We start from the raw sequence: 57,671 nt of genomic DNA on the forward strand, positions 1-57,671 counted from the left end.
GTTTTAGCAACAGAATTGATACTTTCTTGATTCAAATCAAATCTTGATGCGTCAAAAGCAGTGTAAAGTTTGAACAAACCTCGTTCCAATTCATAACGATAAACTATTTCTCCAGAAAGCGATTGAAACGCTTTATTCCAATCAACATTCTGAGGAATCGCCACTTGATATGGAGCTAAATCAATGTAAGCAGTATTAAATGTAAGCGAACTTTTTTTCCATTTTTGAGTGTTTGCAACTCCTAAACCTACAGTCATAAATGAAATATCGGTTTTGTTTTCTGTTGCCATATCAGTTGTGTTCAATAATAAAACACTTGATAAAGCTTCACCATATTCGGCAGAATAACCACCAGTTGAAAACGAAATTCCACTAAAAAGAAAAGGTGAAAATCGTCCTCGAGTTGGTAAATTTTGAGTTGTCGAACCAAAAGGTTGTGCCACACGAATTCCGTCAACATAAGTTTGCGTTTCATCAGCTTCTCCACCACGAACAAACAATCGTCCACTTTCACCAACAGTTTGCGTTCCTGGTAAAGTTTGCAAAGCCGAAACAATATCGCCATTAGAACCAGCCGTTGTTACAATATCTAATGGTTTCAAAACCGTATTTTTAGCTTTATCTCCAGCTTCAAAAGTTCCAGCATTGATAACAACTTCATCTAAAGTATTGATACTTTCTTTTAGTTTGAAAGTTTTATTTTGGTAGGTTTCAATTTCAATTGTAGTTTTTAAAGTTTCATAAGTAAGAAATGAAATTACAAGAATCTTATTTCCTTTTTCAGATGTACTAAAAGTGAATTCACCAATTTCATTTGAAGTTGCGCCATCGTATGTTCCATCAATGTATATATTAGCTCCAGCTATAGGATTGCTTTTTTCATCTACAACTTTACCAGAAATTTTGGTTTGAGAAATCCCAAATGATGAAATAAATAAAATTAAAAATGTAATAATTGTTTTCATGATTGTTTGTAATTTGATGAAGCAAAGTTGCAGCAACTATATGAACACAAAAACTAAAAGTAACTGAAATGTTGAAAATTAGTGATGAATTGTAGATTTAATTTTATAAAATTTAACTCGGTTGTATAAAAAAAATTATTATTATTGCATAACATTTAAATTATACAATAATGAAATTAATAAAATCTTTATTCGCAATTGCATTTTTCTTTGCAATTAATACTGTTTCAGCTCAATCAATAGCTTCAAAATGGCCACAACTTAATGATTTTCAAGAATTATTAGTTAAAACATTTGAACCAGCAGGAGAAGGAAATTTTGGACCAATAAAAAATTCTTGTGAATATTTAGTTGAAAAAGCTCAAGCATTAGATGTTAACACTATGCCACAAGATTTAAGAAATCCTAAAGCTGATGAAGCAATTGTAGTTTTAAAAAGACAAATTAAGTTAGTTGCAGAACTTGTTAGAACAAAAGCATCTGATGTTGAGATTATGAAGTCTTTCCAAAAATTAAATGAGACATATGACCGATTACTTAGTTTATATGAACCAAAAAAATAAATAATTAACCTAGCCAAGTGCTAGGTTTTTTTTTGAAAAACAATTTCTATCCAAAATTCATTACTACCTTTGCAAAAAAAATATCATGTCAAATATCTACTTAGGATATCATTTTACTCTTGAACCAAAAGAACTAGGATCAGAAATATTAATTGCCGAATTGGGTGAAAAACCTTTTGAAAGTTTTATTGAAACTGAAACAGGCTTTAGTGCATTTATTCAAAAAGACCTTTGGACAGAAGATGTTCTTGAAGATATTTACATTTTGGGTTCTGATGAATTTAAAATTTCTTTCGTTATAGAGGAAATAGATCAAGTGAATTGGAATGAAGAATGGGAAAAGAATTTTGAGCCAATAGATGTTGATGGAAAATGTCATGTTAGAGCTCCATTTCATAATAAAACAGAAGCTGAATTTGATATAATTATTGAACCTAAAATGAGTTTCGGAACAGGACATCATGAAACTACTCACATGATGATTCAACATTTATTGGAAACAGATGTTACTGGTTTAAAAACACTTGACATGGGTTGTGGAACTGCTATTTTAGCTATTTTAGCAGAAATGAAAGGTGCTAAACCAATTGATGCTATTGACATTGACAATTGGTGTTATTTGAATTCAATAGAAAATGCTGAACGCAATAATTGCACAGAAATAAGTGTCTATGAAGGTGATGCAGAACTATTAAAAGGTAAAAGTTATGATTTAATAATTGCTAACATCAATAGAAATATCTTATTAAACGATATGCAGACTTATGTTGATTGTTTAAATAAAAATGGAATACTGCTTTTAAGCGGATTTTACAATGAAGACATTCCTTTCATAGATGCATCTTGTAAAGAAAAAGGATTAACGTATGTTAAAAAATTTGAAAGAAACAATTGGGTATCATTAAAATATCTAAAAAATAATTAATTTTACTTTTTGCTAAATCTTCAAATAGAATAGATAGTTATGAGTACGATAGAAAAAACACAAGAAGAAGTATCCGTACAGGAATTGGTTGGAGTTAACAATGAAATAGTACTTTACAATGATGATGTAAATACTTTTGATCATGTAATTGATACTCTAATTAGAGTATGTGAACACACATCAGAACAAGCTGAACAATGTGCTATATTGGTTCATTACAAAGGACAATGTACTGTAAAAACTGGAGCTTTCAATGAATTGAAACCTCAATGCACTCAATTGCTTGAAGCTGGTTTAAGTGCCGAAATAATTTAATGGGGTAATTTGTCTTTTATCAATCCGTAAAAGAAAGTACCTAATAAAGCACCTATTAATACAATTCCAACTGAGATAAAACCTGCGCCAATTAATATAAATATTGGCCCAGGACATGCTCCAACCATAGCCCATCCCAACCCAAAAATCAATCCTCCAATCCAATAACGAAAAGTTCCTTTTTCTTTATCAAGAATTTCAATTGGAAGTCCTTTAATATCATTTAGTTTTTTTCGCTTTATTATTTGTATACCAACAACTCCAGTGGCAATAGCTGTCATAATGATTCCATACATATGAAAAGAATCAAATTGAAACATCTCATAAATTCTATACCATGAAACGGCTTCTGCTTTAGTTAACACAACACCAAAGATAAAACCTACTAGTAAGTATTTTATTAAATTCATAATTGACTATTTAAAAATTAAAGGAAAAATAAAATTGACCATTATCAATCCTCCAACAAAAAAGCCAATGACTGCCTTTAGAGAAGGTAATTGAAAATTACTCAATCCTGAAATGGCATGACCAGAAGTACATCCGCCAGCATATCTTGAACCAAAACCTATAAGTAAACCTCCAATCAAAAGAAATAATATCATTTTTGGAGATTCAAATACATTTTTTCCAAACAATGAATCTGGCAATAACTTTGAATTTGGAGCTTCAATCCCTATGTTTTGTAATTTTTGAATAGTTATTTCATTAATGGCAACATTAGAATCGGAGCTTAAAAAATGTGTTGCTACATATCCTCCTAACATGGTCCCTGCAACAACAACTAAATTCCATCGTTGTGATTTCCAATCCCAATCAAAAAATGGGACCTTTTTACCAATTCCTGTCATTGAACATATGCTTCTCAAATTAGATGACATGCCAAAAACTTTTCCAAAATAGATAAGTGAGAGCATAACCAATCCTATGAGAAAACCAGAAATTGACCAATGCCAAGTATTTGTAATAAATTCCATCGCTTTTTTTTACAAAAATAACTATATGGTTTGATTTTTGATTATTATTTGTGAAATTTGAATAAAAATATCATACTTCTAATTTGTCGATAAAATGAAAAGCAAAATTGTATTTCTCCTATTTACCTCAATCATAATGCTGTCTTCCTGCGGAAGTATTAAATCTACTATACAAAATATTGATAATTCTGCTATCAAACCTCCTATTAAAAACAAGCAATTTTTGTTAATAGAATATGATAAAGACGGAAAATATGGATATGATATGGATTATCCTATAAATCTTGGCTTTGAAAATGAAAAATATTCTCCTAAAAATGTTGAGTACTTTTTTAATGCTATAAGTGGTCCAAATGGGGAAAAAATCAGTTATGAAAAAATAGATACTTGTTGTCCATTTCCAACTAAAAAAAGTGCAGTTGGAGCAGGTACATTAGACATATATCAAATTTCATTTGAAGGAACCGAAAAAAAAATAATCCTTTATCTTAATATATATGAGAAAGGAAAAGTGCTCTGTCCAAAAGGATTTAGTATAAAAAATCAATCCTAAACACTTTATCTTTTCTGAACATATAAGCTAATAGAAAACCTTCTAATTAACAAGTTAGAAGGTTTTTTCTTATTATATTTGCACTTCAAAATTATACAATATGAACATTAACAATATTCCACAAATCAAGCATATTGAAAGTGGTAATTTCTTTTTATTAGCTGGTCCTTGTGCTATTGAAGGAGAAGAAATGGCTATGAAAATTGCTGAAAAACTAATTACAATAACAGATAATTTAGAAATTCCTTATGTCTTTAAAGGTTCATTCAAAAAAGCCAATCGTTCAAGAATTGATAGCTTTTCTGGTATTGGAGATGAAAAAGCATTAAAAATTCTTCGTAAAGTTTCTGAGACTTTTCATGTTCCAACAGTAACAGACATTCATACTAATGAAGACGCTGCTATGGCTGCAGAATATGTAGATGTTTTACAAATTCCAGCTTTCTTAGTAAGACAAACCGACTTGGTTGTAGCTGCAGCAAAAACTGGAAAAACGGTCAACTTAAAAAAAGGACAATTCATGAGTCCAGAAAGCATGAAACATGCCGTACAAAAAGTATTGGATTGTCATAACGAAAATGTTATAGTAACTGATAGAGGTACTATGTTTGGGTACCAAGATATGATTGTTGATTATAGAGGTATTCCAACCATGCAACAATATGCAACTACCGTTTTAGATGTAACACATTCACTTCAACAACCCAATCAAACTGCAGGAGTAACTGGAGGAAGACCCGATATGATTGAAACAGTTGCTAAAGCTGGAATAGCAGTTGGAGTAGATGGAATTTTTATCGAAACTCATTTTGATCCAGCAAATGCAAAAAGTGATGGAGCCAATATGCTTCACTTAGATTATTTTGAGAATCTAATGACCAAACTAGTAGCGATTCGTAAAACAATAAATCAATTTTAATCTAAAATAAATGTTTTTTAACATAAAAGGTAAAATAGTTATTGTATTGGCTATTTTTTCACAATTTTTAATAGCACAAGAAAAATCAAAATCTGAAAAGTACACAAGTCATAACAAAGGTAAATTTTACTTTTTTTGGGGAGGAAACAGAGAAAGTTACACCAAATCTGACATTCATTTTACTGGGCAAAATTATGATTTCATAGTTCATGATGCTGTAGCAGATGATAAACCTAAAGGTTGGCACATCGATTATATAAAACCAGGATCTATTACCATTCCACAAACAAATTTTAGAATGGGTTACTTCATAAATGACCATTATAATATTTCAGTTGGATTAGATCACATGAAATATGTAATGAGACAACGCCAAATAGCAAATGTTTCAGGAAATATAAATTTACCTTCAACTGAAAGTGGTTCAATATACAATGGAACATACAATAATTCTCCTGTTAATTTTTTTGACAATTACACCGGATTAGATACTTCACCAACTCCACCATTCCTAACATTTGAGCATACCGACGGACTAAACTATATCAATTCGGAATTTTGTAGAGTTGATGATATTTCAAAGGTTTTTAAAATTTCAAATACCGATAAATTTCAATTAAACTTAACTGAAGGTTTAGGATTAGGACTATTATATCCAAAAACAAATTCTAGAGTACTAGGAAAACAACGTTATGATGATTTTCATGTTTCTGGTTATGGAATTTCTGCAAAAGTTGGATTGAATTTTACTTTTTTTAAATACTTTTTCGTTCAAACGGAGATAAAAGCAGGATATATTGACATGAATGATATTAAAACAACTAATGAAAATACTGATAAAGCAAGCCAACACTTTCTTTTTTTACAAAGAATTATAGCATTTGGAGGAATTTTCAAAATTTAAATTAAATATTTTATATTTTTTTTATATTTTTGGTAATTATCTATTAAACAACAAACCAATCAATTTATATTTTTTATGAAAAAAATTATTTTACTAATTCTAACATTATTTTTCTCAATTGTTGGATATTCCCAATTTCCAACTCCAGGTGTTGAAGGTTTTGAAGGAACAACTGGACCAGATGTTCCTCTTCCAACAGCTTCTTCACCATGGACATTAGGAACAGGAGCAACAGGAAATCAATGGGCAGTTTTTGACAATGGTGTCGGTCTTACAAGAAGATGGAACATAAACACCGTTGCAACAAATGTATACCAAGGTGTAAATGCCGCTTATATGGATCGCGAAAATATAGGCCAAGGAAATACTTCTGAAGATTATTTAGCTACACCTTTAGTAACTGTTCCTGCAAATGGACAATTACGTTTTTGGACTAGATCAACAATTGCTACAGTATCAAATACAGAATATCTCATTAAAGTTAATACAAACGTTTCTCCTGGTTCACAAACTACAGTTGCAAATTATACAGCAACTCCAGCTCAATGGACTGAAACAACTTTAAATGCTACATATAATATTTATGAAGAAAAGGTAGTTGATCTTTCGGCTTATGCAAATCAACAAGTTTACATCGCATTTGTAATGCGCTTTACTCAACCAACAACCGGTTTAGGTGGAGATAGATGGTTGATTGATAGAGTGAGTTTAGTTCAAAGATGTTTAGAACCTACTAATTTATCTGCAACTGGGATAACTCAAACTACAGCAAATTTAAACTGGTCTAATCCTAGTGGATCAACTTCATGGGAAATTGAAGTTATACCTGCTGTTGGAGGTACTCAAACAGGTGTTGGTGTTGTTTATAATGGTGCTCTACCATACGTAGCCTCAGGATTATCACCTAATACATGTTATGTATACTATGTTAGATCTTTATGTACTGATGGTTCTAGTTCCTGGGTAGGACCCTTTAACTTCTGTACTGTCCCACCAGGCTTAACATGTACGGCACCAATTGCTATAACGACCTTACCTTACAGTACAAATGACAATACTGCAAATTATGGTGATTCTACTGACACTGCTCAACCAACAGCATGTGCAGGAACTGCCACAAATTACATGACTGGTAATGATGTGTTTTATTCTTATACTCCAGCAACTTCTGGTACAATAAGTATAACAATGACTCCAAATGACAATTGGTCTGGTATTTTTGTTTATCAAGGATGCGCAAATGTTGGTGTAACTTGTGTAGCTGGTGTAGCAAATAATGGTGGAGGTGTCAGATCTATACCAAGTTTGAGTGTTACAGCAGGCTTACCATACATTATAGTAATTTCAACTAATGCTACTCCTCAAACAGTTGGATATAGTTTAGTTATTCAAGAGGTGAATTGTCCACAACCTACAAATTTAAATGCTTCAAATATTGGACAAACTTCTGCTACTCTTACTTGGGATAATCCAGGTGGAGCAACTTCTTGGGAAGTTGTAGTTCAAACGCCAAACTCAGGTATTCCAACAGGAACTGGTAACACTACAAACACAAATACAAGTTATTCAGCTCCTGGACTAACTCAAGCAACTGCTTATGAATATTATGTTAGAGCTGATTGTGGTAATGGTACATTTAGTGCATGGTCTGGACCATTCTTATTTAACACTAACATTTGTGATGTTTCACAACAATGTAATTATACTTTTAGATTAACAGATTCATTTGGTGACGGATGGAATGGAAATACTATGAGTGTTAGACAAAATGGTATTGAAGTAGCGCTTTTAGGACCAACTTTCACTGCTGGTGGAGGACCAATAAACATTACCGTTCCGATGTGTGATGGATTACCATTTGAATTGTTTTGGAATGCTGGTGGTGCATTTGCTGGAGAAGTAGGTGTTACTATTATCAATTCATTTAATCAAACTATTTATACAAAAGCACCAGGAACAGGAGCTCAAAATAGCTCATTATATACTGGAACTGTAAACTGTTTAACTCCAGCATGTTTGCCTCCAACAAATTTAGTAGCCACTAATTTATCACAAACTGGTGCTACATTGGGTTGGACTACAACAGGACCTGAAACTTCATGGGAAATAATTGTACTTCCTGCAGGTTCACCTGCTCCACTACCAAACAATCCTTTATGGACTGCAGCTCCAACTAATCCATTTACTGTTGGCGGACTTACTTCTGGTACTGCTTATGAATTTTATGTAAGACCTGTTTGCTCTCCTTCAAATATTGGTGATCCAGCTGGACCTAGAACATTTAACACTACAATATGTGATCCAGTAAATCAATGTAATTACACATTCACAATGACAGATTCTTTTGGAGATGGATGGAATGGTAATACTATGAATGTAATACAAAATGGAATCGTAATTGCTACAATTGGATCTACATTTACTGCTGGTAATGGACCAATTACAGTTCAAGTACCATTATGTAACGCATTACCAGTTGAATTATTCTGGAATGCTGGTGGTGCATTTGCAAATGAAGTAGGTGTATCTATTACCAACTCTTTTTCACAAGTAATTTTCACTAAAGCTCCTGGAACTGGTGCGCAGAATACCTCTTTATACACAGGTACTGTAAACTGTTTAGTACCATCATGTTTACCTCCAACTAATTTAGTTGCAACAAATTTATCTCAAACATCAGCAACATTAGGATGGACAACAACAGGTCCTGAAACCTCTTGGGAAGTAATTGTGCTTCCTGTAGGTTCTCCTGCTCCACTTCCGAATAACCCTTTATGGACAGCAGCGCCAACAAATCCATTTACAGTTAATGGATTGACATCAGGTACAGCTTATAATTTTTATGTGAGACCTATTTGCTCTCCAACAAATACTGGTGATCCAAGTTTAGCTGGAACATTTAACACTACAATTTGTCCTCCTACTGATCAGTGTTTGTATACTTTCACAATGACAGATACCTTTGGAGATGGATGGAATGGTAATACAATGAGCGTTATTCAAAATGGTATTGTTGTTGGAACTTTTGGCGCAACATTTACAAACGGAAATGGACCTGTTTCGGTTCAAATTCCTCTTTGCCATGGAATTGCTTTCCAATTACAATGGAATGCAGGAGGTGCTTTTGCAAATGAAGTTGGAGTTTCTATCCAAGAAGCTTTAGCTCCACAGGCTACAATATATACCAAAGCTCCAGGAACTGGTGCACAAGGAACTATTTTATATAATGGTACTGGTGAGTGTTTCTTACCAACTTGTCCGAAACCAATTAGTTTAACAGCAACAAATGTTACACAAACTTCAGCGGTATTAAGTTGGACTGAACAAGGAACAGCAACTTCATGGGAAATATTTATTGTTCCAGCAGGATCTGCTGCTCCAACTCCTACATCATTAGGAATTGTAACAACTAACCCTTATACATTAACCAATTTACCTCCTGGAACAGCTTATACATTCTATGTAAGAGCGATATGTTCACCAACAGATTCAAGCCTTTGGTCACAACCATTAACATTTGGTACATTACCTGTTAATGATGAATGTACTAATGCAACATTTGCTATTGTAAACCAAAATCTTAATTGCGTTCAGACAACTCCAGGTACATTAATCGGAGCAACTCAATCTTTGCCTGCAGTTAACTGTCCTCCTGGTGTTGCAAATGATGATGTATGGTATACTTTTACAGCTACCGCAGCAACACATATCATTTCATTTAACAATGTTGTACCAGCTGGTACTGACTTAGATTATGCTATTTTCACTGGAAATAGTTGTGGTGCATTAACTCAATTAAATTGTAATGCTGCAGATGGACTTACTGCTGGTGTTACATATTATTTAAGAGTTTACTCTGCTTCAGCAAATCAACAACTAGTTAATTTTAATCTATGTATCGGTACACTTCCTTGTACGGAAGCACCTGCTTTCTGTACAGGTCAAACAGTAACTTATGCAAACTCAACAAATGTTCCAAGTTTAGGTCAAATTGGATGTTTATTCACTTCACCTAACCCAGCTTTCTTCTTTTTACAAGTAAATCAAGCTGGACCATTAACTTATTTAATATCTCAAGTTGATAACAATGGTGTAGGAAGAGACGTTGATTATGTTGCTTGGGGACCTTTTACTGATTTACAAACTGCTTGTACAGGTGTTCCACAAAATCCACTTCCTGGAATTCTTCCTGCACCAACTCCTGCTGCTGGTTGTCCAGGAACTTTACATGCTTGTAGTTATTCTGCTGCACCAACAGAAATCATGTGTATTCCAAATGCACAATTATGTGAAGTTTATGTAATCATGATTACTAATTTTTCTAATCAAGCTGGAACTGTAACATTTACCCAAACAAATTCAGGTGGAGGTACAACAGCGTGTTTCCCAATTAATACTTTTAACTATCCGCAAACAACTTATTGTCAAGACGGTGTTGATCCGACACCAGTATTAGCTCCAGGAGCTTCTGCTGGAACTTATACATCAACTCCTGGTTTAGTAATTGATAGTGTAACTGGAACTGTAGATTTATCTGCAAGTACACCTGGTGCATACATTGTTACAAGTTCAACAGCTACAACTATTGGTGGTACTTGTAATACAATTCCTTTCATTACAACTACAAGAACAATAATTATTACTGCTCCTGCGAGTGCAACTATCTCATATTCAAATGCATCTTATTGTAATAATATTACAGCATTACAAACAGTAACAAGAACAGGAACTGTAGGTGGTACTTATAGTGCAACGCCTTCTGGACTATCAATTGATCCTATTACAGGAAATTTTGTACCAAGTGCAAGTGTACCAAATACTTATGTAATTACTTATTCAGTTCCAGCTTCTGGTGGATGTGCTGCATTTTCAACAACTACTCAAGTTGTGATAATTCCAGCTACTGTTCCTACTTTTACACAAGTTGCACCTATATGTCCTGGTGATGTATTAGCTGATTTACCAACAACCTCTAACAATGGAGTTACAGGAACTTGGTCACCAGCAATGAATAATACAGCTACTACAACATACACATTTACTCCTACTGCTGGATTATGTGCAACTACAGCTACGATGACAATTGGAGTAGGTTCAACAACTCCAACATTCACACAAGTACAGCCAATTTGCCCTGGAGCACCATTAGCCGATTTACCAACAACATCTAATAATGGCGTTGTAGGAACTTGGGCGCCGGCAATGAATAATACTGCAACGACAACCTATACATTTACTCCTAATGCTGGAATTTGTGCAGGTTCAGTTACAATGACTATTGTAGTTAATACTCCTACAATTGTACCTACGTTTACTTCTGTTGCTCCAATTTGTATTGGTGATACATTATCTGCACTACCAACCACTTCTAATAATGGAATTACAGGAACTTGGTCGCCAGCATTAGATAATACAGCTACTACAACATATACATTTACACCAAATACTGGACAATGTGCCTTAGCTACAACTTTAACAATAATTGTAAATCCAAATTTAGTTGTTACAGTAAACAATCCAACTGTATGTGCTGGTTCAAGTGCAACTGTGACTGCAACTCCAGCAATTCCTGGAAATTATTCATACACATGGACAGTTCCATCAACATTCCCAAATCCTGGTAACGTTGCATCATTTAATACAACAGTACCAGGAACTTATACTGTTGTTATTAATCAAGTAACTAATTTCTGTAATACAGATTTTGAAAGTCCAACAGCAACTGGAGCTTTCCCTAACCTATTTGATGAGAATTTAGTTCCTTGTTGGGATACTACTTCTGCAGATGGAATAATAGAAATTTGGCCTCCAGGATTTGAAGGTGTTAACGCATATTCTGGAAATCAGTTGATTGAATTAAATGGAAATACACCGGGAACATTATTCCAAGATTTTAGTGTTTTACCAGGAACTGCTTTAACAATTTCTTTTGCTCATAGAGGAAGACAAGGTAATGATGTTGTTGGTGTTGAAATAGGACCTCTTGGAGGACCATATGTTAGTCTTGGTAACTTTACAGATAATAACACCGCTTGGGTATTACATACTGTAAATTATGTAGTTCCTACTTCAGGAGGAAGTAATTATACTTTACGTTTTGTTTCTGTTTCAAGCGCAGGAGGAAGTCCAAGTATTGGTAACTTATTAGATTCAATTTCAATATCTAGTTTAAGTTGTCCATCACAACCAACTTCAGGAGTAGTTACAATTACAACTCCGGATACACCTACGTTTACTACTATTCCAAATATTTGTTTAAATGGAACGGCTCCTACTTTACCAACAACTTCAAATAATGGAATTGCTGGAACTTGGTCTCCTACTACTGTAGACACATCAACAGTTGGAACAACTACTTATACTTTCACGCCTAATGCAGGAATTTGTGCGACAACCGCAACATTAAATGTTACTATTGATGCACCAATTACTCCAACATTTACACAGATAGCAAATATTTGTTTAAATGGAACTGCTCCTACTTTACCAACAACTTCAAATAATGGTTTTGCTGGAACTTGGTCTCCAAGTACAGTAGATACATCAGCAGTTGGAAGTACTACATATACATTTACGCCAAATGCTGGAATTTGTGCTACTACAGCAACTTTATCTGTTACTATTGATGCACCAATTACTCCAACATTTACTCAGATAGCAAATATTTGTTTAAATGGAACTGCACCTACTTTACCAACAACTTCAAATAATGGAATTGCTGGAACTTGGTCTCCAAGTACAGTAGATACATCAGCAGTTGGAACTGCTGCATATACATTTACGCCAAATGCAGGAATTTGTGCTACTACAGCAACTTTATCTGTTACTATTGATGCACCAATTACTCCAACATTTACTCAGATAGCAAATATTTGTTTGAATGGAACTGCTCCTACTTTGCCAACAACTTCAAATAATGGAATTGCTGGAACTTGGAGTCCTGCAACTATCAATACAACTGTGGTTGGAACTACAACGTACACATTTACACCAAATGCAGGAATTTGTGCAACTACAGCAACTTTATCTGTTACTATTGATGCACCGACCGTTCCAACATTTACACAGATCGCAAGTATTTGTTTAAATGGAACTGCTCCATCACTTCCTTCAACATCAAATAATGGTGGAATAGCTGGAACTTGGAGTCCTGCTACAATTAATACTTCAGTAGTTGGAAATACAACTTATACATTTACACCAAATGCTGGACTTTGTGCAACTACTGCTACGATGGTTATTACGATTAATCCTCAAACTGTACCTACATTTAGTCAAGTTGGTCCATTTTGTCAAGGTTCAATTGCACCTTCATTTAATAACACATCTATAAATGGAATTGCAGGTACATGGAGCCCAAGTACTATTGATACATCAACTGCAGGAAACACTACTTATACATTTACACCAAATACTGGACTTTGTGCAACAACTGCTACAATGACTATAGTAATAAATGCTACACCAGTTGTAAATCCAATTAGCAATGTTACAGCATGTGATAATTATATATTACCAGCACTAAGCGTTGGGAATTATTTCACAGGTCCAAATGGAACTGGAACTCAATTAAATACTGGAGCTATAATTACTGCAAATACAACTTTATATGTGTATGCTACAAACGGAAGTTGTACAGATCAAGAATCATTTACAATAACTATTTCACCTTCTCCATCATTCACATTGACAGGAGGTTGTGTTGGAACAAATTATGTTCTTGAAGTAATGTCAAATAATTTTGATACTTCTTTAGCTACTTATTCATGGACTGGTCCAACAGGAGTTGTTGGAGGTAATAGTCCAACTTTACAAGTTCCTGCAAATGCTGCTGGAAGTTATACTTGTTTCGTAACAATTCCTAATGGTACAGCAACATGTTCTGACTCTGAAGTATTTATTGCTAATGATGTAACTTGTTCTATTCCTAGAGGTATTTCTCCTAATGGTGATACATTAAATGATACTTTCGATTTAACAGGATTAAATGTAAAAGTATTAAGTATCTACAATAGATATGGAACTAAAGTATATTCAAAATCCAACTATGTTAATGAATGGGGTGGACAATCAGACGCTGGACACGAATTACCAGATGGTACTTACTATTATGTAATTGAACGTAATGGTGTTGAAGCAAAATCTGGATGGGTTTACATAAACAGAGAAATCAAATAATTTAAACCTTAATAACAAAAAAGAGACTGAAATTCAGTCTCTTTTTTTTGTTTAATATAATTTTGAAATTTCTTGAATGATTTCTATTAAAATTTTATTATCAATTTCTTCAAGTGAAGAATACCTCAGTGATTTCATTATACTCCTATTCTCTGAAATAAGATGTTCTTGATGATTTTTGATTTGAAAACCTTTTACTATTCCTAAATCAACATACTTTCTTTTATGGCTTACATTTATGAAACAAAAGGGTTTTCCTCTGTAATAATAAAAAGGAATCTTCCACTTGTACAATAATTCTAAATCTTGAATTTGATTTTCAATTACAATTTGCAAATTAAAAATTATAGAACGATAAGGTTCTGGTTGATTTAAGATATATTCTTCTCCGGGTTTCATCTATTGCAATCCATATTGATCAAACAAATACATAAGCGATGCCATCGAAGCGGCTCCTAATTCTAATTCTCTTTTATTTACAGCGTCAAAAGTATCATTTGCAGCATGATGATAATCAAAATAACGTTGCGAATCGGGTTGCAACGCTACTTTTACAATCTTTTCTGACTTTAAAGGCCCAATATCAACTCCAGTATGTCCTTTTCTAAAAATATGAATTAAATAAGGCTCAAATAAGTTCTTCCAAGTGGTGATTTTATCAAAATTAGAATCATCCGCTTCAATTGAAAAACCTCTTGGTGTAAATCCTCCTGAATCACTTTCTAAAGCAAAAATGTGATTCTCTTTATTCTTGCTAGACAATTCTTCATATTTTAATCCGCCTTTAACACCATTCTCTTCATTCATAAACAAAACTACTCTAATTGTATTTTTAGGTTTGTAATTCAACTTTCTAAATATTTCCAAAACTGCCATACTTTGAACACAACCAGCACCATCATCGTGAGAACCATCTCCTAAATCCCAAGAATCTAAATGTCCTCCAACAACCATAATTTTATTCGGATGTTCCGAACCTGTTATTTCACCTACAACATTGTATGACAAAACATCTTCCAATGTTTGGCAAGACTGTTTAAAATATAACTTTGCATTTGGGTTTTCTGTCAATAACTTACTTAACTCTTCTGCTCCATTTGTAGAAATTGCTGCAGCTGGAATACGTTTATCCATCGCAATATCTTTATAATTTGTTGAACCCGTGTGTGGAAAATCGTCCAATCTCAAATTCATGGAACGAACAATTACTCCAACAGCACCTAATTCTCCTGCTTCTCTTGCTCCAGAAGAACGTTGGTCAACACAACTTCCATAAGCATGAAAAGTTTCAATAAACTCAGGATTCATTGGTCTGTTGAAAAAAATAATTTTCCCTTTTACTTTATCTGTTCCTAAAGCTTTTAACTCCTCTAAACTTTTAACTTCAATTACATTTGCTAACAATCCATTTTTAGGAGTTGCAACCGACATCCCTAAAGCACAGATTGGAAAAGATTTTTTTTGTTTTTCAACTTGTAAATAGGCTACTTCCTTCTCACCTCTCACCCATTGTGGAACCATAACTTCTTGTAGATAAACTTTATCTAAACCTAAAAGTTCCATTTGTTCTTTTGTATAAGTAACGGCTTTTGCTGCTCCTGATGAACCGGATAAACGATGACCAATTTTATTTGACAAATCGTCTAACCATGGATAGGCTTTACTTTCGGTTAAAGCAACTTTATAAATTTGTTTCAACATTGCTTCATCATTAGTTTGAGACAACATTAAGGTAGAATTTACTAACAACAAAAAAACTATTTTCTTCATTTCTATTTATTTTATTTTCAAAAATAAAGTAAAAAACATTTGGTTGAACAATTTTTATTTATTTACTTTGTACTTCAAAGTACTTTTATATGGAAAACGAAAAATATCTTAACGACATTTCTGAAATAAAAAACATGATGAACCAATCATCAAGATTTATTTCACTTAGTGGATTATCAGGTGTTCTTGCAGGGATTTATTCTTTGATTGGAGCTTGGCTAGCTTACAAAACAATTTATTTTAATACGACGTCAATGGGAAACTATAGAAATCTTATCATCTCTCAAGATTCCATAAACAAACTTTTTATAATTGCTTCAACTGTTCTAATTTTATCCATAATAACAGGAATAGCATTAAGTGTTAGAAAAGCAAAAAAAACAGAAGATAAAATCTGGAATGTTTCATCAAAAAGATTGGTTATAAACTTTGCAATTCCGTTAGCAACTGGTGGATTTTTTATTCTATTTTTGATAGAGAAAGAAATGCTAAGTTTAGTTGCACCATTAACCTTATTGTTTTATGGCTTGGCGTGCGTAAATGCTAGTAAATACACACTTGGTGATGTACGATATTTAGGAATTACGATGATCATATTAGGATTACTTTCAACTTGGTTTTTAGGATATGGATTATTATTTTGGGCTTTAGGATTTGGAGTTTGCCATATAATTTACGGAAGTATGATGTATTTTAAATATGATAGAAATTAATTTTGAGATTGCAGATTACAGAAGTTAGAAGACAGATTTAAAAAAACATACAAATAATTTGAAAACCATCATACAAAATATCAACAAAGCCTTTGATCACCGAATTCGTTTGGGGATTATGTCGGTATTGATGGTAAACGAAAGTGCCGATTTTAATATGCTTAAAGAACTTCTCGGAGTAACTGATGGCAACCTCGCCTCTCATACCAAAGCTCTTGAATCTGAAAATTATATTCAAATTGAAAAACAATTTATTGGTAAAAAACCAAACACGAGATACATTGCGACCAAAGAAGGAAAAAAAGCATTCAAAGATCATATTGATGCACTTGAAAAATTAATATCAAAAAGTTAAATCTATTTTTTTATATACTTACTTTGAAAAACAAAGTACTTTTAAATATTATGAAAAATATAAAAATAAAATATCTACTAGTCAGTTGTGTCATCTTAATCATAGAAATAACTATTGCACTATTCGTAAACGACAAATTCATAAGACCCATATTTGGAGATTATCTAGCATCAATTCTTGTGTTTTACTTTTTGGCGACATTTCTGAAAACCGATTTGAATAAAATTGCAATCCTATCATTATTGATTAGTTATACTATTGAATTTTTACAATACCTAGATATTCTGGAACTTCTTCAATTAGATAAAATCAAAATCCTAAACATCTTACTCGGAAACTCTTTTTCGTGGACTGATATGCTTGCTTATACTCTTGGGATAATGTCTGTTGTATTGATTCATAACTATAAAAAATTTATAAAATGAAACACTTTGTTGATGACAAATCGATTGTAAGAGAAATTTGGAAGAATACAGATATTGTTCTATTAATTTTTGCAGGTTCTGCAGCCGAATTTGCTTTAAACAAAGCTGTTGATTGGTTGTACTTTACAGGAAAGATTCCAACAAATCCTTTGGAGCGATTGTTTTCTACAGTTGAATTTGCTCAAAAAATTGTCTTTTCAGAAGAAGAATTCGCCTTGGCAACTATCGATAAAATAACTCAAATTCATCAAGGAGTTGAAAAAAGTCGCGGACAAACCATTCCAGATTGGGCATACCGAGATGTACTTTATATGCTTATAGATTATTCGATTCGCTCTTTTGAATTGATAGAAAGAAAATTAGAAACCTCTGAAAAAGAAGAAATTTTTGATGTGTTTTCTAGGTTAGGAATTCGAATGGGTTTGAAGGAACTACCAAACAACTATAACGATTGGTTAATTGACCGAACTATTCATCTCGAAAACAACTTACAAAAAGGAGCATTTACCATTCATTTATTTGAACAATATAAAAAGCATTTGGGTAATTCTAGATATTTCATTCTATTAGAAATTCAAAAAATATTAGTTCCGAAAATAGTTTTCAAAATGATCTTTGAAACATCAAATTTTCCAACAAAAACACTTTTAAAGCTATATAAAATAAGCAAAATATTAAAAGTAGATTATCTAGCAAAAGCAATTCTACTACCAAAAAAACACAAAGAATCTATTACAAACATCGGAAAATACGAAACACTTTAAACCATCAATTATTGCACTAATGAGAGATTTACTAATTGAAAAAATGTATGAAATCACGAAGAAACCTTACCAAAAATTCTTCAAAAAAGGTATTCCTTGGAAAGAAACACCAAGCGATTTAATAAACTACCAACATGACAGTTTAGGTTTTCATTTAGGTTGTTTTCTACTAAAATACAATTTCGAAATGCAACCAAAATTGGAAGATCACGATGTAATTCATGTGCTAACAAACACAGGAGTTTCTGTAATTGATGAAATTGCAATGCAATATTTTTTATTGGGAAATGGTAAAAAAAGTGCCTATTTATTTATGGTAATCTGTATTGGAACGGTCTTCTATCCTACTCAAATCAAACATTTTATTCACACTTACAATCGTGGTAAAAAAGCACATCAATTTCATGATTTAGATTTTTATAAAATGCTATCCATTCCAGTTAAAACGATTCAATTAACATTTAATATTAAGTAAAATGACCAAAAAACAATACGAAAACGCAACAGGCATTTTCTCCACTCAATTAGCCTTTGGCTCATTCATTATAGGAACCATTCTATTGATTTTGCATCTAATAAATCCAACTGGAGCTTTATTCGGTGTTGGTGTATACTATTTAATTATAGCTTTTGCAATTAATTTAATAATGCTATTCAGGCTTATCTATTTAGCTTTCACACAAAAAAATCATCAAGACTATTTTACCATCAAAATACTAATTCTTTTAGCCAACATTCCCATTGCTTTTGTGTATTTACGAATCGTTGGAGAAACTTGGAAATAATCAATAACAAATTCAAAAAACAATTTCAATATCAATCTAAAATTCAATTTCAATCATGGAAAATTATCAAAATCAACCTAAACAAGGTTTCTTTCAATCTACAACTGCCAAAATGATTATGGTAGGTTTGTTAACTTTAGTGCTATTAATTCCGTTGTTCTTTGTTCAAGACCTAATCTCTGAACGAAGTCAACGTCAAAAAGAAGTTGTTGCCGAAACCACTTCCAAATGGGGTGAAAGTGTCTATTTTTATGGACCAATTCTAAAAATACCCTACAAAGACCCAATTACAAATCAAGTTGAAAATGCGTTTTTCTTTCCTGAAGAACTTTCAAATGTATCAAACACCGAAATCAAAACTCCATTGCAAAGAAGCATTTACAAATCGAATGTATTTACCACAAAAATGCAATTTAAAGGAAGCTATGTCCAACCCAAATTCTACAAAAGAAACATACCAACTGAAAATGTATTTTGGGATAAAGCCACAATTATCATTCGAACCACTAATTTAAAAAGTGTAAACGACGAAGTAAAAATCAACATTGGAAGCAACAGTTTTACCTTTGAACCCGTTCACAACAACCAAAACAACGATTCTATAGAATCGCTTGAAACTGGCTACTTCAAATACAATGATTTGAAAAATACCAATTTCAATATGAGCATCACTTACAACGGAAGTAAAAGAATCAGCATTGTTCCAATTGGGAAAACTACTTCAGCCAAGATGACTTCTAATTGGGCTTCACCAAATTTTAACGGAAGTTTTATTCCAAACGACAAGAAAATTACCAACAAAGGTTTCGATGCTACTTGGAAAATTCTGCACTTTAACAGACCTTTCTCTCAAGAAAATTTTGAATTTTTACCAGAGCTAAGCAAATATGCCTTTGCAGTAGATTTCATAACTCCAGTAGACGAATACCAACAAAACGAACGCGCTTCTAAATACGGATTTCTCGTAATTGGTTTAACCTTTTTAATCTTTTTCCTAATTCAATCTATCAGCAAAATTAGCATCCATATCTTCCAATATTGCATGATTGGAATTGCATTAATTATGTTTTATACTTTACTCATTTCAATCACAGAACACAGTTCCTTCAGTTTTGCTTATGCGGTTGCCGGAATATCTGTTGTGGCTTTAATTTCGCTGTATTCCATCTCTATTTTAAAAGATAAAAAATTTCCAACTTTTATTGCAATCTCACTTTCGGTTCTTTACACATTTATTTACGTCATCATCCAACTCGAAGATTACGCACTATTAGTAGGAAGCATCGGATTATTCTTAATACTTGCATCAGTAATGTATTTCTCAAGAAAAATTGAATGGAATAAATAAGAATTAGGAGCGAATGGCTTGCGAACTCTTGGATACCTTATTCCTGCTTTCCGTTCCAATCCTTTTTTGTTGCCTGAGGCTCTCGAAGGCAACAAAAAAGAATTTCCACTGCAATCAGGGCTAAACAGCCAACCATTTGAATAAAAACAAAACTCCGAAAGAAAATTATTTTCCTTCGGAGTTTTTAATACTATCAAAAAGTTTGATTAAATTTTCACGAGAAGCAAAATTGGTAATTCTTATAATAATATTTGAATCGATAATTTCAATTTCTAAATCATTCTCAAAATTAATAGTTTTAAAATAATCTTTAATTGCATTTTCTTGGTGTGACTTTTTAATAATTTCTGTTTGATATCCTTTTATTATTTCCTTTTCTTCATCAATGAAAACATCAATAATATTTTGAACAATGGGTTTCTTAAAAAAACAATAATGACCAAAAAAAATAAAATCTTTAATCCAAAAAACAATACTATAATTTTCTGTTCTTGAGCTATATTTACTATTGTATACCTTAGCTGTTGTATTGGCAATAAAAATTGACAACTGATTTTTATGATAAGAATCAGTACTATTCCAATCTTCAAAACTTGAAAAAGTTTTTGTTTTTTCAAGAAAATTAAATTCAGAATCTGAAAAAAATTTAAACTTATATCTATTGTCTAGTAGAAAGTTTTTAATTAAAATAAATTCTCTTTCTAATTCACCTTCTGTATAATACTTATCTATTACTTCTTCTGAAGTTTTTCTTTGTTCATTATAAAAAACAACTTCATCTGAAATTTCATCTGAATATTCGTAGTTAGTTTGAGTTTCACTAACTTTTGCTTTTTCGCCAGTCAAAGGATCTTCAAACATTGATATAATCTCTTTATCAGAAAGGGTTTTCTTGTCTTTAAGAGCAATTTTTCTTTTCTCATCAGCTCGAACATACAATCGATTAATGATAAATACTATTAAAACAATTGAAATAAGAATAATAAAACGTGTTTCCATAGCACCAAAATATAAAAAAACTCCGAAAGAAATTTACTTTCCTTAGGAGTATTTGTATTTAAATTTGGTCAAGACTGTCAACTGAACACTGAATACTGATAACTGTCAACTAATTAATGACTTCCTTCCACTTCAATAGCATCAACATCAATGTTTTGTTTTTTCAAAAGACCTTTTACTAAAACAGCAAATAAAGTCAGATAGGCAAAACAAACTACCGTAATAATATACGATTGATGAATTCCAATAATATCAGACAATTTACCTTGAATTGGCGGAATAATTCCTCCACCCAAAATCATCATAATTAAAAACGCTGAACCTTGAGAAGTATATTTTCCTAATCCGATAATAGACAAACTAAAAATGGATGGCCACATAATACTACAAGCTAAACCTCCAGCAAGGAAAGCATAAATAGCAACTGTTCCAGAAGTAAACAAACCAATTAACATAGCAATCATTCCGAAACTTCCAAAAATCATTAAGGTTCTAGCAGGTTTGTCTTTACTCAAAAAGAAAGCTCCAATTTGAATTAAAACACAAACTACATAATAATAAAGCGGCTTCATATCTTTCCCAGAAAGAATATTCACACCCAAAATAATTCCAAAAGCCACCAACGGAACGATGATTAAAGCTATCGTCTTTTTGCTTCCTTGAAGATTAAAAACACTAATTGCTCCAGCCCAACGACCAATCATCAAACTTCCCCAATACATAGAAATATATGGAGCTATATCTGAAGATTGCAAACTTCCAAATTCTTTTAATTTTAAAAGTTCACCAAGATTACTTCCAATCGCAACTTCAACACCAACATAAGTAAAAATAGCTAACATTCCTAAAACCAATTGTGGGTATTGCATTGCACCCCAACCTTCAGAATTCTTTCTAGCTGATGTGTATGAAAATAAAATTCCGCCAAGCACAACTAACAAAGCTCCAGAAAGCCACAACATTCTGTTTTTCTCTAATCCTTGTTTTAGTAGCAATGCTTCACTTTCGTTAGCAGTAATTTTTTCATTAATTTTTAAAAGTTCAGGCGAATTCGCTAGATAGGTTGTTCTTGCTAATTCCTCTTTTGCAACATCAACTTCTTTTGTTAAAGCTTCTATTTTTATAGCTTCATCACTCTTATAACTTTGAAAAACCGGAGTAAACATAATACCAAGTAAAACAGTCATAATAACTAGTGTACGTAATGCTTTGTTCGCTTTTTCCATTGGTTCGTTGGCAATGCCACTTGGTACTTTTTTAGAAAAGTAAAACAAAGCTGCTGCTGCAATAAACAACAATCCAACACCAATATATAAAATCACAACTTTACTCAATTCTAAAGCTTTTATTTGCTCATCTGAAATTGATTTTGCAGTTCCAAATAAAGCCAAAGCCACCACAATTGGACCAATAGTAGTTCCAAAAGAGTTGATTCCGCCACCTAGATTTACACGACTTGCACCAGTTTTTGGATCACCTAATAATATCGCAAACGGATTGGCAGCAGTTTGCTGCAATGAAAATCCTAAGGCTACAATAAATAATCCAACCAACATTCCTGCGTAAATACTAGCTTCAACTGCAATAATCATAGCTCCAGCTCCAAGCGCTGAAAATAACAATCCGTAAACAATACTTTTTTTGTAACCCCATTTTCCAACGATATCTTTTCCTGACATATCGCCTAAAGTAAACAATAATAAAGCGCCAACGTAATAAGCGGTGTAAAAAGCAAAATCGACCAATTGCGATTGAAACTGATCTAACGAAAAATAACTTTTACAAAACGGAATAAAAATACTGTTTCCAGCTGCAATAAATCCCCAGAAAAAAAACACTGTAATCAGCGTATATAATGCAGGATAGTTTGTTTTAATTTGTTCTGAACTCATAAATTTTAGTTTGTTTGGTTTGGTTTTAGTTTATTGGTTTGAAACTTATAGCAGTTCCACCACCGTTAGACAAATTTAATTTAATTTTTGACTTAGAAGTAACTTCGATGGTTTTTATAGCATAAGATTTTGGATTGTTTTTCCAATCTGCATCAGTACCATCTTGATAGATAATGGCTTGGTACTTTTTATTTGGCGTCAAGAAATCTAATTTTATTTCTGTTTTACGAGCATTTTCATCGGTAATTGCTCCTAAAAACCAACGTTCTCCATTTTTCTCTTTTCTAACTACAGTTAAATAATCTCCTGGTTCAGCTTCAAGATATTTAGAATCTTGCCAATCTACAGCAACATCTTTTATGAATTGAAAAGCATCGGCATATCTTTCATAATTTTCCGGTAAATCGGCTGCCATTTGTAATGGTGAATACATCGTTACATAAAGTGCTAATTGTTTTGCCAAAGTAGTATGAACTTGTTCGGTTTTGGTTTTATCGTAATAACTCATTTTGATTTCAAAAATTCCTGGAGTGTAATCCATTGGTCCTCCTAATAATCTTGTGAATGGCAAAATGGTTTCGTGCATTGGCGGATTTCCAACTGACCAAGCGTTAAACTCATTTCCTCGAGCTGCTTCGGCTGCAATATAGTTTGGATAAGTTCTTGAATATCCTGTTGGACGTGAACTTTCGTGCGAATTGACCATCAATTTATAATCGGTAAATCTTCTTGCAACGAAGTTAAAATGATTCACCATAGTTTGACCATCGTGAAACTCACCACGCGGAATAATTCTTCCTACATAACCTGATTTAGCCGCAGGATAACCATAGTCTTTCATAAGATTTAAGGCTCTATCCAAATGTCTTTCATAATTAGCCACCGAACCTGAAGTTTCGTGATGCATTATCATTTTTACACCTTTTGATTTAGCATAATCGTTAATTTCTTTCAAATTATAATCAGGATATGGCGTTGTAAAATCGAATACTTCTTCTTTCCAGTTACCAAACCAATCTTCCCAACCAACATTCCAACCTTCTACCAAAACGCCATCAAAACCATTTTTGGCTGCAAAATCAATATATCTTTTAGTGTTTTCTGTTGTTGCACCATGTTTTCCTGATGGTTTCAAACTTCCGTCTGCAGCATTTTGTGCATTTTGCGAACCTGCATAATCCCAAGTTGATTTTCCAACGTGCATTTCCCACCAAACGCCAACATATTTCATTGGTTTTATCCAAGAAGTATCTTCAATTTTTGATGGTTCGTTTAAGTTTAAAATCATTTTTGAACTTACAATTTCACGAGCATCATCGCTCATCATAATTGTTCTCCAAGGCGAAACACAAGGAGCTTGAAGATAGGCTTTATCTCCAATTGCATTCGGAACTAAATTAGAAGTTAATCCAAAGTTTTTAGTATCTACATCTAAATGCATAATAGGATAATTAACAACAGCTGCTTCAAAAACATTGATGTAAATTCCGTCTGCTGATTTCATCATTAAAGGTGATTGAACTCTGAAAGAACTTGCGATGGTCTTTACTCCGATTCCATTATTCAAATCTAATTTAGAATTATCGATTTCAGATAATTTTGTTTCATTATAGGCATATTCTTGACTGTCATAATCTCCTGGAATCCAAAATGCTTTGTGGTTTCCTACTAAATTAAATTGCGATTTTTCTTCAGAAATTATAAAATAATTCAGATTTTTCTGCTTAGGAAATTCATAACGAAAAGCAATACCTTCATCAAAAACTCTAAAAATGATATTGATCCTTCTATCAGTTGATGGTTGCGAAAGTGCTACAGTCATTTCGTTGTAGCTGTTTTTTATATTGGATTGTTCACCCAAAACTGGCTGCCAAGTCTCATTAAAACTTTTTTGACCAATGCTGTCTATTCTGAAATTGTTCTCTAAACTTTTTGATTCTTTTATGACAATTCCAAGCGAACTCTCTTTTACAATAGGTTTGGTTTTGTAACTTACCGAATAAGTTGGTTTTCCATCTGAAGACAATTTAAAATTTAACGAAATAGTTTTAGATGGTGAGGAAACATTCTGAGCTTCAACTGATAAAATTGAAATCAAGAATACCAATAAATGTAATTTTCTCATTTTTGATTATATTTTTTTATAAAAATACATTTTATCCTAAAAATAAATCGATTTCGTAATAATTAGTTATTAACGAAATCGATTTCTTATAATTCAGTTTTGAATTGGAAAATAAATAAATTTAGATTTTATTTTCCTTCTACATAATCTTGTAAATATTTGAATCTTTCTGTTAGTTTGCCATTTTCAGTCATTTTAGCTCTTTGCAAAATTCCGTCTTTATCACCATTAAAAAAAGCTGGAATCACGTGTTCCATAAACATTTCTCCAAATCCTTCACTCGCATCTTTAGGCAATTCACAAGGTAAATTATCAACCGACATTACCATAATTGAACCAGGATGTGTATAAGAAACTTCTTTGTGTTCACTTGGTAAATAGCCAAAAAATGGTTCTGCAATGGTAGATGCTTTTATAGTACAAGCAATTGGTCCATTAACATCACAAGAAATATCCGCAACAACTTGAATTTTGTTCTTTGGAGCGTTAAGCATTTCTCTTGTTAGAATATCGGGCGCACCATTTCCGTGAAAATGTCCTGCCATATAAATATCTGCAACTTGTGAAAAACGTTCAAAATCAGAAACATAATCTTGTGGATTCTTATAAAAATCTTGATTATCTAAAACCTGTCCATCGATTCTTTTGTTATAATCTAGTACATCAATTTGAGTATAAACTGGTTGAGTGTAAACTTTGTTTAAAAAATCATCTGCTGAAACTTGCTTAATTTTCATTCCATCAAGCATTTCTTTCGCTCCCATTCCCACTTTTCCGTGACCTGTTAAAACAATTTTAATGTTCGGAAGCATTGGTCTGCGTAATCGTTCGATTAATTCTTCTTTACTTCTTAAAGTTTCAGCTTTTACTAAATTGAATAAATCATATTTAATTCCGAAAGCTCTAAATCCGTTGTAAGCTCCAACAATTCCTGCATATCTTCCGAAACCGATTAAGCGACGGTTTTTAGCATCAACAATAGTTTCGTGGTCGAATAATTCGATATTTTTCTCTAAAATTGCTTGAAGTAACTTTCTATTGTAAGGTTGAAATTTAATAGTATGCGAAAAGAAAAAGTACTTTTTATTGGGAATTAAGGCATCAACTGGAACTTCTTTTACACCAAATAAAACATCGCAATCGCTCATATCTGTAGTAACTTCGATACCTAAACTGCTGTATTGCTCATCAGAAAATACTCTAATATCAGAACTTTCAACTTTTACTTGAGCTTCTGGATGTTCTGTTTTTAATCTAACTAATTCTTCTGGAGTAAAAACAACTCTTCTATCTGGTGGATTTTTTCTTTCTTTAATAATTCCGAACTTCATTTTAACAGTATTTTTTTGAGACATCAAAAGTAATAGTAACGAAAACGTTTTCAAAACTTTTTACCCAAAATAAAATCGAAGTTATTTATTGAATTTCAATTAATTGGAATAATTTGTTGATAATTTTATAATTAATATAACATTTCATGAAATTTGTTTGTCATTTTGTTTATTATATTTGTTTTTCAACCAAACCCAAAATGACCAATAACAAAGTAACATATCTATTGTTTTCTTTAACTTTTTTATTACTTATAAGTTGCGATAAATCAGGAAAAATTAAGAATCCATTTAAAAAAAATAAATCTGGTTTAGAATATGCAATGCTTCCGCTAGAAGATTCTTTACCAAAACTTTCAGATTCATACAAAAACACTAAAAAGAGAGAAATTGAAAATTTCTTTACTAATAATTTTGCCAATGATTTTGAGAACATGAGTTTTCTTGTGGCAAAAAATGGACAAATTATTTATGAGAAATATGATGGATTTGCCGATAAAGAAAATAATATTTTAAACTCACCTGAAACGCCTTTACACATAGCATCAGTTTCAAAAGTACTAACAGCTTCAGCAATTTTAAAATTGATTGATGCTAAGAAAATTAGCTTAGATCAAAAATTGACAACACTTTTTGAAAAATTCCCTTATCCAGATGTGACTATAAAAACTTTATTAAATCACAGAAGTGGCATGAAAAAGTACAATTATTTTTGTGATGACAAAGCCAACTGGGGAAGAAATAAAACACTTACAAACAAAGATTTACTTGAAGTAATTATCAATAAAAATATTCCGTTAGAAACTAAAACTGATACGCATTTTAGTTATAACAACACCAATTATGCACTTTTGGCATTAATTATTGAAAAGGTTACAGGAATGAAATACAGTCAGGCGATGAAGAAAATCATTTTTGAACCATTAGGTATGAAAAATACTTTTGTTTTTGACGAAACTACTCCCAAAGAAAAGGGAACACCATCTTACAAATACAACTATGTTAAATATCCCTTTGATTTTCTTGATGCTGTTTATGGTGATAAAAACATCTATTCTACTCCAAGAGATTTGTTGAAATTTGATTTGGCTAGAAATGCACCAAGTTTTTTGAGCAAAAATCTTTTAGAACAAGTGTACAAAGGATACAGCTATGAAAGTAAAGGTTCCAAAAATTATGGTTTGGGTATTCGATTGCGCGAATGGGATACTGGACAAAAATTATTTTATCACAATGGATGGTGGCATGGAAATACTGCAAGCTACATCACTTTAAGAAAAGAAAATGCGGTAATTATTGCATTGTCTAATAAATTTACTCGTAAAACCTTTCAAATGAAACGATTGTCTGCATTGTTTGGTGATTATCCATTTACATTGAAAGATACTGTTGCCAAAGACGAATAAAGTGTTTGTTTATTGATTTTTTCGGTAGTACCTTTGTGGTCTAATTTTTGTATTGAAACACAATAATTATTGGGGACGACTGGTTTTGACAGCAAGTGGAATTAATCAGTAAGCACGTCGAGCGTTGTACCTTTAGCTCGTAAATCCAAAGGTTCAAACTTATAAACGGCGAAAATAACTACGCTTTAGCTGCATAATCCGAATTTTAGTACGATTTTGCCACGTTCCTACAAGGTAGGAAAGCTGGATTCACCTCAAAAGCCTTGGTTTATGGCGGTTGGTTAAGGTGAACCGTAAAAGTAAACCTAGGAAAGGTAACGCTTTAAATCCTTTCTGACACTGATAAAGCTAAGCAAAAAGTGGCGGTTCTTGGCCTTGCTTTTTGACGAAAATTCAATTAAGGACTAAACGTGTAGAAAGCTTTTTGATTGCTTGTTTGGACCCGAGTTCGATTCTCGGCGTCTCCACTGTCGTACCAATAACCTCTAAAGAAATTTAGAGGTTATTTTTTTTATTTAAAAGTTGTAAATCCGACATAAAATAGTTCGAGACAACTCCCCTCTTTTCCACAAATAAAAAGGGATAACTCATTGTACTGAGTTATCCCTTTTTTTGTAGAAAACATTCTACCCTAATAAATCCAAAATTATTATCAACTTCGTATATGCATATAAACTAAAATAATGACGACATTTCAAGCAAATAACGAAACAATTCTTATCAATGATAAATTTGGATTAATCACTGATAACCAAGTAATTATAACAAAAGGTTCTAAGAAAAGTAAAGTCCCTTTTAATTCTATCAACAGAGTTAACTTAATAAAAAGTAGAGTCTTTTATTTGAATATTTTATTGTTTTTGTTAAGCGCTTCTGTTTTTATTTATTCCTATTTTATGTTCAATTCAGAAAGACTATTCTTTTTTTATGGATTAATTTTTATTGGTATTGTACTATTCCTATTTTCAATTGTTCATAAATTTTATACCTACAGACTAATCATAAAAGAAAAAGACCAAACATTGATTGAGGTAAAAACTACGCAATTGAACAGAAAGAGCATTAAAGAATTTTATAATGCCATTATTAAGAAAATTCCAAAAAAGTAGATTTTTACTCTGTAAAACCAACTTCGCCTTCCCAATTCATAAAACCACCTTCTAAGTTAAATGTGTTTTCAAAACCCATTTGCTTCATAATACTGCATGCTTGAGCACTTCTTCCTCCTGCTTTGCAATAAACATAGTAGTTTTTTGATTTATCTAGTTCTTCTAGTCGGTAGATGAATCCTTGTCCTTTATAAATATCATTTAAAATTGCTCCTGGAATAATTCCTTCACTCCATTCGTCTTCGGTTCTTACATCTAAAATTACTGCATTCGTATCCGCTTCCAATTGTGAAGCCCATTCTTGTTGAGATAAGTTCATTTCTATTATTTTTTTCCAAATTTATAAATTTCATTTTACATGGTCATAAAAGTATTAACAAAAAAATAACACGACATTTGTATATACAAATAAAAATAATTTTACATTTGTACCTACAAATTTGGTAATTACAATTATGAGAATTGAAGATATAATAAAATCTAATGTTACAATGGATGATGCTAAAAAAGTTGTCCTAAACATTATGGTTACCCAAAATGTACTTTCTGAAAAATTTAATGAGGTTTTGAAACCTTATGATTTATCAGGCGAACAGTACAATGTACTGAGAATTTTAAGAGGTCAGAAAGGGAATCCTGCCAATATGTGTGTCATTCAAGAACGAATGATTGCAAAAAACAGTAACACTACCCGATTGATTGATAAATTATTATTGAAAAATCTAGTTACAAGAGAGGTTTGTCCTGAAAATAGAAGAAAAATAGAAGTTTTAATTACAGAAAAAGGATTGGAACTATTAGAAGAATTAGATCCTAAAGTTTTAGAAAACGAAAAATTATTTGCCGCAAATCTGAACCAAAAAGAATTAGTTGAATTAAACACCTTATTAGAAAAATATAGAAACCTTAAATAAAATTACTATGACACAATTTATAAAAGACGCAAATTGGCGTTATGCTACTAAAAAATTTGATGCAACAAAAAAAATTTCATCAGAAGATTTAGCAAGTTTAAAAGAAGCAATTCGATTAACAGCTTCATCATACGGATTACAACCTTACAAAGTATTAATTGTTGAAAATCCAGAGTTAAGAGCTCAATTGCAGCCAGTTTCTTGGGGACAATCTCAAATTGTTGATGCCTCTCATTTATTAGTTTTTGCAAACATTATCAACTTTGGAGAAAAAGAAATTGATGCAACCATTAATAATATGGCAACTACAAGAAATTTACCTTTAGAAGCACTTCAAGGATATGGAGATTTTATGAAATCTAAATTGGTTTCACTTCCAGAAGATGTAAAAAATACTTGGACATCAAAACAAACTTATTTGGCTTTAGGAAATTTATTGAACGCTGCTGCCGAATTAAAGATAGATGTAACTCCTATGGAAGGTTTTGAACCAGAGAAATACAATGAAATTTTAGGTCTTGAAAAATTAGGTTTGAACGCATCACTAGTAGCAACAATTGGATATCGTCATGAAGAAGATGCTACACAACATTACGCAAAAGTGCGTAAATCTGAAGAAGAATTATTTGTAACAATATAATTAATAAGTAAAATCAATAACTCAAATTTAAAAGAAAATGAAAAATTTAAAAACAATCGCAATCGCATTATTCGTAGCAGTTTCAACAATCGCTACAGCACAATCTAAGAAAGTAGACGCTTCTAAAAGCACTATCAACTGGGTTGGAAAAAAAGTAACTGGTCAACACAGCGGAACCGTAAACATTCAAAGTGGAAACTTAATTTTTAAAGGTAAAAAATTAACTGGTGGAACATTTGTAGTAGACATGACTTCAATAACAGCTACAGATATTAAAGGTGAATATGCTGCAAAATTAGATGGCCATTTAAAAGCTGACGATTTCTTTGGAACGGATAAATATCCAACTTCAAAATTAGTTTTCAAAAAAATTGCTTCAAAAGGAAATGGTGTATATACTGTAACTGCAGATTTGACAATTAAAGATGTAACTGCTCCAGTAAAATTTGACATCACTGTAAAAGGAAATACTGCAACAACGTCATTCAAAGTAGATAGAACAAAATTCGGAATAAAATATGGTTCTGGAAGTTTCTTTGACAATTTAGGAGATAAAACTATCAACGATGATTTCGAATTAACTGTGTCTTTACAGTTCTAAGAAAAAGGGAAAAATTGCTATCCTAAGAAAACCTCAGAGAGTAATCTTTGAGGTTTTTTTTATGCTTTTTAGAAACTAACTTATGATTATATTTGCCCAATGAAAAAAATCCTTCTCATAGATAATTACGACAGTTTTACATTTAATTTAGTTCATTATTTAGAGGAACTAAACTGTGATGTAACCGTACTTAGAAATGACGAATTTGAGCTCGAAGAACTAAAACATTTTGATGACATAATTCTATCTCCTGGACCCGGAATACCATCAGAATCAGGATTGTTAAATAAAGTCATATCAACTTACGCTTCAAGTAAAAAAATACTTGGAATATGTCTAGGTCAACAAGCCATTGGTGAAGTTTTTGGCGGCTCTCTTATTAATTTAGATAATGTTCATCATGGTGTTTCTTCGTTTATTAATGTAATTGTTGCTGATGAAATCTTATTTAAAAACTTACCGAAAGAACTCGAAGTAGGCCGTTATCACTCATGGGTTATCAATCCTGTTGATTTTTCTCAAGACTTAGAGATCACTTCTGTTGCAGAAAATGGCGAGATTATGTCAATCCGACACAAACACTTTAATGTAAAAGGTGTTCAATTTCACCCTGAAAGTATCTTAACACCACACGGAAAAACCATTTTGGAAAATTGGTTATCAAATTAACTAATTTAAATTTTTACTTTATATAAATTGATATATAATTCTGAATTATAATTATTTAAAGAATTACTATAGATTTTTACTATAACTACAAAAAATCAAAATACTTGATATTTGTTAGAAAAAACTTTCAAATTTCAATTCTTATTAACTAAAACAACTAGTTATCAACAGAATATGAAATGAAGAAGATATTTAATTAAATTTGATATAGTACATTTAGTTTTTAATCAATTTTAATTCAAATAGTTATGGGACTTTTTAACAATAATGAGAAGAGAATCATTAAAGAACTTTGCAAAAAAAGTGAAGACATTAGCAAAGACATCACAAATGAAATTGATGAACTACTAGTTGAACTAAAAACTGAGTATGATGAAAATAGTAAAGTAGTCAATGAATTTCATGATTTTGTAAATGAACTCAAAACTAAACTAGCACCAGAAGATGCAAACAAACTTTTAGAATTCTCTTCAAGATTAACTAAAGTAAAACGATGTGCAAAGAAAGGAGTTGAATCTATGAGAGAATTAGCTCGTGACCAAAGAAAAGCCACAAGAGAAACCATTAGAGAATATCAAGAATATTTATATGTTTAATTAGCGAGTAAAGACCAACTTATTCCCTTTGCTTAAATTAGCATCAAAAGCGTATCCTTCGTAATTAAACCCTTTTAAATCCTCTATTGTTTCTGCGTTTGTATCAATAATGTAGCGAACCATCATACCTCTCGCCTTCTTAGCGAAGAAACTTATCATTTTTAGTTTTCCGTCTTTGTAATCTTTAAATTCAGGAGTAATCACTGAGACTTTTAATGTCTTTACATCAACAGCATCAAAGTATTCATTGCTTGCCAGATTGACAAACAACTCCTCTTTTTGAAGTTCAGCATTTAGTTGTTTTGCAATTATTGGTTTCCAAAATTCGTACAGGTTTTTATTTTTTCCTACCGGAAGTTTAGTTCCCATTTCGAGACGATAAGGCTGCATTAAATCAAGTGGTTTCAATAATCCATACAATCCTGATAAAATTCTGAGTTTGTCTTGCAAAACGTTTATTTTATCTTCTGAAAGAGAATAAGCATCTAATCCAATGTAAACATCACCACTAAAGGCAAAAACTGCTGGTCTAGCATTTTCAACAGTCATTTCGGCAAGATTTCGCTCTTGATTTCTTTGCCAATTTAAATCCGCCAACTTATCTGAAATATCCATTAATTCTATCAATTGTTTTGGCTTTTGCTTTTTCAAAACTTTGTCAATAGCTAATGATTGTTTTACGAAACTATATTCTGAATATAATTTTGTTGGCAATTGACTTTCAAAATCCAATGATTTGGCTGGTGATATTACGATTTTCATGACTTATTTTTAATGTTTTTTTCGTCTATTTGCCATAAAATTGGCTCGAGTCAAAAATACAAATTTCAATTTGAAATTAAATACGTTAAAATGATTAGTTTCGATTTAACTATCAACAGAATTTATTATTTTTACCTTTTTACAAGATTATATGCTATCGCTCAATAAAATCCACGATATCGCCATTATTTGCTCTAATTATGAAATTTCTAAACATTTCTACACTGAAATTTTAGGTTTAAAAATTATTCAAGAAATTTACAGAAAAGAGCGTGAATCCTATAAATTGGATTTGGCATTAAATGATAATTATTGCATCGAATTATTCTCGTTCCCAAATCCTCCAAAGCGTGTATCAAGACCTGAAGCCTCTGGCTTACGACATTTAGCTTTTGAAGTCAATGACATTGAGATTACTAGAAAGTATATTTTAGAAAACAATCTTTTTGCTGAAGAAATTCGCATGGATGAATACACCAACAAACGTTTTTTCTTTACTAATGATCCAGATGATTTACCGATAGAGTTTTATGAAGTTTGACTAAAATCTTATCAACAATTCGCATTTCGTAATTCGTTTTTCTAATTTATATTTTACCTTTGACCTTTCAAAAAAATAGAATCATGGTTTATAAATTTAGAGTAATTCTCGATGCAGAAGAAGATATTTTCAGAGATATTGCTATACTTGAAAACGACACTTTAGAAGATTTGCACAATGCAATCGTAAATGCTTTTGGATTTGACGGTTTAGAAGTCGCATCTTTCTACACTTGTGACGACACTTGGAATCAAGAAGATGAAATCCCAATGTTTGACTCTGGCGATGTTCCTGGTGAGAACAAAATTATGAGTGATTATCAGCTGAATGATATTTTAGATACTGAAAACACTAAAATCATTTATGTTTATGATTTCATCAATATGTGGACATTCTTAGTAGAACTTGCCGCAGTTGAAGATTCAGTTGAAGTTGGAATGGTTTATCCTAACCTTTTATTTTCTCATGGTGAAATGCCTGCAGAAGCTATGGAAAAACATTTTCAAGCTGATTTTGAAGATGAAGAAAGCTACAACGAATTTGAAGACGATTTAGATGAAGACGATTTAGACGCTTTTGGAAGTGACGACAGCTTTGAAGACTATGGATTTGAGGAGAATTGGAATTAAATTTGAGAAAATAGAAAAAAGAGAATAGAAAATAGACTTCAAAAATTATAAAAATAAATGATTAACCTTTTCAATACCCACATAGAATCTTTATCCATCCATAGAGTTGGAAATAAAAGCCGTAACGAAGCTATTTTTCTATCAGAAAACCAATACGGATTAAACGATGAAATTGTTCCTTTGTTGAAGGAATATTTCTTTAAATCATTTCGTGAAAAAGAAGAAAACTACTTTCAATTTGCACATGAAGTAGATTTGGAATACAATGATATGTTCAATTTAGCTACTGAGATTTTTACAAATCCAAGTTCGGTGCATGAAGTTTCTAAAAAAATAACCAATCACCTTTTTGAACAATCCAATCATCCGCACATCAAAAACGGAGAAGTTTATGTGACTTATTTAACCAATGTTTCCATCGATAATAACGTTGTAGATGCTATTGGTGTTTTTAAAAGTGAGTTGCGCACCGATTTCCTTCAATTTGAAGAAAAAGATAGTAATTTAGAAATGGTTCTTCAAGAAGGAATTAATTTAAATAAACTGGATAAAGGTTGTTTGATTTTTAATCACAAAAAAGAAGAAGGTTATAAAATTTTGACTGTTGATAGCAATCGTTATGATGCACGTTATTGGTTGGAACATTTTCTTGCTGTGGATGCTTTTCAAGATGAAAATTTCATGACTAAAAAGTATTTAAAATTCTGTCAAGAGTTTGCAAAAGAAGTTGTTTTTCCAGCCGAAGATAAAAAACAAGAAGTTATGTTTATGAATCGTGCGGTAAATCATTTTGCTAAAAACGATAATTTTGAAGAAACAGCTTTCTTAAATGAAGTAATGGACAACCCAGATTTGATTCCAGAATTCAAAAATTACAAAGCCGATAGAGGCGAAAAATATAGTATTGAAGATGTTACTTCATTTCCAATAGCCAATGCTGCTGTTTCTGACGCCAGAAAATCGATTAAAAACGTTATTAATCTTGATACCAATATTCAAATCAAATTGGACTTTATCAATCCGGAAAGTGCCGAAAAATTTGTAGAAAAAGGTTGGGATGAAGAAAAACAAATGTATTACTACTTAGTTTACTTTAATAAAGAACAGAAGAGTTAGTGTTCAGTGTTCAGTGTTCAGTGTTCAGTGTTCAGTGTTCAGTGTAAAATAAAAATTCATCCTCAATTGTAAAGCAATTGGGGATTTTTTTATACTAAAATGTTAAACATTCAGTTTTTAAGTTTTAAATCGTTATATTTAATAATAACCTAGAAAAATGCGCTATTATCTTTATTTAGTGATATTGCTATTTAGTTGTCAAATTTTGTCAGCTCAAAATACCATTCCTACTAAATCAGATAGTGTTTACAAAAAAATTGATGATTTTTCTAAAGAAAGAAAATTCTTCAAACTGATGCACAAGTTGATGTTTAGACCAAAAAAAACAGAAGCTGCAAAAAAACAAAAGAAAAAAGGCGCCTCTCCTATTCAGAAATCTTTTGAAAAATACAATTGTAGAATCATCCGAAATATAACTATTGAAACCACAGATCCTTTTGGATATTCTGCCGAAAATGAAAAAGAAGTTCCAGAAAAAAAATTAGAACGTTTTGGAAACTCTTTACACATCAAAAGTAAAAAATGGACCATTAGAAATTTATTACTTTTTAAAAAAAATCAAGAATTAGATTCCTTACTTGTAAAAGAATCTGAACGTTTAATAAGAAGCCAACGATTTGTTAGAAGTGTTGTTATCAAACCAATCGCAATAGAAAATTGTCAAGATTCTATAGATATTTCTGTAAGAGTTTTAGATACTTGGAGTTTGATTCCAACTGGAGCAATTACTACATCTAAAGCCAATTTAGAACTTACTGAACGTAATTTTTTTGGTTTAGGACACGAAGTCAGCTTAGATTATATTCGAAGTTTTACAAATAATACATTTGCTTACGACTCAAGATATACGATTCGTAATTTTAAAAATTCGTTTGTAAATGCAACTGTTTCCTCAAGAACAGATTTGCTAAACAACACTTACAAAACTGCTAGAATTGAAAGACCTTTTTATTCTGCTTTAACACATTTGGCTGGTGGCTTTTATTATGATTATAGATTTTATAACGAAAATATGACCAATTCAAGTTTGGTTACCTCAGCTCAAAATTTTAAAATAAAAACCTATGAATTTTGGGCAGCACATTCGAGTAAAATATTTGCAGGAAATTCCGATTTCTCGAGAGCTACTAATCTGATTACTTCTTTAGGTTTTACAAACACAACTTACTTAAAACAACCCGAACTTAGCTATGACACTATTCGTTTTTTTAACTCGTCAAAACGCTATTTAGCAACTATCGGAATTTCAAGTCAGCAGTTTTATCAAGACAAATACTTGTTTCGTTTTGGTGTGATTGAAGATATTCCTTACGGAAAAGTATTCTCCTTCACTGGCGGCTTTGAAAATAAAAATAACTTAAACAGAGCCTATTTTGGTGGAAGATTTTCCTACGGTGACTACCTTGATTTTGGTTATATAAGTGCTAATATAGAATATGGTTCCTTCATTAATAACGGAAAAACGGAACAAACCACTATCAAAATTGAAACCAATTACTTTACCAACTTATTTTCGATTGGAAGTTGGAAATTCAGACAATTTGTTAGACCAGTTTTAATTTTAGGAAATAATCGATTAAATACTCCAAAAGACCGATTGAACTTAATTGATGTCAACGGAATTCCGGGTTTTAATAGCTCACCACTTGTGGGAACGAAAAAATTTCTAACTACATTCCAAACGCAATCTTACAATCCAAGAAATTGGTATGGTTTCAATTTGAGTCCGTTTATGAATTTCACTATCGGATTTCTAGACAACGGAAATCATAAATTTTTCAGCAATAAAATGTATTCTCAAATTGGACTTGGTGTCTTAATCAATAACAATTATCTAGTTTTCAATAGTTTTCAATTTTCGTTTTCTTATTATCCTTCACTTCCTATTGATGGAAGCAATATCATTAAAACCAATACTTTTCAAAACACCGATATCAACTTGAATAACTTCCAAATTGGGCAACCTTATGTTTTGCCTTATGAATAAACACCTTTAATATCTTGTTAAAATCAATCAATTTATTGAATATTATTTATAGTTTCACAACATTAATAGTATTTCAATGCATTTAAAAAACTACATATTTACAATTTTATCATTGCTTATTTTTGAGAATTCAAATGGTCAAATTACGATGTCTTCCCTGGAATTTGACAAAGATAAAAAAGGACCTAACACCATTTATTATAATTTTTATAATGGTATTCAAATGATTGAAATCGACTACAATAATTATGAAAAAGCTCGAATTGCTCATGAAGATATGATAAGACCAATAAGCAGTATCCGACGAATAAATTATGGACACAATACTATTATTTTAAGAAATAAAAATGGTGAACTGTTACACCAATACAACTTGAGAGGAAAAACTTTTAAATCTACCGATTTCCTTCCTTCTGAAAAATGCATTACTGTATCACACGCCTCAAGATTAGATGCAAACTATATAGCCAAAACCAATTATCCTTTCTATGGGAAATACAATTTTTATGTTACTGAAAACAACAAAGTTGGTATAATTGATACTCTAGGCACTCCAATTTTGGAAGTTGTTTATGATGCCATTCTTAGCTATGGTGATAACTACAATCTTAATTCTTATGTAATGTTTGATACTAGAAACGATAGAGAAGACGAAACTTGTTTCTACACGATAAAACGCGACGGAAAATGGGGATTCAAAAGTGATAAACTAGCAATAGAGCCAAAATATGAAGAGTTAATTCCTCTAAAAAAAGATGTTTTTAAGATTAAAAAAAATACTAAATATGGTTTAATAAATTATAAAGAAGAAAGTCTAATTGAACCCATTTACACGGACTTAATTTACAAAAATGATTTTTATCTCTATACCAATGATGCTATTGAAAATATAGACCGATACACAACCCTTTATGGAATTATTGATTCCAATTTTAAAATAAAAACACAACCCATTTATAGCAATCTTGAAGACATCATTGAAAATTACTATCCATCTGGAAAATATTGGGCTTGCAAAACCGATGGTTGTGGTGCCATAGACAAAAAAGGAAATGAAATTTCGAAGTTTAAATATGGTTCGATACCTCAAAATCCATACAACAACTATTATCGAACAACAGGTTTTAGAGATGGCAACAAACACTACATTTTGAATTTAGATTTTGAAGAAATAGGAAAAAATTACGATTTAATTTATGAATGGAAAAACTTACTATTTACTGTAAAAAAAGGCACTAAATTTGGCTTGATAGATTTAGATAATAAAGTAGTTTTACCCTGCGAATACGACTCTTTTTGGGAAACTTCTAGAAACGAATTGGGTACACTAATAAAAGATAAAAAATATGGAGTCATTACCAATAAAGGAATTGTCGTGATTCCATGCAAATATGATGATTTATACTTCACTGTTGATAATACCATTGTAGCCACTCTTATTGATGCCAATGATAAAACCAATAGAAACAGAAAAGTAGGTTTATTGGATGCTAATGGTAAACTTATGACCTCTTTTATATATGATGAAATCGAAACGATTGATTACGGATTTTATCGTGTTAGAATCGATTCAAAATATGGCGTTCTCAACAAAGATGGAAAAGAAATTACTCCTGTAAAATATGATGAAATTTACCGCTATAGAAATGGTTTTTGTATTGCCAAACTCGATTTTGGATACGGCTATATAGATACTTCTGGAAAAGAAATAACCCATTTCTATTATGAAAAACCAACCGATTTCAACTACAACGCTGCCAAAAAACTAACAGCAAAAGCCTATTTAAGTGGAAAAGAAATTATCATTGATGAAAATGGTAAGGTTGTAAAGTAGCAATCTCAATAAATTGATTACTTTTATTATATTTGAGTTTACAAATTTCAAGATGAAAAACATAAAATACCTATCAATACTATTCCTCATCGTTTGTTTTTCAAACAATAGTTATTCGCAAAAACCTACGAAACAAAAAAATGTTGGTGGAAGAACAAAAACTTCAAATCCAAATATACCTTATATCTACGAAAATGGTTTTAAGGATTATGAAGTTTTAAAACAAGCAACTTTAAATAGTAAAGATTCATCAACAGTGTATACTTTGAAGTTTAATGCAGTAGCTTCTGCAATGTACACACAAAAAATAATGTTCGATAAATTTGGAAAATGGACTTCGGAAGTACCTTCTGGAAATAATAATGGATTTATTCTAATTTGGGAAAACATCAAACTTTTTGATGATAAAGAAGAGCTATTCACAATAATGGCAAGTGGTAAAGAAAGTTGGGAAGAGATGTTTGCCTCAGTAATGGTATTTGATTCAAAAAATAACGATTGCCTATCAGAAAAAAGTGAATTTTAAAAAGAAATAATTGACTATTTTTCAAATGCAATTATACATCTTAATAAAGATAAAACTTTTTATAAAAAGTATTGAGTAATGAAAAATTAAAATTGTTTATAAAATTATACGAAAAACACCTCTTTTCCTTCCCAAAAAAGAATTCCCTACCTTTGCAAAAAATTAGACGCAATGAATACTTTTGAGCAATTTAATCTTCCTAAATCCTTACAAAAAGCAATTGACGAAATGGGGTTGACTACTCCTACTCCAATTCAGGAAAAATCGTTTTCTGTTATTATGTCGGGACGTGATGTAATGGGAATTGCACAAACTGGTACGGGTAAAACCTTAGCTTATTTATTACCTCTTTTAAAACAATGGAAGTTTGTAAATACTGATTCGGCTCGTGTAGTGATTTTAGTTCCTACGCGTGAATTAGTAGTTCAAATTGTTGAAGTTATTGAAAGCTTAACCAAATACATGTCCGTGCGAACGCTTGGTATTTATGGTGGCGTTAACATCAATACACAGAAAAAAGCCGTTTACGAAGGAATCGATATTCTTGTGGGAACTCCTGGAAGAACAATGGATTTGGCTTTAGATAATGTCATTCGTTTTGATTCGCTGCAAAAATTAGTCATTGATGAATTTGATGAAATCTTAAATTTAGGTTTTAGAACCCAAGTGACTTCATTATTGACAATGATGAAAAACAAACGTCAAAATATCTTATTTTCTGCAACCATGACTGATGAAGTAGATGCCATGCTTGACGAATATTTTGAATTACCAGAAGAAGTTTCACTTGCAGCTTCTGGAACTCCATTAGAAAAAATTGAACAATTGGGTTACTATGCACCTAATTTTTTAACCAAACTAAATCTATTAAATCATCTTTTAGATACTGACGAAAGTACTTCAAGAGTTTTGATTTTTGCCAATAATAAAAAGACTGTTGACTTAATTGCCAATAGTATTGAAGAAAGTCATCCTGAGCAATTTGGTGTAATTCACTCTAATAAATCACAAAATTATCGTTTGAATACCATGGCTTCTTTTCAAGCTGGCGAATTAAGAGGAATTATTACTACAGATGTAATGGCTCGTGGTTTGGATATTTCTGATGTTACTCATGTTATCAATTTTGAATTTACTGAAATTCCAGAACAATACATTCACAGAATTGGTAGAACGGGTCGTGCTGATAAATCGGGAACTGCCATCAGTTTTATAAGTCCGAGTGAAGAAGAAATTCAAATTCAAGCGGAAATCTTAATGGAAAAAGAAATCCAATTTTTAGATTTTCCAGAAGGAGTTGAAGTAGCCGTGAGATTATTAGAATTTGAAAAAGATAGAAAAAAAGTAAAACAACTTTTAAAGAAACCCAAAATTGAGGGTGGAGATGCTTTTCACGAAAAATCTAAGAAAAATCAAAAAGTAAATCTTGGTGGACCTGCAAAAACTAAACCTAGAAAAACAGAACCTAGAAATCGTGGTGTAGAACGTAAGAGAGCTGCTAAGAAGAAGAAATAGTTTTCAGCAAGCTGTAATAGTTGATAGTTTTATGAAACTTTTAAACCTTTAAACTTTTAAACCTATTAACTTTTTGTTACTTTTGACAATTAAGAAATCACTGAACTCCGCTACAAAATTATACTTAGTGAAGTAAATTCTAAATAGAAATGCAGTTTAAACATCCAGAAATTCTCTATTTCCTATTCTTATTGGTCATTCCGATTCTGGTGCATCTTTTTCAGTTGCGAAAATTCAAAACAGAATATTTTACCAACGTAAAATTCTTAAAAGAACTTGTTGTTCAAACTAGAAAAAGTTCTAAAATCAAAAAATATTTACTTTTAGCTACAAGATTGTTGTTACTAACTTTCTTGATAATTGCCTTTGCTCAGCCTTTTTTTAAAGCCAAAGACAGTAAAAATGCTACTAATGAATTGTACATCGTTCTTGACAATTCTTTCAGTATGCAAGCAAAAGGTCAAAAAGGCGAATTGCTAAAACGTGCCGTTCAAGATTTACTAGAACATACACCAGAAAATGCAAATTTCTCCTTAATAACATGCTCTGACAACTTTTGGAATACCGATATAAAATCCATCCAGAAAGAACTTCAGAACCTGAAATACAGTGCTTCACCATTTCAATTGGATAATCTTTTGTCTAAAATAAAAGCACACAAATCGGCTTTCAATAAAGATATTGTGGTAATTACTGATGGTGTTGGTTTACAACCTAATCAAGTTAAAAATATCAAAGACGACGAAAATTTATATTTCATAATTCCAGAAGCTGAAAAAACCGACAACATCGCTATTGATAGTGTTTACATCAATCAAACGATGGATAATTTTTATGAAATCGGTGTAAAATTAGATGCTTATGGAGACGATTTCAAAGATATTCCAATTGCCTTGTACAACAAAAAGAAATTGGCTGCCAAGACTTTAGTCAATTTTGAATCCAAAACAAAAACCATCAATTTCACCATTCCAAAAGAAGATTTTCATGGTTATGTTGCTATAGTTGATAACAGTTTGGAATATGACAACAATTACTACTTCAGTATCTCAAAACCTGAAAAAAGTAACGTGATTAGCATCGGTGAACCTGAAAAAAGCGGTTTTTTATCAAGGATTTATACTGCTAATGAATTCAACTATACCAATTATTCACTTCAATCATTAGATTATAATTTACTTGACAAACAAGATGCCATTGTTTTAAACGAACTAAAAGATATTCCACAAGCACTTCAAACCACATTAAAATCATTTGTAGAAAAAGGCGGAAATGTAGTTTTAATTCCAAACGAAGAAAGCAGTACAACCAACTTGAATGGCTTTTTATATAATTTTGGTGGCGTTCAGTTTAAAGCTTTGTCGGATAAGGAAAAAATGGTTACAAAAATTAATTTTAGTCATCCCTTATTCAGTAGTGTTTTTGAGAAAAAAGTTGACAACTTTCAATATCCAAATACAAAAAACTCCTTTGAAATAAGCAACTCCGCTCCTATGGTTTTGGGTTATAGTGATCAAACTTCCTTTTTGAGTGCTATTCAAAATAGTATTTCGTCTGTTTATGTTTTTGCTGCTCCAATTAACAAAATCAATAGTAATTTTCAGAATTCGCCCATTATTGTTCCAACTTTTTACAACATGGGACAAAACGCTCAGAAAGCCGGAATTAATGATATAGTAATTGGAGATAACAAACCATTTATTGCTCAGACTTCATTAAGCAAAGACGAAATCGTTAACATTAAAAACGGTACAGAAAGTTTTATTCCGGTGCAACAAATATTAAATGACAAAGTAAAGTTGACTTTCAATGATAATCCGAAAGAAGCTGGAAACTTTGAGATTTATAATTCCGCCAAATCCATAGAAAATTTAAGTTTTAATTATAATAGAACCGAAAGCAATTTAGCTAACGCTAATCCAGATGCTGTAAGTGATTACAAAGAGATAAGCAATGTAGATGCAATATTTGATACGCTACAAGCCAATCGAGCCGATAATCAACTTTGGAAATGGTTTGTTATTTTAGCTTTGCTATTCATCACGTTGGAAGTTTTAATTCAAAAATTTGTAAAATGAAAATCATAATCAGAGAAGCCAAGATTATCGACTCAAAAAGTCCTTTTCACAATCAGGTAGTTGATGTAAAAATCAATGATGGAATCCTAGAAAAAATAGGAACCAACCTCTCGCCTTCAGATGATTATAAAGAAATAAAACAATCTAATTTACATCTTTCTCAAGGATGGTTTGATAGTAGTGTTTCTTTTGGAGAACCAGGTTTTGAAGACAGAGAAACTATTGCTAATGGATTGAATGTAGCTGCAAAAAGCGGTTTTACTTCCGTAGCGCTTCAACCAAATTCTGCTCCAATTCTTGACAATCAATCTCAGATTTTATTTGTAAAACAAAAAGCTAACGATACTGCAACTGATTTATTTCCGATTGGTGCTTTAACAAAAAATAGCGAAGGAAACGATTTAGCCGAACTTTATGACATGAAAAATGCTGGAGCGATTGCCTTTGGTGATTATGGGAAAAGTTTGTCTAATGCCAATTTGCTTAAAATTGGATTGCAATACGTTCAAGATTTTGAAAGCTTGGTAATCGCTTTTTGCCAAGATGAAAAAATAAAAGGAAGTGGCGTTGTAAACGAAGGAATTGTATCAACTAGATTAGGTTTGAAAGGAATTCCAAATCTTGCAGAAGAATTGATAGTTGCTCGAAACTTGTTTTTACTTGAATATACCGGTGGAAAATTACATATTCCAACCATTTCAACAGCAAAATCGGTAGAACTTATTCGAAATGCTAAAGCAAAAGGACTAAAAGTTACCTGTAGTGTTGCCGTTCATAATTTGGTATTAACGGATGAAAAATTAGAAGGATTTGACACTCGATTTAAAGTTGCACCGCCTTTACGCACAGACAATGATAGAATCGCTTTAATTTCAGGAATTTTAGACAATACCATTGATACGATAACATCCGACCACAATCCGATGGATATTGAACACAAAAAAATGGAATTTGATTTGGCTAAAAACGGAACTATTGGTTTAGAAAGTGCTTTTGGAGCATTGTTAACCGTTTTACCATTAGAAAAAATAGTAGAAAAACTTACTTCAAGTAGTACTATTTTCAATCTAAATCAAACAGAAATTGCAGAAGGAAACAAAGCAAATATCACTTTATTCACTACAGATACTGAATGGATTTTTACTAAAGAGCATATTTTATCAAAATCAAAAAACAGTGCTTTTCTTGGAACAAAAATGAAAGGAAAAGTAATTGGAATTTACAATAACAAAAAATTAGTTTTAGCTTAATGGACAAGAAAACAATTGATGAAGGAAAATCAACTGCAATCACTAGTTACATTCTGATAATTGGTGTTTTAATTGCACTATCAATGAATTCGGAAAACAAAAATCCGTTTGCTTCGTTTCATATTAGACAAGGATTAGGATTGACCTTAACATTTGTAGTTTTAGGTGTTTCCATAAGTCATTTTGAAAGTATTATGGTTGCAGCACCAATGTGGATTTTTATTTCTGTGTTAACGATTTATGGAATTTTTACAGCAGCTCGCGGTGAAACTATCAAATTACCATTACTTGGTGGATTGTTTCAAAAATGGTTTAAAAATATTTAATTTTATATAATGACATTACATCACTTAGTTCGTGAACCCAAAATAAAGAAAGACAAAAATCCGTTACTGCTTTTACTTCATGGATATGGAAGTAATGAAGAAGATTTACTCTCTTTTGCATCAGAATTACCAGAGGAATATTATATAGTTTCTGCTCGTGCTCCATACGATATGATGTATGGAAGTTACGCTTGGTATGCAATAAACTTCGATGCCGATGAAAACAAATTTTCAGATATTGGACAAGCACAGCAATCTAGAGATTTGATAGCAACATTTATAGATGAATTAGTTGCCAATTATGCTATTGATGCCAATGATGTAACACTTATTGGATTTAGTCAAGGTTGCATTTTGAGTTATGCTATCGCTGTTTCTTATCCTCAGAAAGTACAACGTGTCGTTGCAATGAGTGGTTATTTTAATGAAGAAATTGCTATTGAAAATTTCAAAGAAAATGATTTATCTAAGTTAAGAGTATTTGCTTCACATGGTTCAGTAGATCAAGTTGTTCCTGTGGATTGGGCAAGAAATTCAATTCCAAAACTTAAAGAACTTGGAATTGATATTGTATATAAAGAATATCCTGTTGGACATGGTGTTGCACCACAAAATTTCTTCGATTTTAAAAATTGGTTACTAATCAAATAATAAATCAAAATGAATAATATTATTTGTGGTAATAAATTGTTATAAATATATTTAATTGACGACCTAATATAGCTATATTGGCTTTAATTACTGATTAAATTTTTAAATAAAATTATAACTTCAATATCATTTTTCTTATTCAAAATAAAAATTTGGACTACAACAAAGAACGAAGACAATTACAAGAACAATTATTAATTCCTTTAAGTTTTATTTGAATTGTAACTCTTTAATGTATTTATGTGGACTTAATCCTGTAATTTCTTTGAATGATGTAAAAAAGGGATTATAGGAAGAAAAACCTACTTTTTCTGCTAATGCATTAAGAGTGTTTAACTTTAAATAACCTGATTCTATTAAATTTATAGCATCATAAACACGAATAATTTTCTTAAATTCATTAAAACTTATTTTAGAGTGATATTTAAATATAAAATTCACATGACTTTTAGGGATATTTAAATTCTCAGCAAATTCTTTTTGTGTTATTTTTTGATTTCTAAAACAATTTTTGAACAAAACTAAATTTTCAATTTCTTTTAAATTATTTAATAAATCTGGAACTATTTTTTCCTTTAACAACTCATCTTGTTTATTATTTATTTTAACATCATGATTTAAGATCCATACTTCTAATAATGAGAAAGTTTTGTTTTTCTGCAATTCAATTTTTTTATACAAGGCATTAAATCCCAAAAATATATCCGGATTGTATAATAAATATGAAAATATAACAATCCAAAGTAGTGCCGATATCCAAAGAAAATTTTTACTCGAGATAAGTCCTTCATGATTGAATTCATAATATATTGAAAAATAAATTCTAACAGTAGCTATAAAAGTAATTGAAAATAAAATTAAAGTCCATTTATAAATTAAATTATTTTGTTTGTTAATCAAGCCAATATTTGAGTTCTGATTCCAAACTTGTTTTTTTAGTAATAGGAAAGAACTAAAAGTATAAAAAAGAGAAAAGAGAATAAAAAATATTAGAAAAATTAAGGTGCTGTAATCACCTAAAAAATTATAATTATTATTTATTTGATTTATTGACCCAACAAATATGGGCGATATAAAATGAAGTATTTCTTTATAATTATATCTTTTTATATTTAAAACTAAGCTTTTAAAGTACAAAAAAGTTGCAGGATATGCAACCATAAAAAATGGTGCAAAAGAAAAATTAGGTTTCCATTCCTTATTAAAATTGAATACAATTTCTAAAAAAAATTTTAATACTATTAATAGTAACAAAAAGATAATGTAAGTATTATTACGACTATTTGATTTGTATGTTATTAAAAATACATAAATACAAATTAAGCCAAGTAGAACAACTAATAAATAAATTAAATTAAGAAGCATGTATAAAAATTTAATAATTAAATTATAAATCAAATGTAAATATTAAAATAACATTTTTAGTTTTTTTTATCTATTTTTAAAGTTACTAAAAACCTTAAAATAAATATTTTTTTAAAATAAAAATTACTAAAAACTTAAAAGTAGTTACTCTTAAATTAAAAAATGAATCAACATAATTTTAGGTTTAATTTTAAAAACATTTTTAACATAAATTTACATAAATTATTAATTTAAACATTAATTACAAAAAAAAATGGCTCCTGAAAACACTTCATTAATATTAAAGAAATATTTTATTTCAAATGCTGATATTAAGGAAATAAATCTTGTCTATGAAAGAAAAAAAACCAAACTTCATTATAAAATAAATAATTTTTTTTTTAAAAAAAGCTATTATTTAAAAGTGAAATATAATGACTCCACTGAAAATAAAATTAAAATTGAAATGAAAGATAAAGATTTGATAAAACCTTGGATTATTAATTATAATTTTTATTTAGCCTCAAATAGACAATAGTAGATATAACTTAGTTTAATTGTATAAACTTATACTAGTTTATAATAGTATCAAATAATAAAAATATCAAAAGAAATAGAATTTTCAATTTGAGTATTATTATAATGTGTAAGTATTTAAACAAAACATTCAAACATTAATATTATGATAGAAAAACCTTTAACTAAAATTTCAGGCAAACCACAAGAAGATGATAATAGATTAGAAAAAAATGTAAAAGAAATGTTATCTAAAACTTATACAAACAGTAATTTTGAACAAACAAAAGAAAATTTATCAAATGAAAGTGAATGCTTACATTGTCAATTAAAAAACACTATAAATAGTGAGCACGAATACGATATTCATCAAAGTGTTTGTAATGATTGTAAAAAGGATTTTTGGTTAATTACAGGTTCGTTAACGGATTATTTTAAAAAGAAAGAACAATCAAAAATTAATATTACTGATTTTTTAATATTCGCATAGATTGGTTGAATCTTCCAAATTGACTAAAATTATAAAATTAAAATAATTTGTATAAAAAATTGTAGTAATGTTCTAAATAAAAAAAAAACAATTAACTATTGAAATAAAATAGTAATGTTAAGTTTATTTTGTTAATATGGTAAAACCGAATTAATATTGTAATTTATTCACCTTCCTCAGGATTATCACTACTAGTAACTTTATTTCCAATTTCACCATCACCAGAATAAATAGTTACACCTGCTTTATTGAGCACATAACCTTTCCATGGCACCAATTGATAATCTTCAAAAATCCATGGTTTCCCCTCAGCACTTCTTGTTAAAATGAATGACTTTTCGTCTGGCATAAATACTTCAGCTTTATCTCCATTATCATTAAAAAGCACATAAGCACAAAGCGTTACATCTTCTGTAGCAATATCATCCGATGGATTTAATTGAATACCTGTGAATGCTCTAACACATTCTTTATTCAATTTAGACCAAGTATATCCAGCAGATGCCAAACATCCATTTTCATCTTGATCTGCTCCTACTATTGTTGAATCTTTTGGTTGAGTTTTTGTCTCATCTTGAATAGCATCATCTTGCTGTTTGCAAGAAACTAAAACAATCAACAAAAGAACTAAAGTGGTTATATTTTTAATCATATGATATTATTTAATATTCTTCTTTTGGATAAATAAAGCTATCCATAACTTGAAAAGTTACCTTTCCTGTTTCATCTATGAAATACTTCAACATTACATCGCCCCAATAGGTTCCATCACTATAGTTGGCTATTATCCAACGATGATTTAATATTTTTATTTTATTGATGATAAATTTTTGTGCTCCTAATTTTTCTTGACCAGTATAGATATTGCCTTCAGGTTTATCATTATAAGCTAACAATGCCTCTCTAATTTGAGGACCTAATTTAGTTACATCTTTACCTTCAAAATAGTTTTGTGCGTATTCATTCTTCTCAAGTGAAAAACTATCTGCATCATTCAACTGATTGATTAAAAGATTGATAGTATCTTTTGCACTTTTTTCATTTGATAAACTAATGCTCTTTTCGTGAGCCATTTGTTTGTTGTAATACATATAAGTAAATGCAGCAATTAAAGCCGAACAAATAAATAAATACAAATACAATTGTCTTTTCATATATTTTAATTTTATTTTTTATAGGTAATATATGGTATCGCCTTTCTAAAATAGGTATTTACTAACGTAAATTCATTGTTTGTGGCGATTTCATACTATATAGAAATTTCTAAATTATCATAAGCCAAAAAAACATTCTTTGGCAACCTTTTTTGCACCTCTTCATGAAAACCTAATAAATGACTTATGTGCGTCAAATAGGTTTTTTCAGGTTGTACCAAAGTTACAAAATCTAATGCATCTTGCAAACTAAAATGTGAATGGTGTGGTTCTTCTCGCAAGGCATTAATAACCAACACTTTCACACCTTTTATTTTTTCAACTTCTTCCGAAGCTATAGTTTTTACATCGGTTAAATAAGCAAAATCATTTATTCTGAAACCAAAAACTTGTAAATTTCCATGCATTGCATCGATTGGTGAAACTTTAAAATTACCTATAACAAAATCTTTATTATTAGAAACCTCAATAGCTTTTACAGATGGAGCTCCTGGATATTTATTCTCCGTTTCAAACACATAATCAAATCTTTTTTCCAGATTTTTAATTACACGTTCATGCGCATAAATTGGAATCTCTCCTTGTCGGAAATTAAACGGACGAATATCATCAATTCCGGCAGTGTGATCAGAATGTTCGTGCGTGAATAAAATAGCATCAATTTTTGTGCATTTAGAAGTTAACATTTGTTGTCTAAAATCGGGACCACAATCAACTACAACGGAGTTTTCGTCGTCATGAACCCAAACAGAAACACGTAAACGTTTGTCTTTCAAATCGTCACTCAAACATACCGAATGATGACTTCCAATTACTGGAATACCTTGCGAAGTTCCTGTTCCTAAAAAATAAACCTTCATTTAGCACGATTTTTGTTATACTTTTTATAAAAAAGTATTAGATGTTAATTTTCTACAAAAATAGAACTATTTATCTTTTAATACCGCAATCGTTTTAGTAACTTTGCAATGTATAATAATGATTATGGGAAATAACGGATTAGATATTAAGTTAAAAGGAGACAAAGTAATTGAGCAAATTCCGTCTATAAAAGACAAAGCGCTTAGAATTAATTTGAACGAAAATATTTATGGAACATTCGCTGAAATTGGTGCTGGACAAGAAACTGTTCGTCACTTTTTTAGATCTGGAGGTTCTTCTGGAACTATTGCAAAGGCAATGTCGGCTTACGATAAAGACTTTAGTGATGCCATTTATGGTATTGAAGGCGATGGTCGCTATGTAACAGAAAGTCGTCTTAAAAAAATGCTTACGCATGAAGTTGACTTAATTGAAAAACGTTTGGATAGAGAAAAACATCCTAATAAAATGTTCTTTAGTTATGCCAATACTGTGGCAACTATTGATTTTGCTAAGCAATTTAAAGGTCATGGTTGGGTTGGAATAAAATACCAAATCGAACCAGACGAAGAATACAACGAAATTATACTTCACATTCGTTTTAAAGAAACTGATGCTCGTTTGCAACAAGAAACCCTTGGTATTCTTGGTGTGAATTTAATATATGGTGCTTTTTACAAATACAATGATCCTAAAAAATTATTGCGTTATTTATACGACCACTTAGACAAAGACCAATTAGAAATTGATACTATTAACTTCTCAGGACCACGTTTTGCTAATGTTGACAATCGTTTGATGAGTTTACAATTGGTTAAAAATGGAATGACTGATGCCGTGATGTTTGGTCCAGATGGAAAAAACATTCTTCCAGCTGCGGTTCTTTACAAGAAAAATATTTTAGCTTTAAGAGGAAGTTTCCGTCCGGTTACTAAGGTAAATATGGACATGTATGAGAAATCACTTGAAATGTTTGTTGAAGAAAATAAAGTTGAAAAAGACAATACGTTTGTGATTTTTGAAATTACTCTCTCCAACTTACGTTCTGAAGGAGAAATTGACGAACGCGATTTTATGGATAGAGCCGAATTACTTTGTTCGTTAGGTCAAACCGTAATGATTTCTAACTTCCAAGAATATTATAAAGTAGTTGAATATTTCTCTAGTTATACCAAAGCTCGTATGGGATTGGTTATGGGAGTAAACAATTTGGTTGATATTTTTGACGAGAAATACTACCGTCATTTAAGTGGTGGAATCCTTGAAGCTTTTGGAAAATTATTCTACAGAGACTTAAAAGTTTATCTGTATCCAATGGAAGAAAATGGCGAAATCATTACTTCACAAAACTTGAAAGTACATCCTAGAATGAAAGAATTGTACAAATTCTTCGCATACAACGGAAAAGTTGTTGATGTACCAGTAAACGAAAAGCAAAATCTAAAAATTTTCTCAAGAGAAGTATTAAAAATGATCAACAATGGAACACCTGGCTGGGAAAGAATGTTACCAGAAGGTACAGCCGAATTAATAAAACAACATAAGCTATTTGGTTATGACCCAAATCGCGTGCTTGAAGAAGCTTAATATAGAAATCCTCAGTTCAAAACTGGGGATTTTTTTTATATTTATTTAATTGTAATTGCAAATAAAATGAAAGATCTGTAATCAAAATATATTAATAAAGATAACATTACAAATACTTTATATATTTTAAAATCTACTTAAACAACAAAAATAAAATTTTAAAAAATAAATATTTATTGTTTATCAATAATTATTTATTATATTTGTACCATAATTTTAAAACAAACAAATATGGAAATCAAAATTACTACTAGGCAAATACTAAAAGTTTTATACATTTTATCTTGGCTTATCTTTGTTGGAATTTGTATAGACACTGGAGGTGTTATATTTAATGCGATTTATGCGTTTTTCTTTAAGCCAATTGTTGCAAAATATTTTTGGAATGGCTTAGATTTGTCTTCGCTCTTTCAATTTGATCGTGGCTATTTTTTAGTAGAAACTTTTCTAATGTCGATTGTAGGCATTATGAAAGCAATTATGTTTTATCTAATTATAAAATTAATACACGATAAAAAATTAAATCTTTTACAACCTTTTAGTAATGAAGTTAGAAAATTCATCTTCACTTTGGTTTTTTTGACTTTTGGAATTGGGTTATTCTCAAGTTGGGCTGTGAATTATGCAGAATGGTTTGAAAGTAAAGGTGTTATAATGCCAGATATTAATTTACTTAAAATAGATGGCGCTGGAGTATGGTTATTTATGAGCGTTGTCTTATTTATAATTGCTCAAATTTTTAAAAGAGGAATCGAAATTCAAGAAGAAAACGAACTAACTGTATAAGCTATGCCAATAATTGTAAACCTCGACGTAATGATGGCTAAAAGAAAAATGTCATTAAATGAACTTTCAGAAAAAGTTGATTTGACCTTAGCTAATCTTTCTATACTCAAAACAGGAAAAGCCAAAGCGGTTCGTTTTAGTACGCTAGAAGCCATTTGTAAAGCATTAGACTGTCAACCAGCCGATTTGCTAGAATATAAAGAATAGAAAAAAACCTCGTTAATAACTAACGAGGTTTTTTTCTATTTTAGAATCTGTGAAGCGTGAACTTTAGTTTTTACGTCAGTAATAACCTCATCGATTACTCCATTTTCGTCTATTATGAAAGTCGTTCTGTGAATTCCATCGTATTCTTTTCCCATAAACTTTTTTGGACCCCAAACGCCAAAGGCTTGAATTACAGATTTGTCCTCATCAGCAAGTAATGGAAATGGAAAATCAAATTTTTCTTTGAATTTGAATTGCGCTTTTTCACTATCAGCACTTACTCCTAATAAGGCATAATTATTAGCTTGAAAACGTTCAAAATTATCTCTCAAATCGCAAGCTTCTGCAGTACATCCTGGCGTATTGGCTTTTGGATAAAAGAAAACTACTAATTTTTTTCCTTTATAATCTGCTAGTGTGTGTAGGTTTCCATCTTGGTCTTTACCAGAAAAACTTGGAGCTTTGTCTCCTTTTTTAAGTGTTGTCATTATTTATGGTTTAAAATAGTTTAACGTTTAATTTTGTTTAAAGTTGCTATATTTACAAATCAAATTTAGTTAAAAATGACCAAGAAAGAGCGTGCAACGTTTGTTATAAATACGTTAAAAGAACTTTATCCAACCATTCCGATTCCTTTAGACCATAAAGATCCTTATACTTTGTTGGTTGCTGTGCTGCTTTCTGCACAATGTACTGATGTTCGTGTGAATCAAATTACGCCATTGTTATTTGCGAAAGCAGACAATCCCTACGATATGATAAAAATGAGTGTGGAAGAAATTAAGGAAATTATTCGTCCATGTGGCTTATCTCCAATGAAATCAAAAGGAATTCATGGTTTGTCGCACATATTAATCGACAAATATAATGGAGAAGTTCCACAGAGTTTTGAGGCATTAGAAGAACTTCCTGCAGTTGGACACAAAACAGCTAGCGTTGTTATGAGTCAGGCGTTTGGTGTTCCTGCATTTCCTGTGGATACTCATATTCATAGGTTAATGTATCGATGGAATTTAACTTCGGGAAAAAATGTGATTCAAACTGAAAAAGATGCCAAAGCCATTTTTCCTAAAGATTTATGGAATGATTTACACTTACAAATCATTTGGTACGGAAGAGAATATTCTCCAGCGCGAGGTTGGGATATTGAAAAAGATATTATTACTAAAACTATTGGAAGAAAAGAAGTTCTAAAAGAATTTGATAAAAAAATATCGCGTCCAGTTAAATAAAACTAGACGCGATATGTTAATTAGCAAGGAGTTCGAAGTTCATATTACCTACTTTGACCATTTTCAAAGCTTTCGAATAATTAAGTATGAAATTAATTGTTTCTTTTTTTGGTAACATTTTTGTGTTTGCTAATGCTTTTTTAGAGTAAAGTTTTGCCATAGAGTGATTTAAATTATACTACTATAACGTTATAACTTTACATATATTGTTTAATTGGTCAAAATAATTTGATTTTTTTCAATTAATTTTCTCAAGTTCATTAGTGCATATCTCATTCTCCCTAAAGCAGTATTGATGCTAACACCTGTTAATTCAGCAATTTCGTTAAAACTTAAGTCTTGATAGATTCGCATAGTCAATACTTCTCTCTGATCATCAGGAAGTTGTTTTATTATTTTTTGCAAATCTTTTTCAATAACTTCTGTAATAATTCTGCCTTCAGCATTCATTGAAGTATCCGTTAAAACAGAAAAAATTGAAAACTCTTCGGTTTCGCGAAGCATTGGCATTTTTTTATTTTTTCTATAATGATCAACGATTAGATTGTGCGCAATACGCATTACCCAAGGTAAAAATTTACCTTCTTCGTTGTACGAATTAGATTTTAAAGTCTTGATTACTTTGATAAAAGTGTCTTGAAATACGTCGTCAGCTACATCACGGTCGGCCATTTTGGAATAAATAAATCCATAAATTTTAGACTGATGTCTGTTGATTAATACAGCCAAAGCGTTCTCGTCGCCGGCTATATAATTCTTTACCAATAAAGCGTCTGGGATTTGAATAGTAGCCATAAAATTACCTTTTAGTTTTGGGTTAAAAAATCGTAATGTTTTTTCTAAAAGTAATTTTTTGCGATAGGCGACTGTTAAAATTTGATTAAATTATAGTCAAATGTAACATAAACTTTTCTTAATATGCAAATAAAATTTAAAATTTTAACATTTCAAATGCAATAAAATTGAAAAAGTAGCATAAAAACGACAAAAAGACCTTACAAAATGGGATTATCTTGTAAGGCCTTTAAAAGTTATAAAAGTATCAAATTGAAATTTAATTTATTTCACAATCATTTTTTTAACGCTCTTTTTATTGTCTGAATAAACTGCGATTAAATATATTCCTTGTGAAAGATTTTTTATATCAACTTTATTAGTATCCTCTTTTGTTTCTAAAACTAAAGTTCCAACCATATTATAAATTTCTACTTTATCAATTTTAGATTCAGAATTTATGCTGACAAATTCTTTAACAGGATTTAAGAAAGAAAAATCAACAGTATCTTGAATTGAGGCTACTTCTAAAGCGCAATTACTTCCAACCACATAATTATAGTATGTTGTGACTGAAAAACCATTTGCGTATGCAAACTTAACTGCATAAGTAATCGTTGAACCTATTGTTTGGTTTGTAATTGTTTTAGTAAAAATATTTCCTGAGACATTTGTCATTTGAGTTTCAGTAAACGGACTTTGTTTCCAAAGAAAAGCCACTACTCCTACTTTGTCTGTGTCTAACATTTCAAAAGTTATTTTTACATCTGTTCCTAAAGTTTCAAAAGCATAATTATATCCAGTTGAAAAAGAATTTGCTTGAGCCGCTGTACTCGTTCCAGAGCAACCAATAACTCCTGTAGTTGTTGCGTTTAAAACTATCGGATTTGAAACATAGTTGTTTCCTGCCAAATCGCTCGCAGTTATTGAAAAACTATAATTTGTATTAGGAGACAAATTAGGCACAATTACCGATTTTTGAACTCCAGATGGATTGGCTGTATTGATAGTTCCACCACTATAATTAATACTATAAGAAACATTTCCTGAATTGTCATTTGCATTCAACAGTAATTGAATCGTTGAACTTGTAACAGTTCCAACTGTAGCTGTAAAATTAGTTGGTGGTTGTGTATCTCCAGCAATATTTTGATATACTCTTACATAATCAATTTCCATAGTTGCTTGGTTAAAATTTGAAGGAATTGTTCCAGCAACTCCGCCCATTGCAATGTTAAGTAATAGATATTGTTCTGCATTAAAAGGCCAATTACTTGGGGTTTTCACAGCAGGATTGTAGGAATAAAAAGCTACACCGTCTAACAAAAATGTTATTTGAAAAGGTGACCAATTCATAGAATAGACATGAAAACTATTTCCTAAATTGGAAGCTATTGTTCCTCCATGATTTACAGTATTTCCGAAAGATGAAGGTGTGTGAAGCGCACTTTGTATGTACCCTGCTGGTTGAGACGGTGTGATTCCGTGTTCCATAATATCAATTTCACCACAAGCAGGCCAATTGGTTGTTCCGAACTGAGAGTCAAAAAAACCGCCATCTTCATTTATATTTTTTCCAAGTAACCATAACGCTGGCCATGTGCCTTGATTAGTAGGTATTTTGGCACGAATATCAACTCTACCATAAAGAAAGGCGAATTTAGAATTCAATCTTGCTGATGTATATTGTTTGGTTACACCTTGGTTAGTATAAGGTTCCTTTTTGGCAACAATATTTAGGAAACCTGCATTTACAGATGAATTAGTAAGTTGATCAGTGTAATGCTGCACTTCTCCATTATACCAACTTCCACCTGCTGGCAATTGCGTTTGATGATGCCATTTAGCTGAGTTTACAGCGCCATTAGTATCAAACTCATCAGACCATACTAGATTAGTGTAAACTACATCTACTTGAGAATAACTTGATGTAAAAAAAATTAATAGTAAAAGTATTTGTAATTTATTTCTCATATACATTTTTATTAAAATTTAAGTTTTTCGTTTTTATCCCATAATCCCCAATAAGCTCCAACTGCACCTTCTGGTCCTACTTTCCATGATTCATCAAACGAAGAAAAATAGAAAATTTCAATATCATTAAATTTCGACCAATTCTGACTTTCTATAAAATATTTCATAGCATTTTCATTGGTTGCTACTGCACCTTTTAATGAACCGCCTTCGCTTGGCCAACCAGTTTCTGTTATAATAACACGTTTTCCTTGACCTGCATCTTTTGCAGAATTAAACATACTTTGCATATGAGGTAAAGAATATTCTATAGGACAACCTTCCCAATAAGGATAACAATTTGTCAAAATCACATCACAAACCTCAGTAATTCTTGGACGATGAGAAAACTCGTAATAAGCATCTACATAACCTACTGAAATATTAGGCAAAGCTTCTTTAACTCGTTTAATGTATTCTAACAATTGATCTTCTGTCAAATCACCTCTGTACATCACTTCGTTCCCAACTGCTGCAATATCTACAGAACCTTCTTTAGCTAAAGCAATCAAACTCTCAATTTCTTTTTCATTCAGTTCTAAATCATCTCCAAGCCAAGCACCAACTAAAGTTTGCATTCCGTTTTCTTTGGCAATTCTTGGTATATGTTCGTTGCCTTCGATACATGAAAAAGAACGAACCCATTTAGAATAAGGCTTTAAAATTTGAATACGACGATTGACTTGTTCCGCAGTAATAATATCGCCAGGTTTTTGTCCGTCTTCATACATACTGAAGCAAATTCCATGCA

At 31.1% G+C, this 57,671-nt stretch carries 56 protein-coding genes and 1 other RNA gene (2 of these 57 running past the window's edge); 38 read left to right on the top strand and 19 right to left on the bottom strand.

Annotated features, from left to right (window positions below; translation table 11 throughout):
• Nucleotides 1–965: the 5' portion of a TonB-dependent receptor gene (locus ABD766_RS07435; RefSeq protein ID WP_344816088.1), read on the bottom strand. It extends 1,180 nt beyond the left edge of the window; 965 of the gene's 2,145 nt are visible here — the first part of the coding sequence; the start codon lies at nt 963–965; the stop codon falls past the left edge of the window.
• A gap of 170 nt (nt 966–1,135) precedes the next feature.
• Here ABD766_RS07435 and ABD766_RS07440 point away from each other — a divergent pair, with 170 nt between their 5' ends.
• The 3 genes from ABD766_RS07440 to ABD766_RS07450 all read left to right on the top strand — a co-directional run bounded on the left by ABD766_RS07440 (nt 1,136) and on the right by ABD766_RS07450 (nt 2,768).
• Nucleotides 1,136–1,528, top strand: a complete 393-nt coding sequence (locus ABD766_RS07440) for a hypothetical protein (protein ID WP_344816089.1) — start codon at nt 1,136–1,138, stop codon at nt 1,526–1,528.
• Between the two features lie 85 nt (nt 1,529–1,613).
• Nucleotides 1,614–2,453, top strand: coding sequence for a 50S ribosomal protein L11 methyltransferase (prmA, locus tag ABD766_RS07445; RefSeq protein ID WP_344816090.1), 840 nt, complete (start codon nt 1,614–1,616; stop codon nt 2,451–2,453).
• A gap of 39 nt (nt 2,454–2,492) precedes the next feature.
• Nucleotides 2,493–2,768, top strand: a complete 276-nt coding sequence (locus tag ABD766_RS07450) for an ATP-dependent Clp protease adaptor ClpS (protein WP_298302138.1) — start codon at nt 2,493–2,495, stop codon at nt 2,766–2,768.
• On the opposite strand, the gene ABD766_RS07455 is transcribed toward ABD766_RS07450, so the two are convergent.
• Entirely contained in the window at nt 2,765–3,178 is a 414-nt protein-coding gene (locus tag ABD766_RS07455) for a DUF6691 family protein (RefSeq protein WP_298302141.1), read from the bottom strand. The two genes, ABD766_RS07450 and ABD766_RS07455, sit on opposite strands and share 4 nt — an antisense overlap.
• A 6-nt stretch (nt 3,179–3,184) precedes the next feature.
• Nucleotides 3,185–3,745: a YeeE/YedE family protein gene (locus ABD766_RS07460; RefSeq protein ID WP_344816091.1), complete on the bottom strand. Its 561-nt coding sequence runs from the start codon at nt 3,743–3,745 to the stop codon at nt 3,185–3,187.
• Nucleotides 3,746–3,839: 94 nt separating this feature from the next.
• On the opposite strand from ABD766_RS07460, the gene ABD766_RS07465 reads away from it, so the two are divergent.
• The 4 genes from ABD766_RS07465 to ABD766_RS07480 all read left to right on the top strand — a co-directional run bounded on the left by ABD766_RS07465 (nt 3,840) and on the right by ABD766_RS07480 (nt 14,299).
• Nucleotides 3,840–4,298 (top strand): 2-dehydro-3-deoxyphosphooctonate aldolase, encoded by a 459-nt coding sequence (locus ABD766_RS07465; protein ID WP_344816092.1) that lies wholly within the window; start codon nt 3,840–3,842, stop codon nt 4,296–4,298.
• 100 nt (nt 4,299–4,398) lie between these two features.
• Entirely contained in the window at nt 4,399–5,217 is an 819-nt protein-coding gene (kdsA, locus tag ABD766_RS07470; protein ID WP_344816093.1) for a 3-deoxy-8-phosphooctulonate synthase, read from the top strand.
• 10 nt (nt 5,218–5,227) lie between these two features.
• Nucleotides 5,228–6,121 carry a hypothetical protein gene (locus ABD766_RS07475; RefSeq protein ID WP_298302154.1) on the top strand — a complete coding sequence of 298 codons (894 nt, stop codon included), beginning with the start codon at nt 5,228–5,230 and terminating at the stop codon, nt 6,119–6,121.
• A gap of 75 nt (nt 6,122–6,196) precedes the next feature.
• Nucleotides 6,197–14,299 (top strand): fibronectin type III domain-containing protein, encoded by an 8,103-nt coding sequence (locus ABD766_RS07480; protein ID WP_344816094.1) that lies wholly within the window; start codon nt 6,197–6,199, stop codon nt 14,297–14,299.
• Nucleotides 14,300–14,350: 51 nt separating this feature from the next.
• Here ABD766_RS07480 and ABD766_RS07485 read toward each other — a convergent pair whose 3' ends face one another.
• Both ABD766_RS07485 and ABD766_RS07490 read right to left on the bottom strand, forming a co-directional pair.
• The gene (locus ABD766_RS07485) at nt 14,351–14,698 is read right to left on the bottom strand and encodes a DUF1801 domain-containing protein (RefSeq protein WP_344816095.1); all 348 of its coding nucleotides are present in this window, start codon (nt 14,696–14,698) and stop codon (nt 14,351–14,353) included.
• Complete coding sequence (locus tag ABD766_RS07490; RefSeq protein WP_344816096.1) at nt 14,699–16,069, bottom strand: M28 family peptidase; 1,371 nt, start codon at nt 16,067–16,069, stop codon at nt 14,699–14,701.
• An 89-nt stretch (nt 16,070–16,158) separates the two neighbouring features.
• On the opposite strand from ABD766_RS07490, the gene ABD766_RS07495 reads away from it, so the two are divergent.
• From ABD766_RS07495 to creD, 7 genes are read left to right on the top strand one after another with little or no spacing between them, the layout of a single operon-like run.
• Nucleotides 16,159–16,782, top strand: a complete 624-nt coding sequence (locus ABD766_RS07495; protein WP_344816097.1) for a hypothetical protein — start codon at nt 16,159–16,161, stop codon at nt 16,780–16,782.
• A gap of 58 nt (nt 16,783–16,840) precedes the next feature.
• Nucleotides 16,841–17,137 carry a winged helix-turn-helix domain-containing protein gene (locus ABD766_RS07500; RefSeq protein ID WP_298302167.1) on the top strand — a complete coding sequence of 99 codons (297 nt, stop codon included), beginning with the start codon at nt 16,841–16,843 and terminating at the stop codon, nt 17,135–17,137.
• 50 nt (nt 17,138–17,187) lie between these two features.
• Complete coding sequence (locus tag ABD766_RS14950) at nt 17,188–17,562, top strand: ribosomal maturation YjgA family protein (protein ID WP_425556572.1); 375 nt, start codon at nt 17,188–17,190, stop codon at nt 17,560–17,562.
• The gene (locus ABD766_RS07505) at nt 17,559–18,326 is read left to right on the top strand and encodes an oxygenase MpaB family protein (RefSeq protein WP_344816098.1); all 768 of its coding nucleotides are present in this window, start codon (nt 17,559–17,561) and stop codon (nt 18,324–18,326) included. Before ABD766_RS14950 ends, ABD766_RS07505 begins: the two co-directional genes overlap by 4 nt.
• 19 nt (nt 18,327–18,345) lie before the next feature.
• Nucleotides 18,346–18,801 carry a hypothetical protein gene (locus ABD766_RS07510; RefSeq protein ID WP_344816099.1) on the top strand — a complete coding sequence of 152 codons (456 nt, stop codon included), beginning with the start codon at nt 18,346–18,348 and terminating at the stop codon, nt 18,799–18,801.
• Nucleotide 18,802: 1 nt separating this feature from the next.
• Nucleotides 18,803–19,111 carry a hypothetical protein gene (locus ABD766_RS07515; protein ID WP_344816100.1) on the top strand — a complete coding sequence of 103 codons (309 nt, stop codon included), beginning with the start codon at nt 18,803–18,805 and terminating at the stop codon, nt 19,109–19,111.
• A 55-nt stretch (nt 19,112–19,166) separates the two neighbouring features.
• Complete coding sequence (gene creD / locus ABD766_RS07520) at nt 19,167–20,459, top strand: cell envelope integrity protein CreD (RefSeq protein WP_344816101.1); 1,293 nt, start codon at nt 19,167–19,169, stop codon at nt 20,457–20,459.
• Between the two features lie 165 nt (nt 20,460–20,624).
• Here the strand turns inward: creD and ABD766_RS07525 are convergent, their stop codons facing one another.
• The 4 genes from ABD766_RS07525 to ABD766_RS07540 all read right to left on the bottom strand — a co-directional run bounded on the left by ABD766_RS07525 (nt 20,625) and on the right by ABD766_RS07540 (nt 26,806).
• On the bottom strand, nt 20,625–21,458 hold the full coding sequence (locus ABD766_RS07525) for a hypothetical protein (RefSeq protein ID WP_344816102.1): 834 nt from the start codon (nt 21,456–21,458) through the stop codon (nt 20,625–20,627).
• Nucleotides 21,459–21,571: 113 nt separating this feature from the next.
• Nucleotides 21,572–23,350, bottom strand: a complete 1,779-nt coding sequence (locus tag ABD766_RS07530) for an MFS transporter (RefSeq protein WP_344816103.1) — start codon at nt 23,348–23,350, stop codon at nt 21,572–21,574.
• 25 nt (nt 23,351–23,375) lie between these two features.
• Nucleotides 23,376–25,475: a glycoside hydrolase family 97 protein gene (locus ABD766_RS07535; RefSeq protein WP_344816104.1), complete on the bottom strand. Its 2,100-nt coding sequence runs from the start codon at nt 25,473–25,475 to the stop codon at nt 23,376–23,378.
• Nucleotides 25,476–25,603: 128 nt separating this feature from the next.
• Nucleotides 25,604–26,806: an NAD(P)-dependent oxidoreductase gene (locus ABD766_RS07540; RefSeq protein WP_344816105.1), complete on the bottom strand. Its 1,203-nt coding sequence runs from the start codon at nt 26,804–26,806 to the stop codon at nt 25,604–25,606.
• Between the two features lie 200 nt (nt 26,807–27,006).
• On the opposite strand from ABD766_RS07540, the gene ABD766_RS07545 reads away from it, so the two are divergent.
• The 3 genes from ABD766_RS07545 to ABD766_RS07555 all read left to right on the top strand — a co-directional run bounded on the left by ABD766_RS07545 (nt 27,007) and on the right by ABD766_RS07555 (nt 29,321).
• A complete protein-coding gene (locus ABD766_RS07545; protein WP_344816106.1) occupies nt 27,007–28,212 on the top strand; it encodes a serine hydrolase domain-containing protein in 1,206 nt (401 codons plus the stop codon).
• Between the two features lie 71 nt (nt 28,213–28,283).
• Nucleotides 28,284–28,682, top strand: a transfer-messenger RNA (tmRNA) gene (gene ssrA, locus ABD766_RS07550).
• 213 nt (nt 28,683–28,895) lie between these two features.
• A complete protein-coding gene (locus tag ABD766_RS07555) occupies nt 28,896–29,321 on the top strand; it encodes a hypothetical protein (RefSeq protein ID WP_344816107.1) in 426 nt (141 codons plus the stop codon).
• 4 nt (nt 29,322–29,325) lie between these two features.
• Here the strand turns inward: ABD766_RS07555 and ABD766_RS07560 are convergent, their stop codons facing one another.
• On the bottom strand, nt 29,326–29,640 hold the full coding sequence (locus tag ABD766_RS07560) for a rhodanese-like domain-containing protein (RefSeq protein WP_298302197.1): 315 nt from the start codon (nt 29,638–29,640) through the stop codon (nt 29,326–29,328).
• A 136-nt stretch (nt 29,641–29,776) separates the two neighbouring features.
• On the opposite strand from ABD766_RS07560, the gene ABD766_RS07565 reads away from it, so the two are divergent.
• From ABD766_RS07565 to ABD766_RS07585, 5 genes are all read left to right on the top strand, one after another.
• Complete coding sequence (locus tag ABD766_RS07565) at nt 29,777–30,235, top strand: MarR family winged helix-turn-helix transcriptional regulator (protein ID WP_298302200.1); 459 nt, start codon at nt 29,777–29,779, stop codon at nt 30,233–30,235.
• Between the two features lie 7 nt (nt 30,236–30,242).
• Nucleotides 30,243–30,875: an NAD(P)H-dependent oxidoreductase gene (locus tag ABD766_RS07570; RefSeq protein ID WP_344816108.1), complete on the top strand. Its 633-nt coding sequence runs from the start codon at nt 30,243–30,245 to the stop codon at nt 30,873–30,875.
• Between the two features lie 37 nt (nt 30,876–30,912).
• Complete coding sequence (locus ABD766_RS07575) at nt 30,913–31,476, top strand: YceI family protein (protein ID WP_298302205.1); 564 nt, start codon at nt 30,913–30,915, stop codon at nt 31,474–31,476.
• A gap of 99 nt (nt 31,477–31,575) precedes the next feature.
• Nucleotides 31,576–32,145 (top strand): anthranilate synthase component II, encoded by a 570-nt coding sequence (locus ABD766_RS07580; RefSeq protein WP_344816109.1) that lies wholly within the window; start codon nt 31,576–31,578, stop codon nt 32,143–32,145.
• A 248-nt stretch (nt 32,146–32,393) separates the two neighbouring features.
• Nucleotides 32,394–32,741: a hypothetical protein gene (locus ABD766_RS07585; RefSeq protein WP_298302209.1), complete on the top strand. Its 348-nt coding sequence runs from the start codon at nt 32,394–32,396 to the stop codon at nt 32,739–32,741.
• Here ABD766_RS07585 and yaaA read toward each other — a convergent pair whose 3' ends face one another.
• The gene (gene yaaA / locus ABD766_RS07590) at nt 32,742–33,503 is read right to left on the bottom strand and encodes a peroxide stress protein YaaA (RefSeq protein WP_344816110.1); all 762 of its coding nucleotides are present in this window, start codon (nt 33,501–33,503) and stop codon (nt 32,742–32,744) included. It lies immediately after the preceding gene.
• Nucleotides 33,504–33,654: 151 nt separating this feature from the next.
• On the opposite strand from yaaA, the gene gloA2 reads away from it, so the two are divergent.
• The 11 genes from gloA2 (at nt 33,655) to ABD766_RS07645 (ending at nt 45,956) form a co-directional block, all read left to right on the top strand.
• Nucleotides 33,655–34,044 carry an SMU1112c/YaeR family gloxylase I-like metalloprotein gene (gene gloA2 / locus ABD766_RS07595; protein WP_344816111.1) on the top strand — a complete coding sequence of 130 codons (390 nt, stop codon included), beginning with the start codon at nt 33,655–33,657 and terminating at the stop codon, nt 34,042–34,044.
• 83 nt (nt 34,045–34,127) lie between these two features.
• Nucleotides 34,128–34,673: an IS1096 element passenger TnpR family protein gene (locus ABD766_RS07600; protein ID WP_344816112.1), complete on the top strand. Its 546-nt coding sequence runs from the start codon at nt 34,128–34,130 to the stop codon at nt 34,671–34,673.
• 57 nt (nt 34,674–34,730) lie between these two features.
• Entirely contained in the window at nt 34,731–35,789 is a 1,059-nt protein-coding gene (locus ABD766_RS07605) for a nucleoid-associated protein (protein ID WP_344816113.1), read from the top strand.
• A gap of 205 nt (nt 35,790–35,994) precedes the next feature.
• On the top strand, nt 35,995–37,776 hold the full coding sequence (locus ABD766_RS07610) for a BamA/TamA family outer membrane protein (RefSeq protein ID WP_344816114.1): 1,782 nt from the start codon (nt 35,995–35,997) through the stop codon (nt 37,774–37,776).
• Between the two features lie 76 nt (nt 37,777–37,852).
• Nucleotides 37,853–39,610, top strand: a complete 1,758-nt coding sequence (locus ABD766_RS07615) for a WG repeat-containing protein (RefSeq protein WP_344816115.1) — start codon at nt 37,853–37,855, stop codon at nt 39,608–39,610.
• Nucleotides 39,611–39,662: 52 nt separating this feature from the next.
• Nucleotides 39,663–40,136, top strand: a complete 474-nt coding sequence (locus tag ABD766_RS07620; protein ID WP_344816116.1) for a hypothetical protein — start codon at nt 39,663–39,665, stop codon at nt 40,134–40,136.
• 171 nt (nt 40,137–40,307) lie between these two features.
• The gene (locus ABD766_RS07625) at nt 40,308–41,651 is read left to right on the top strand and encodes a DEAD/DEAH box helicase (protein ID WP_344816117.1); all 1,344 of its coding nucleotides are present in this window, start codon (nt 40,308–40,310) and stop codon (nt 41,649–41,651) included.
• A gap of 149 nt (nt 41,652–41,800) precedes the next feature.
• Nucleotides 41,801–43,729, top strand: a complete 1,929-nt coding sequence (locus tag ABD766_RS07630; RefSeq protein ID WP_344816118.1) for a BatA domain-containing protein — start codon at nt 41,801–41,803, stop codon at nt 43,727–43,729.
• Nucleotides 43,726–44,979: a dihydroorotase gene (locus tag ABD766_RS07635; RefSeq protein WP_344816119.1), complete on the top strand. Its 1,254-nt coding sequence runs from the start codon at nt 43,726–43,728 to the stop codon at nt 44,977–44,979. Before ABD766_RS07630 ends, ABD766_RS07635 begins: the two co-directional genes overlap by 4 nt.
• Nucleotides 44,979–45,305 carry a magnetosome magnetite crystal formation protein family gene (locus ABD766_RS07640; protein ID WP_344816120.1) on the top strand — a complete coding sequence of 109 codons (327 nt, stop codon included), beginning with the start codon at nt 44,979–44,981 and terminating at the stop codon, nt 45,303–45,305. The genes ABD766_RS07635 and ABD766_RS07640 overlap by 1 nt, the downstream gene beginning before the upstream one ends.
• 9 nt (nt 45,306–45,314) lie before the next feature.
• The gene (locus ABD766_RS07645) at nt 45,315–45,956 is read left to right on the top strand and encodes an alpha/beta hydrolase (protein WP_344816121.1); all 642 of its coding nucleotides are present in this window, start codon (nt 45,315–45,317) and stop codon (nt 45,954–45,956) included.
• A 210-nt stretch (nt 45,957–46,166) separates the two neighbouring features.
• Here the strand turns inward: ABD766_RS07645 and ABD766_RS07650 are convergent, their stop codons facing one another.
• Nucleotides 46,167–47,354, bottom strand: a complete 1,188-nt coding sequence (locus ABD766_RS07650) for a helix-turn-helix domain-containing protein (protein WP_344816122.1) — start codon at nt 47,352–47,354, stop codon at nt 46,167–46,169.
• A 628-nt stretch (nt 47,355–47,982) separates the two neighbouring features.
• Here ABD766_RS07650 and ABD766_RS07655 point away from each other — a divergent pair.
• On the top strand, nt 47,983–48,306 hold the full coding sequence (locus tag ABD766_RS07655) for a hypothetical protein (RefSeq protein ID WP_344816123.1): 324 nt from the start codon (nt 47,983–47,985) through the stop codon (nt 48,304–48,306).
• Nucleotides 48,307–48,469: 163 nt separating this feature from the next.
• Here the strand turns inward: ABD766_RS07655 and ABD766_RS07660 are convergent, their stop codons facing one another.
• From ABD766_RS07660 to ABD766_RS07670, 3 genes are all read right to left on the bottom strand, one after another.
• A complete protein-coding gene (locus tag ABD766_RS07660; RefSeq protein ID WP_344816124.1) occupies nt 48,470–48,958 on the bottom strand; it encodes a hypothetical protein in 489 nt (162 codons plus the stop codon).
• 10 nt (nt 48,959–48,968) lie between these two features.
• Nucleotides 48,969–49,460 carry a hypothetical protein gene (locus ABD766_RS07665; RefSeq protein ID WP_344816125.1) on the bottom strand — a complete coding sequence of 164 codons (492 nt, stop codon included), beginning with the start codon at nt 49,458–49,460 and terminating at the stop codon, nt 48,969–48,971.
• A gap of 95 nt (nt 49,461–49,555) precedes the next feature.
• On the bottom strand, nt 49,556–50,320 hold the full coding sequence (locus tag ABD766_RS07670) for an MBL fold metallo-hydrolase (RefSeq protein WP_344816126.1): 765 nt from the start codon (nt 50,318–50,320) through the stop codon (nt 49,556–49,558).
• A gap of 124 nt (nt 50,321–50,444) precedes the next feature.
• Between ABD766_RS07670 and ABD766_RS07675 the strand changes: the two genes are divergently transcribed.
• The 3 genes from ABD766_RS07675 (at nt 50,445) to ABD766_RS07685 (ending at nt 52,901) form a co-directional block, all read left to right on the top strand.
• Nucleotides 50,445–51,908: a TonB-dependent receptor gene (locus ABD766_RS07675; RefSeq protein WP_298302257.1), complete on the top strand. Its 1,464-nt coding sequence runs from the start codon at nt 50,445–50,447 to the stop codon at nt 51,906–51,908.
• 231 nt (nt 51,909–52,139) lie between these two features.
• Nucleotides 52,140–52,694, top strand: a complete 555-nt coding sequence (locus ABD766_RS07680) for a hypothetical protein (protein WP_344816127.1) — start codon at nt 52,140–52,142, stop codon at nt 52,692–52,694.
• 3 nt (nt 52,695–52,697) lie between these two features.
• Nucleotides 52,698–52,901 (top strand): helix-turn-helix domain-containing protein, encoded by a 204-nt coding sequence (locus ABD766_RS07685; protein WP_298302266.1) that lies wholly within the window; start codon nt 52,698–52,700, stop codon nt 52,899–52,901.
• Nucleotides 52,902–52,936: 35 nt separating this feature from the next.
• Here ABD766_RS07685 and bcp read toward each other — a convergent pair whose 3' ends face one another.
• A complete protein-coding gene (bcp, locus tag ABD766_RS07690; RefSeq protein ID WP_344816128.1) occupies nt 52,937–53,389 on the bottom strand; it encodes a thioredoxin-dependent thiol peroxidase in 453 nt (150 codons plus the stop codon).
• A gap of 75 nt (nt 53,390–53,464) precedes the next feature.
• On the opposite strand from bcp, the gene ABD766_RS07695 reads away from it, so the two are divergent.
• Entirely contained in the window at nt 53,465–54,133 is a 669-nt protein-coding gene (locus tag ABD766_RS07695; protein WP_344816129.1) for an endonuclease III domain-containing protein, read from the top strand.
• 210 nt (nt 54,134–54,343) lie between these two features.
• On the opposite strand, the gene ABD766_RS07700 is transcribed toward ABD766_RS07695, so the two are convergent.
• The 3 genes from ABD766_RS07700 to ABD766_RS07710 all read right to left on the bottom strand — a co-directional run.
• Entirely contained in the window at nt 54,344–54,928 is a 585-nt protein-coding gene (locus ABD766_RS07700) for an RNA polymerase sigma factor (protein ID WP_298302277.1), read from the bottom strand.
• 264 nt (nt 54,929–55,192) lie between these two features.
• Nucleotides 55,193–56,881, bottom strand: a complete 1,689-nt coding sequence (locus ABD766_RS07705) for a family 16 glycosylhydrolase (protein WP_344816130.1) — start codon at nt 56,879–56,881, stop codon at nt 55,193–55,195.
• Between the two features lie 11 nt (nt 56,882–56,892).
• A protein-coding gene (locus tag ABD766_RS07710; RefSeq protein WP_344816131.1) for a glycoside hydrolase family 17 protein crosses the window boundary here: on the bottom strand, nt 56,893–57,671 show its 3' portion. It continues 154 nt past the right edge of the window; the window shows 779 of its 933 coding nt (coding positions 155–933); the start codon falls outside the window, past its right edge; it ends in the stop codon at nt 56,893–56,895.

It is taken from the genome of Flavobacterium cheonanense (assembly GCF_039539185.1).
In the GTDB taxonomy this organism is placed as follows: domain Bacteria; phylum Bacteroidota; class Bacteroidia; order Flavobacteriales; family Flavobacteriaceae; genus Flavobacterium; species Flavobacterium cheonanense.

Excerpts from the sequence above, each read along its gene's own strand:
- ABD766_RS07515 (WP_344816100.1), top strand. The coding sequence starts at position 18,803 with ATGACCAAAAAACAATACGAAAACGCAACAGGCATTTTCTCCACTCAA.
- ABD766_RS07555 (WP_344816107.1), top strand. The coding sequence starts at position 28,896 with ATGACGACATTTCAAGCAAATAACGAAACAATTCTTATCAATGATAAA.
- creD (WP_344816101.1), top strand. The coding sequence starts at position 19,167 with ATGGAAAATTATCAAAATCAACCTAAACAAGGTTTCTTTCAATCTACA.
- ABD766_RS07670 (WP_344816126.1), bottom strand. The coding sequence starts at position 50,320 with ATGAAGGTTTATTTTTTAGGAACAGGAACTTCGCAAGGTATTCCAGTA.
- ABD766_RS07540 (WP_344816105.1), bottom strand. The coding sequence starts at position 26,806 with ATGAAGTTCGGAATTATTAAAGAAAGAAAAAATCCACCAGATAGAAGA.
- yaaA (WP_344816110.1), bottom strand. The coding sequence starts at position 33,503 with ATGAAAATCGTAATATCACCAGCCAAATCATTGGATTTTGAAAGTCAA.
- ABD766_RS07545 (WP_344816106.1), top strand. The coding sequence starts at position 27,007 with ATGACCAATAACAAAGTAACATATCTATTGTTTTCTTTAACTTTTTTA.
- ABD766_RS07675 (WP_298302257.1), top strand. The coding sequence starts at position 50,445 with ATGGGAAATAACGGATTAGATATTAAGTTAAAAGGAGACAAAGTAATT.
- bcp (WP_344816128.1), bottom strand. The coding sequence starts at position 53,389 with ATGACAACACTTAAAAAAGGAGACAAAGCTCCAAGTTTTTCTGGTAAA.
- ABD766_RS07475 (WP_298302154.1), top strand. The coding sequence starts at position 5,228 with ATGTTTTTTAACATAAAAGGTAAAATAGTTATTGTATTGGCTATTTTT.
- ABD766_RS07460 (WP_344816091.1), bottom strand. The coding sequence starts at position 3,745 with ATGGAATTTATTACAAATACTTGGCATTGGTCAATTTCTGGTTTTCTC.
- ABD766_RS07665 (WP_344816125.1), bottom strand. The coding sequence starts at position 49,460 with ATGAAAAGACAATTGTATTTGTATTTATTTATTTGTTCGGCTTTAATT.
- ABD766_RS07525 (WP_344816102.1), bottom strand. The coding sequence starts at position 21,458 with ATGGAAACACGTTTTATTATTCTTATTTCAATTGTTTTAATAGTATTT.
- ABD766_RS07705 (WP_344816130.1), bottom strand. The coding sequence starts at position 56,881 with ATGAGAAATAAATTACAAATACTTTTACTATTAATTTTTTTTACATCA.
- ABD766_RS07465 (WP_344816092.1), top strand. The coding sequence starts at position 3,840 with ATGAAAAGCAAAATTGTATTTCTCCTATTTACCTCAATCATAATGCTG.
- prmA (WP_344816090.1), top strand. The coding sequence starts at position 1,614 with ATGTCAAATATCTACTTAGGATATCATTTTACTCTTGAACCAAAAGAA.
- ABD766_RS07580 (WP_344816109.1), top strand. The coding sequence starts at position 31,576 with ATGAAAAAAATCCTTCTCATAGATAATTACGACAGTTTTACATTTAAT.
- ABD766_RS07605 (WP_344816113.1), top strand. The coding sequence starts at position 34,731 with ATGATTAACCTTTTCAATACCCACATAGAATCTTTATCCATCCATAGA.
- ABD766_RS07575 (WP_298302205.1), top strand. The coding sequence starts at position 30,913 with ATGAAAAATTTAAAAACAATCGCAATCGCATTATTCGTAGCAGTTTCA.
- ABD766_RS07530 (WP_344816103.1), bottom strand. The coding sequence starts at position 23,350 with ATGAGTTCAGAACAAATTAAAACAAACTATCCTGCATTATATACGCTG.
- ABD766_RS07685 (WP_298302266.1), top strand. The coding sequence starts at position 52,698 with ATGCCAATAATTGTAAACCTCGACGTAATGATGGCTAAAAGAAAAATG.
- ABD766_RS07635 (WP_344816119.1), top strand. The coding sequence starts at position 43,726 with ATGAAAATCATAATCAGAGAAGCCAAGATTATCGACTCAAAAAGTCCT.
- ABD766_RS07695 (WP_344816129.1), top strand. The coding sequence starts at position 53,465 with ATGACCAAGAAAGAGCGTGCAACGTTTGTTATAAATACGTTAAAAGAA.
- ABD766_RS07440 (WP_344816089.1), top strand. The coding sequence starts at position 1,136 with ATGAAATTAATAAAATCTTTATTCGCAATTGCATTTTTCTTTGCAATT.
- ABD766_RS07615 (WP_344816115.1), top strand. The coding sequence starts at position 37,853 with ATGCATTTAAAAAACTACATATTTACAATTTTATCATTGCTTATTTTT.
- ABD766_RS07620 (WP_344816116.1), top strand. The coding sequence starts at position 39,663 with ATGAAAAACATAAAATACCTATCAATACTATTCCTCATCGTTTGTTTT.
- gloA2 (WP_344816111.1), top strand. The coding sequence starts at position 33,655 with ATGCTATCGCTCAATAAAATCCACGATATCGCCATTATTTGCTCTAAT.
- ABD766_RS07560 (WP_298302197.1), bottom strand. The coding sequence starts at position 29,640 with ATGAACTTATCTCAACAAGAATGGGCTTCACAATTGGAAGCGGATACG.
- ABD766_RS07480 (WP_344816094.1), top strand. The coding sequence starts at position 6,197 with ATGAAAAAAATTATTTTACTAATTCTAACATTATTTTTCTCAATTGTT.
- ABD766_RS07600 (WP_344816112.1), top strand. The coding sequence starts at position 34,128 with ATGGTTTATAAATTTAGAGTAATTCTCGATGCAGAAGAAGATATTTTC.
- ABD766_RS07630 (WP_344816118.1), top strand. The coding sequence starts at position 41,801 with ATGCAGTTTAAACATCCAGAAATTCTCTATTTCCTATTCTTATTGGTC.
- ABD766_RS07655 (WP_344816123.1), top strand. The coding sequence starts at position 47,983 with ATGATAGAAAAACCTTTAACTAAAATTTCAGGCAAACCACAAGAAGAT.
- ABD766_RS07535 (WP_344816104.1), bottom strand. The coding sequence starts at position 25,475 with ATGAGAAAATTACATTTATTGGTATTCTTGATTTCAATTTTATCAGTT.
- ABD766_RS07680 (WP_344816127.1), top strand. The coding sequence starts at position 52,140 with ATGGAAATCAAAATTACTACTAGGCAAATACTAAAAGTTTTATACATT.
- ABD766_RS07565 (WP_298302200.1), top strand. The coding sequence starts at position 29,777 with ATGAGAATTGAAGATATAATAAAATCTAATGTTACAATGGATGATGCT.
- kdsA (WP_344816093.1), top strand. The coding sequence starts at position 4,399 with ATGAACATTAACAATATTCCACAAATCAAGCATATTGAAAGTGGTAAT.
- ABD766_RS14950 (WP_425556572.1), top strand. The coding sequence starts at position 17,188 with ATGAAAAATATAAAAATAAAATATCTACTAGTCAGTTGTGTCATCTTA.
- ABD766_RS07455 (WP_298302141.1), bottom strand. The coding sequence starts at position 3,178 with ATGAATTTAATAAAATACTTACTAGTAGGTTTTATCTTTGGTGTTGTG.
- ABD766_RS07510 (WP_344816099.1), top strand. The coding sequence starts at position 18,346 with ATGAGAGATTTACTAATTGAAAAAATGTATGAAATCACGAAGAAACCT.
- ABD766_RS07660 (WP_344816124.1), bottom strand. The coding sequence starts at position 48,958 with ATGATTAAAAATATAACCACTTTAGTTCTTTTGTTGATTGTTTTAGTT.
- ABD766_RS07585 (WP_298302209.1), top strand. The coding sequence starts at position 32,394 with ATGGGACTTTTTAACAATAATGAGAAGAGAATCATTAAAGAACTTTGC.
- ABD766_RS07485 (WP_344816095.1), bottom strand. The coding sequence starts at position 14,698 with ATGAAACCCGGAGAAGAATATATCTTAAATCAACCAGAACCTTATCGT.
- ABD766_RS07490 (WP_344816096.1), bottom strand. The coding sequence starts at position 16,069 with ATGAAGAAAATAGTTTTTTTGTTGTTAGTAAATTCTACCTTAATGTTG.
- ABD766_RS07505 (WP_344816098.1), top strand. The coding sequence starts at position 17,559 with ATGAAACACTTTGTTGATGACAAATCGATTGTAAGAGAAATTTGGAAG.
- ABD766_RS07645 (WP_344816121.1), top strand. The coding sequence starts at position 45,315 with ATGACATTACATCACTTAGTTCGTGAACCCAAAATAAAGAAAGACAAA.
- ABD766_RS07640 (WP_344816120.1), top strand. The coding sequence starts at position 44,979 with ATGGACAAGAAAACAATTGATGAAGGAAAATCAACTGCAATCACTAGT.
- ABD766_RS07495 (WP_344816097.1), top strand. The coding sequence starts at position 16,159 with ATGGAAAACGAAAAATATCTTAACGACATTTCTGAAATAAAAAACATG.
- ABD766_RS07570 (WP_344816108.1), top strand. The coding sequence starts at position 30,243 with ATGACACAATTTATAAAAGACGCAAATTGGCGTTATGCTACTAAAAAA.
- ABD766_RS07700 (WP_298302277.1), bottom strand. The coding sequence starts at position 54,928 with ATGGCTACTATTCAAATCCCAGACGCTTTATTGGTAAAGAATTATATA.
- ABD766_RS07450 (WP_298302138.1), top strand. The coding sequence starts at position 2,493 with ATGAGTACGATAGAAAAAACACAAGAAGAAGTATCCGTACAGGAATTG.
- ABD766_RS07625 (WP_344816117.1), top strand. The coding sequence starts at position 40,308 with ATGAATACTTTTGAGCAATTTAATCTTCCTAAATCCTTACAAAAAGCA.